Annotated in this window: 41 protein-coding genes and 1 tRNA gene; 17 read left to right on the forward strand and 25 right to left on the reverse strand. The window is 68.3% G+C overall.

Features of this window, described 5'->3' with window-relative positions:
- The 3 genes from VKP62_16465 to VKP62_16475 form a co-directional block, all read left to right on the forward strand.
- Positions 1–1,161 (forward strand): hypothetical protein (locus VKP62_16465; protein MEB3198788.1); only part of this gene is annotated, 1,161 nt, incomplete at its 5' end.
- Positions 1,162–1,169: 8 nt separating this feature from the next.
- Complete coding sequence (gene yihA, locus VKP62_16470) at positions 1,170–1,823, forward strand: ribosome biogenesis GTP-binding protein YihA/YsxC (GenBank protein ID MEB3198789.1); 654 nt, start codon at positions 1,170–1,172, stop codon at positions 1,821–1,823.
- Between the two features lie 262 nt (positions 1,824–2,085).
- The gene (locus VKP62_16475) at positions 2,086–2,472 is read left to right on the forward strand and encodes a hypothetical protein (GenBank protein MEB3198790.1); all 387 of its coding nucleotides are present in this window, start codon (positions 2,086–2,088) and stop codon (positions 2,470–2,472) included.
- Between the two features lie 13 nt (positions 2,473–2,485).
- On the opposite strand, the gene dusB is transcribed toward VKP62_16475, so the two are convergent.
- From dusB to VKP62_16505, 6 genes are all read right to left on the reverse strand, one after another.
- Positions 2,486–3,469 carry a tRNA dihydrouridine synthase DusB gene (gene dusB, locus VKP62_16480; GenBank protein MEB3198791.1) on the reverse strand — a complete coding sequence of 328 codons (984 nt, stop codon included), beginning with the start codon at positions 3,467–3,469 and terminating at the stop codon, positions 2,486–2,488.
- A gap of 26 nt (positions 3,470–3,495) precedes the next feature.
- Complete coding sequence (locus tag VKP62_16485) at positions 3,496–3,915, reverse strand: hypothetical protein (protein ID MEB3198792.1); 420 nt, start codon at positions 3,913–3,915, stop codon at positions 3,496–3,498.
- A gap of 61 nt (positions 3,916–3,976) precedes the next feature.
- The gene (locus tag VKP62_16490; GenBank protein MEB3198793.1) at positions 3,977–4,261 is read right to left on the reverse strand and encodes a hypothetical protein; all 285 of its coding nucleotides are present in this window, start codon (positions 4,259–4,261) and stop codon (positions 3,977–3,979) included.
- A gap of 566 nt (positions 4,262–4,827) precedes the next feature.
- A tRNA-Asp gene (locus VKP62_16495) sits at positions 4,828–4,901 on the reverse strand.
- Between the two features lie 59 nt (positions 4,902–4,960).
- Positions 4,961–5,800, reverse strand: coding sequence for a phosphatase (locus tag VKP62_16500; protein MEB3198794.1), 840 nt, complete (start codon positions 5,798–5,800; stop codon positions 4,961–4,963).
- Positions 5,801–5,811: 11 nt separating this feature from the next.
- Positions 5,812–7,425: a trehalose-6-phosphate synthase gene (locus VKP62_16505; protein ID MEB3198795.1), complete on the reverse strand. Its 1,614-nt coding sequence runs from the start codon at positions 7,423–7,425 to the stop codon at positions 5,812–5,814.
- A gap of 119 nt (positions 7,426–7,544) precedes the next feature.
- Here VKP62_16505 and VKP62_16510 point away from each other — a divergent pair, with 119 nt between their 5' ends.
- On the forward strand, positions 7,545–8,624 hold the full coding sequence (locus VKP62_16510; GenBank protein ID MEB3198796.1) for a glycosyltransferase family 4 protein: 1,080 nt from the start codon (positions 7,545–7,547) through the stop codon (positions 8,622–8,624).
- Here the strand turns inward: VKP62_16510 and mtnA are convergent.
- The 4 genes from mtnA to mnmA form a co-directional block, all read right to left on the reverse strand.
- Entirely contained in the window at positions 8,545–9,603 is a 1,059-nt protein-coding gene (mtnA, locus tag VKP62_16515) for an S-methyl-5-thioribose-1-phosphate isomerase (protein MEB3198797.1), read from the reverse strand. The genes VKP62_16510 and mtnA overlap by 80 nt on opposite strands.
- Before the next feature lie 4 nt (positions 9,604–9,607).
- On the reverse strand, positions 9,608–10,420 hold the full coding sequence (locus VKP62_16520) for a metallophosphoesterase (GenBank protein MEB3198798.1): 813 nt from the start codon (positions 10,418–10,420) through the stop codon (positions 9,608–9,610).
- Positions 10,420–12,846 carry an ATP-dependent DNA helicase RecG gene (recG, locus tag VKP62_16525; GenBank protein MEB3198799.1) on the reverse strand — a complete coding sequence of 809 codons (2,427 nt, stop codon included), beginning with the start codon at positions 12,844–12,846 and terminating at the stop codon, positions 10,420–10,422. Before recG ends, VKP62_16520 begins: the two co-directional genes overlap by 1 nt.
- A gap of 125 nt (positions 12,847–12,971) precedes the next feature.
- Positions 12,972–14,060 (reverse strand): tRNA 2-thiouridine(34) synthase MnmA, encoded by a 1,089-nt coding sequence (mnmA, locus tag VKP62_16530; GenBank protein MEB3198800.1) that lies wholly within the window; start codon positions 14,058–14,060, stop codon positions 12,972–12,974.
- Positions 14,061–14,248: 188 nt separating this feature from the next.
- Here mnmA and VKP62_16535 point away from each other — a divergent pair, with 188 nt between their 5' ends.
- Both VKP62_16535 and VKP62_16540 read left to right on the forward strand, forming a co-directional pair.
- Positions 14,249–14,602, forward strand: coding sequence for a hypothetical protein (locus tag VKP62_16535; protein ID MEB3198801.1), 354 nt, complete (start codon positions 14,249–14,251; stop codon positions 14,600–14,602).
- Between the two features lie 10 nt (positions 14,603–14,612).
- On the forward strand, positions 14,613–14,990 hold the full coding sequence (locus VKP62_16540) for a hypothetical protein (GenBank protein ID MEB3198802.1): 378 nt from the start codon (positions 14,613–14,615) through the stop codon (positions 14,988–14,990).
- 35 nt (positions 14,991–15,025) lie between these two features.
- Here VKP62_16540 and VKP62_16545 read toward each other — a convergent pair whose 3' ends face one another.
- Together VKP62_16545 and VKP62_16550 are read right to left on the reverse strand one after the other, a co-directional pair.
- Positions 15,026–17,380, reverse strand: a complete 2,355-nt coding sequence (locus VKP62_16545; GenBank protein MEB3198803.1) for a DNA internalization-related competence protein ComEC/Rec2 — start codon at positions 17,378–17,380, stop codon at positions 15,026–15,028.
- A gap of 12 nt (positions 17,381–17,392) precedes the next feature.
- Positions 17,393–17,992: a helix-hairpin-helix domain-containing protein gene (locus VKP62_16550; protein MEB3198804.1), complete on the reverse strand. Its 600-nt coding sequence runs from the start codon at positions 17,990–17,992 to the stop codon at positions 17,393–17,395.
- Positions 17,993–18,208: 216 nt separating this feature from the next.
- Here VKP62_16550 and mfd point away from each other — a divergent pair, with 216 nt between their 5' ends.
- From mfd to mazG, 3 genes are read left to right on the forward strand one after another with little or no spacing between them, the layout of a single operon-like run.
- Positions 18,209–21,706, forward strand: coding sequence for a transcription-repair coupling factor (mfd, locus tag VKP62_16555; protein MEB3198805.1), 3,498 nt, complete (start codon positions 18,209–18,211; stop codon positions 21,704–21,706).
- A gap of 8 nt (positions 21,707–21,714) precedes the next feature.
- Positions 21,715–22,968 carry a peptidylprolyl isomerase gene (locus VKP62_16560; GenBank protein MEB3198806.1) on the forward strand — a complete coding sequence of 418 codons (1,254 nt, stop codon included), beginning with the start codon at positions 21,715–21,717 and terminating at the stop codon, positions 22,966–22,968.
- The gene (gene mazG / locus VKP62_16565; GenBank protein MEB3198807.1) at positions 22,968–24,428 is read left to right on the forward strand and encodes a nucleoside triphosphate pyrophosphohydrolase; all 1,461 of its coding nucleotides are present in this window, start codon (positions 22,968–22,970) and stop codon (positions 24,426–24,428) included. Before VKP62_16560 ends, mazG begins: the two co-directional genes overlap by 1 nt.
- Positions 24,429–24,437: 9 nt before the next feature.
- Here the strand turns inward: mazG and VKP62_16570 are convergent, their stop codons facing one another.
- Entirely contained in the window at positions 24,438–25,511 is a 1,074-nt protein-coding gene (locus VKP62_16570) for a radical SAM protein (protein MEB3198808.1), read from the reverse strand.
- A 129-nt stretch (positions 25,512–25,640) separates the two neighbouring features.
- On the opposite strand from VKP62_16570, the gene VKP62_16575 reads away from it, so the two are divergent.
- A complete protein-coding gene (locus VKP62_16575) occupies positions 25,641–26,981 on the forward strand; it encodes a tetratricopeptide repeat protein (GenBank protein MEB3198809.1) in 1,341 nt (446 codons plus the stop codon).
- A 13-nt stretch (positions 26,982–26,994) separates the two neighbouring features.
- Complete coding sequence (locus tag VKP62_16580; GenBank protein MEB3198810.1) at positions 26,995–27,621, forward strand: DUF47 family protein; 627 nt, start codon at positions 26,995–26,997, stop codon at positions 27,619–27,621.
- A gap of 29 nt (positions 27,622–27,650) precedes the next feature.
- Here VKP62_16580 and VKP62_16585 read toward each other — a convergent pair whose 3' ends face one another.
- Positions 27,651–29,300, reverse strand: coding sequence for a hypothetical protein (locus VKP62_16585; GenBank protein MEB3198811.1), 1,650 nt, complete (start codon positions 29,298–29,300; stop codon positions 27,651–27,653).
- A gap of 224 nt (positions 29,301–29,524) precedes the next feature.
- On the opposite strand from VKP62_16585, the gene VKP62_16590 reads away from it, so the two are divergent.
- A complete protein-coding gene (locus VKP62_16590) occupies positions 29,525–30,022 on the forward strand; it encodes a hypothetical protein (protein MEB3198812.1) in 498 nt (165 codons plus the stop codon).
- 38 nt (positions 30,023–30,060) lie between these two features.
- Here the strand turns inward: VKP62_16590 and VKP62_16595 are convergent, their stop codons facing one another.
- From VKP62_16595 to VKP62_16625, 7 genes are all read right to left on the reverse strand, one after another.
- The gene (locus tag VKP62_16595) at positions 30,061–30,645 is read right to left on the reverse strand and encodes a hypothetical protein (GenBank protein ID MEB3198813.1); all 585 of its coding nucleotides are present in this window, start codon (positions 30,643–30,645) and stop codon (positions 30,061–30,063) included.
- A gap of 20 nt (positions 30,646–30,665) precedes the next feature.
- A complete protein-coding gene (locus VKP62_16600; protein MEB3198814.1) occupies positions 30,666–31,487 on the reverse strand; it encodes a MerR family transcriptional regulator in 822 nt (273 codons plus the stop codon).
- 38 nt (positions 31,488–31,525) lie between these two features.
- Positions 31,526–32,602 carry a mechanosensitive ion channel family protein gene (locus VKP62_16605; GenBank protein ID MEB3198815.1) on the reverse strand — a complete coding sequence of 359 codons (1,077 nt, stop codon included), beginning with the start codon at positions 32,600–32,602 and terminating at the stop codon, positions 31,526–31,528.
- 9 nt (positions 32,603–32,611) lie between these two features.
- Positions 32,612–34,750: a carboxypeptidase-like regulatory domain-containing protein gene (locus tag VKP62_16610; protein MEB3198816.1), complete on the reverse strand. Its 2,139-nt coding sequence runs from the start codon at positions 34,748–34,750 to the stop codon at positions 32,612–32,614.
- Between the two features lie 12 nt (positions 34,751–34,762).
- A complete protein-coding gene (locus VKP62_16615; protein MEB3198817.1) occupies positions 34,763–35,149 on the reverse strand; it encodes a hypothetical protein in 387 nt (128 codons plus the stop codon).
- Positions 35,146–35,757: a hypothetical protein gene (locus VKP62_16620; GenBank protein MEB3198818.1), complete on the reverse strand. Its 612-nt coding sequence runs from the start codon at positions 35,755–35,757 to the stop codon at positions 35,146–35,148. Before VKP62_16620 ends, VKP62_16615 begins: the two co-directional genes overlap by 4 nt.
- A gap of 105 nt (positions 35,758–35,862) precedes the next feature.
- Complete coding sequence (locus VKP62_16625; GenBank protein MEB3198819.1) at positions 35,863–36,435, reverse strand: hypothetical protein; 573 nt, start codon at positions 36,433–36,435, stop codon at positions 35,863–35,865.
- A 184-nt stretch (positions 36,436–36,619) separates the two neighbouring features.
- Here VKP62_16625 and lgt point away from each other — a divergent pair, with 184 nt between their 5' ends.
- A complete protein-coding gene (gene lgt, locus VKP62_16630) occupies positions 36,620–37,429 on the forward strand; it encodes a prolipoprotein diacylglyceryl transferase (protein ID MEB3198820.1) in 810 nt (269 codons plus the stop codon).
- A 12-nt stretch (positions 37,430–37,441) separates the two neighbouring features.
- Here lgt and VKP62_16635 read toward each other — a convergent pair whose 3' ends face one another.
- The 3 genes from VKP62_16635 to VKP62_16645 are packed head-to-tail and all read right to left on the reverse strand — an operon-like array spanning position 37,442 to position 40,033.
- Positions 37,442–38,383 carry a type II CAAX endopeptidase family protein gene (locus tag VKP62_16635; GenBank protein MEB3198821.1) on the reverse strand — a complete coding sequence of 314 codons (942 nt, stop codon included), beginning with the start codon at positions 38,381–38,383 and terminating at the stop codon, positions 37,442–37,444.
- A complete protein-coding gene (gene pgeF / locus VKP62_16640; GenBank protein ID MEB3198822.1) occupies positions 38,380–39,183 on the reverse strand; it encodes a peptidoglycan editing factor PgeF in 804 nt (267 codons plus the stop codon). Before pgeF ends, VKP62_16635 begins: the two co-directional genes overlap by 4 nt.
- 40 nt (positions 39,184–39,223) lie before the next feature.
- Positions 39,224–40,033, reverse strand: a complete 810-nt coding sequence (locus VKP62_16645) for a hypothetical protein (protein ID MEB3198823.1) — start codon at positions 40,031–40,033, stop codon at positions 39,224–39,226.
- Between the two features lie 145 nt (positions 40,034–40,178).
- On the opposite strand from VKP62_16645, the gene VKP62_16650 reads away from it, so the two are divergent.
- The 3 genes from VKP62_16650 (at position 40,179) to VKP62_16660 (ending at position 44,017) form a co-directional block, all read left to right on the forward strand.
- Positions 40,179–41,444, forward strand: a complete 1,266-nt coding sequence (locus VKP62_16650) for a S8 family peptidase (GenBank protein MEB3198824.1) — start codon at positions 40,179–40,181, stop codon at positions 41,442–41,444.
- Positions 41,445–41,825: 381 nt separating this feature from the next.
- On the forward strand, positions 41,826–42,692 hold the full coding sequence (xerA, locus tag VKP62_16655) for a site-specific tyrosine recombinase/integron integrase (protein ID MEB3198825.1): 867 nt from the start codon (positions 41,826–41,828) through the stop codon (positions 42,690–42,692).
- A 116-nt stretch (positions 42,693–42,808) separates the two neighbouring features.
- The gene (locus VKP62_16660; GenBank protein MEB3198826.1) at positions 42,809–44,017 is read left to right on the forward strand and encodes a thiolase family protein; all 1,209 of its coding nucleotides are present in this window, start codon (positions 42,809–42,811) and stop codon (positions 44,015–44,017) included.
- 28 nt (positions 44,018–44,045) lie between these two features.
- Here VKP62_16660 and VKP62_16665 read toward each other — a convergent pair whose 3' ends face one another.
- Positions 44,046–44,573, reverse strand: a complete 528-nt coding sequence (locus VKP62_16665) for a hypothetical protein (protein ID MEB3198827.1) — start codon at positions 44,571–44,573, stop codon at positions 44,046–44,048.
- Positions 44,574–44,814: 241 nt separating this feature from the next.
- On the opposite strand from VKP62_16665, the gene VKP62_16670 reads away from it, so the two are divergent.
- Positions 44,815–46,266 (forward strand): aldehyde dehydrogenase family protein (locus tag VKP62_16670; protein MEB3198828.1); only part of this gene is annotated, 1,452 nt, incomplete at its 3' end.

Below are 46,266 nucleotides of genomic sequence, written 5' to 3' on the forward strand. Positions count from 1 at the left end.
GCGCACAAAGTGAATGCCGCGGCCGTCGAGCAAGCGCTTCGCTCCTATGTGCAAGAGCGCCAGAAACTGCCCCCCACGCCCAACGCGATCGAATTGCATCTGTTTCGGTTGGACCTGGACCCCCGCAGCCCTTACGACCCGGCTGAACCGATTGTGATCGTGTTCGGCAACCGCCCCAAGGTGCGACCGGGGGCCGTGATGGTCGAATTCGGTCGTAGCGACTACGTGATCCGGGTGGCCGCGAGAACCGGGCGGGCGCTGATCGAAAAAGATAAGGAGTACACCTTGCGGGGGGACCTGGCGAGCCTCGCGCCCCAGCTGGCCACGGCCTACACCACCAAACCCGGCGACACCAGTGTGGGGGTTGTGCCCTGGCCCAAGGACGTGCCCTGGATGTCGCCACTGATGGCGCCCCCAAGTGGGGGCCCCACTTCGGGCCAATCCTCCCTGCCTCAGACCTCGGGCTCCACCTCCGTTTCAGCACCGGCCACGGGCAAGCAGAACGTGTCCTCGCCTGCCTCCGGCAAGTCCGGTCCGGTGCGCCTGACCACCGGCAAGGCGGGCGCCGCGCAGCCGGTGCCTGCCCGCCCGACCCCCAAGCAGTCACTGGCTGGAAAGGCGACGGCAGCGCCACCTCCGGTCGCTCAGCTGAATCAGCCTCAGCAGGTGGCCGCGGGGGCACTTCCCGCACAACGGGCGTCGGGCCCTGTTCGCCGCTCCCGGGACGGCGCACCCAGGCGCCAGACGGGCGCGGAGTCCAGGCGTCCCGATACCGCAGCGACGCCGGCCGCCGAGCCGCCCGCGGGCTTTGTACATCCGGATTACGATCTCAAGCGGGTTGCCAACAACGAGATCACGCAACGCAACCGAGAGTTCGACAAGCTCCGCCTGCGCGGCATCGCCCTCGTGTACGAGCACCGCAGCACGGAGGCACTCGCCTGTTTCCGGGAAGCCTTGCAAATCCGCCCCGGGGATCCCGCGGTGATGGCCTGGCTGGAGCGCCTCGAGGTGGCGGTGACGCAGACGATCGTGAACGAACGGGAACGGCGGGGCGAGAACGTGGATGCCGCCTTGCGCGCACGGGAGCTGATGATTCGACAGAAGATGCGCGATCTGGGAAATTGGGATGGTAAGCCCACTGCCCCGCGTGAACAAGGTTAGTTGCCCTCGTGTTCAAACCCCAAGCCAGATTCATCACCACCGCCATGGACCTGGCCTCCTGTCCCACTTTCAGCTGCCATGAGTTCGCGGTGGTCGGTCGTTCCAACGTCGGTAAGTCATCGCTTATCAACGCCCTGGCCCAGCAAAAAGCGTTGGCCCGCATCTCCAAGACGCCCGGGCGAACGCAGGGGATCAATTATTTCGACTTTGGCCCATTCTTGATCGCGGACCTGCCCGGATATGGCTATGCGGCCGTCTCAAAGGCCATGCAGGAACGCTGGCGGCGGGAACTGTCCCGCTATCTGGCCGGGCGCGAGAGCCTGGCGGGCGTGCTGCACCTCATGGACAGCCGTCATCCGTTGCAGCCGAATGATTTGCAGATGCGCGCCTTCTTGATGGAGCACGAGGTGCCCCTGGTGGTGGTGCTGACCAAGATCGACGAACTCAAGCAGGCCGACCTGGCCCGCACCGCCAAGCGGGTGGCGGAGGAGACCTCCCAGGACCCGATCCTGTTCTCCTCCCGCACCGGCCGGGGTCGGAAGGAACTGCTCAAACTGTTGGTGGCCGGCCCTGCGGCCGAGGAGACCTCCCTGGAGGGGGACGACGCCGACCCTGAGGAAGCCCCGTTGGATGGGGCGGACCTCGACGCGCCGGCCGATTGAGCCAGCCGCTGCGCCGGGGTGGTCGCCCCCAGGCACCCGAGACTGGCATCCTGCCGTTCGGGATGGTTAACGAGCCATCAGCTACTCTTTACCTCCCCTCAAATTTGAATGGCCCGAATGCAACGGGATTGCAACCCATCTGCACGATGTATAGCGTGGCAGTGGACCTCGCCAGGTGACTCCGGAACGCCTCGTTCCAGCCGCTCTGGTCAGCCCTGCAGGTCGTCGGCGTTGTCACGCGTACCCGAGGGAGGTTGCCCCCGTGCGAGCGAAGAAAACCCATCCACATCACGTCAAGACTCGCCTCTTCGGCGAGGTCGAAAAGGTGCTGCGTGCCGGTGGCAGCGAAATCATTCTGTCCTTGCCGGCACCGGGTTGCGAGCAGGCGGGTGGCTTGCGCCGTAACCAGCTGGTGGCGATGCACGTCTGGGGCGATCGCGTGCTGTTTTTCGACCCTGCGCGCAATCCGGAACGGTCTTACGCCGCGGAATGTGGCGAGGTGGGTCGGCCTGAGGCGGACTATCCGGGCATGCGCTATGAGGGCCGCGGACTCCATTCGTTATCTTGCGCCGTGTTGAAGGAGATGTTCTGCGAGGGCAAAGCGTTTGCCTTGGTGCCGCTCGCTCACCGCACGGCCTTGACGGGCTAACCCTGGCGAGCCGTCAGGCGGCCGTGGCGAGCACGTCGTGCCCCAGGCAAGCCAGCATTTCTTCTGCGGTGCGAGCCCGGTTGATGCGCTGACGCAGCTCGGCTGAGCCAGGCAGGCCACTGGTGTACCAGGACAGGTGCTTGCGACACTCGAACACCCCGATGCGCTCCCCCTTGAACGCCATCAAGGCCTTGGCGTGGCGCAGGGCCACGCGCAAGCGCTCGCTGGGCGTCGGTTCAGGGAGCAGCTCGCCGGTGGCCAGCAGATGCGCCGTGCGAGCGATGATCCAGGGATTCCCCATCGCGGCGCGGCCGATCATGACGCCGGCGACCCCGGTTTGGCGCATCCGCTCCCGCGCCCGCTCGGGCGAATCGATGTCCCCGTTGCCGATGATGGGAATGTCCACCGCCCGGACGATCTCGGCGATCGCCTGCCAGTCGGCTTCCCCGCTGTACCCTTGCTCGCGCGTGCGACCGTGGACCGCAATGGAGTGGGCCCCCGCCTCGGCGATGATGCGGGCGACCGTCAGGTAGTTGCGGGAATCCTCATCCCAACCCAGGCGCATCTTGCACACCATCGGCAGGCGGGTCGCCTTGACGCAGGCCTCGACCAGTTCCCCAATGCGCTCCGGGGTCTTCAGCAGGTAGGCACCGTCGCAGTTCTTGACGATTTTCTTGGCCGGACAGCCAAAGTTCATCGAGATCAGGTCAGCGCCGGCTTCTTCGATGATGCGACTGCCGGCTGCCAGCGCGCCCACGTCGTGACCAAAAATTTGAATCATGACCGGGCCATCAACCGTATGAAAATCCACCATTTCGGTGGTGTTGCGCCCCCCATGCACGAGCCCGTTGGCGGACACCATCTCGGTGGCCAGCACGCTCACGGGGTCGATTTCCCGGCAAATTTCCAGGTAGGGGCGATCGCAGACGCCACACATCGGGGCCAGGAAGACCCGGCTCTGCAGCGTCACATCACCCAGTTGAAGTGTTTGGTTCATGCCTCAGGCCTCGGGGTCGTGCTGGGTCAGGCCATTTCCTGCAGCCAGCGCAGCATCTTCTCCGCAGCCGGAAACACGCCACCTTTCCGCTTGATGGCATCGTTCAGGTTCTCGATCGCATCCTTGCGCCCCTCGTCCCCACCGAGGCGATAGGCTTCATCGAGCTTGTCGCGAACCCCCTTCTCGTTGAAGACGAGCAAAGCGAGGGCGTGGTTGTAACGGCCTTGCGGCACGGCCTTGGCTTCGCGGCAGAAATGCAACGCGCGCTCCTTCTGGCCGGTCAGGATGTAGAGCCAACCGAGCGCAACCGACACCCTGACATCCGCCCTTTCTTGACGCAGCTTCTGAAACTCCAGGACCAGTTCCTGCGGGGCGGCACCCGCCTCGTAGCGCTCCAGAAGGGTCTGGTAACGCTGGTCGAAGTCAACGGCGGTCGGTGCGGTCATGGGGGGGCTTCTCCTGCAAACGGGGGATGCCCCTCATTATATCGCGTCACATGGGCGAAAGTCAGGTGCTGGCGCCCCCGGGAGGGACGGCATTATCAGGATGCAAGGCCATGCAGGCTCTGATCCAGTGGCGCTCGAGCGCGCGTTGCTGGCTGCGCAAGCGCTGCAACATGAAATAGATGAAGTCGCGCAGCTGTTCGCTGTCGGATTCGATCACAATCTGGGTCGCGTGGGGGGTTTCGATGTGCTTGACCCGCAGCCGCTGCCGATGTTCCCTGGCCAGGTCCTCGAGCAGGATCAACTCGGCCTTGGTGCAGGTGGCGAAATAGCTCGTTGAAAGTTCCACGCCAGCCCCCTTTCGCCTTCCCGACGGAATCCGCTGGATGCGACGTGGCGGAGCGAGCGCCCCGAACCCGTGCCCCCGTGTCACGACTCTAAGCGTCAGGGCGGGTTTCACCAATGAGCGACCGAAGTTTTCAAAAAAAAACCCGCCCAAGTCAGGGCAGGTCCTTCTTTCCGGCGCTCAGGCGGGCCTGGGTTGTTCCGTCAGTGGCCTTCCAATCAGGAAGATGCGCGGTTCCAGGCGGTCCGAGTCTCCTCGATCGCCGCGATTGGCGACCTGAGGGTGTGTTTGCGGTGTTTCGTGCGTTCCGTTGGTCTCACGGACCATTCCGGGCCTGTCTCCATTGACAGCGTGAAACGTCATAGATCCCTTTCTCTCGAAGATAGGTGCCACAAGTCGAGATGTCGTCGGCGACACGTCAACACGCATCACGCCCCCTCGTGTGGCGTCTCTCTCATAAACTTACTTTAACCTATTTGCATCGAAATGTAAAGAGGTTTCAGGCGTTATGTAAATAGGAAGAGGCAAAAAAAAACAGCCTGGCTTTCACCAGGCTGAATCGCATTGAGCGGGGCTGACGGGGCTCGAACCCGCGACCTCCTACGTGACAGGCAGGCACTCTAACCAACTGAGCTACAGCCCCAGCGCCCAAAGGCTTGATCATCATACTATACCCTTCCCGGAGGCGCCAGTCCTGCCGGATCAAATCTCAGCTGATGACGGCGCCAGCGTGATCAGCACCTGTAAAATCTCCGCCAACTCCTGCATGGTGGCGTTGGGAAGGTTGTCATTCATGGGAATCAGGACGAAGTTCTCCCCCTCCGCCGCGGCCACGGCCAAAGCCGGATCATTGGTGTCCATGGGCACGAGGCAGGGGATATGACGGTTGAGGCAGGCCCCGGCGAAGCCGTGATCGACGAAAGCCAGGTCGGGCGGCGACGGCAGACGGTCCAGGTAGGCGTCCATGGCCAGCGGGGTGTGAGTATGTTGCACGCTGCAGGTGTCGCTCACGCAGGCAACCGGTCCGACGAAGTCCAGGAACCAGTCAGGGGCAACCTCCGCCCCTGGGGCCACCAGCGGAACGCGGCAACCGCCGGCTTGTAAAAACTGTGCCAGCAGGCTGTAGGCCCCCAGCATGGTGCCGGGGTGCCCGCTGCCGAAGACGACGCTTCCGCGGCGGTCACGAACGCGCCTGAGCCGCTGGGCCGCCTGCCACAGACCCCGCAGGCAAGCCCGGGGGTTGATGTAGTTGGGCCCGTGCGTGACCTCAGGGTCGCGGTTGCAGCCCGTGAAGCCAGCCACGGCCTCCAGGACCGCCAGCCGGTCCAGCCGCCCACTGCGCACCAGGTTTTCGACCCGATGGATGCCAAGGGTGTAGAACGGGTCGCCTTCCAGCAATCGGTCGATCGCCTTCAAGTTCGCTTCCCGCGTGTGGCTGAGGTCGCGCCCCGCGATTCGCAGGGACAGCAGGCGGTCGATCAAGGTTTCGATCAGCGGGGGGGGCAACTCGACCGCGATCTCCACGGCACTGCGTTTGGGCATGGACATCCTCCTCACTCCGGGAAGTGCGCCCAATGGCGCTGGGCGAATGGGGTCTGGTGTTCCGGCTCTTCATGGGGCGCGAGCAGCGCCCGCAGATGGTCCTTGGCCCAGCGGTGGATCGTGTTTTGCGCGATCACGGCCCGCTGCTCCCGGATCATGTGGCGTCGCACCTCGACCGGCTGACAGAGGCCATCGTGGATCGCCTCTGCCAGGCCGAGGATGTCGAACGGATTGACCACCCGCGCCACGGGCCCGAGTTCCTGCGCAGCCCCGGTGCATTCGGACAGCAGCAGCACCCCACTCCGGCGGTTCAGGCAGGGCCCCTCTTTGGCCACCAGGTTCATGCCATCCGCCACTGAATTGACGATCAGGACGTCATAACGCTTCAACAGGGCGATCGCCTTGGCCTGGTCGTGGGCGAAATGCAGGTCGATCGGCTTCCAGCGCGGAGATTCCCAGCTGGCGTTGATGCGGGCGGCCGTGTGCAGCAAGTCCTCCACGTGCGAGGCATAGGCACTCGTCGACTGACGGGACAGCGGGAGCAGCGCCAGCAACTGCACCGATCCTTGCCAGTCTGGATGCCGCGCCAGGAACGTTTCAAACGCCAACAGGCTGCGAATCAGGTTCTTGCTGGGATCGGTCCGGGCAATCATGGCCACCAGGCGCTCGGGGCGATCGCCCAGCCAGCTGTGCTCCAACGCGCGCACCTCCGGGCTCTCAGCCATCCGGCTCAGTTCGCTGGGGTCCACGGAAATTGGAAACGATCGCACCTTGACCTGGCGGCCGTTCCAGCTGATGGCGCAGCGCTGTCGATCCACCGGCACTTCCAGCAAGACCTGGCAGCAATCCAGGAAGTTCTGCACGTAGCGCGGACAATGGAATCCGACCAGATCGGCCCCGAGCAGGCGCGTCAGAATGGCCTCGCGGATCGGCGCGGGCAAGCTCCGCCAGAGGTCCGCTCCGGGCCAGGCGATGTGAGTGAAGTGGGCGATCGGAGCGCGGGGGAACGCCTCACGCAGCAGGCCCGGCAGCAGATAGAGGTGGTAATCCTGCACCAGGAAGACCGGGGCCTCAGTACTCCGTTGCACGGCCTGGGTGAGGTGCCGGGCGAACAGCCGGTTGACGGCGACATAGCCATGCAGCCAGGCTTCCCAGCGGGCCTCGTCAAAGGCGGGAAAGCTGGATGATACGCCCACATTGTGCTGGACGAACCAGAGGATGTGGTTGGCGATCGCATCGTAGTAACGCGCATATTGGGTGCGGGACGGGGTGACGAAGCTGAGCTGAAGCGGCAGTTCCGGCATCGCGGAGGAGCGCTTCAGGCCGCTCTGGCGAGCCACGCGGGCATCTGCTCGGGTCATCGCGGAGGCGACCCAGTGCAGCGGCGTGGGCGTCTGATGCACCAGTGCCAGCAGGGCCGAGACCAGGCCCCCCTGTCCGCGCTCGGCGCGCAAACGCCCTTCGCACTCGTGCCAGGCGTAGGGGCCCCGGTTGCTGGCGAGCCAGAGCTGGCGACCTTGCAGGTTCCGACTGCAGAAGTCTCTCAGGTCCGCTCGCTGCCTCTCGACAGAGGCCCCAAACCAGCTGTTGCCGCTGAATTCCGGCACGCTCATGCGCTGGGTCATCGCCACCTCCCCGCCCTGCCGACCCTAGCACTGGCCGGGATGTGACTCAAGGCTTCCTCCCGTGTTGGGAAACCTGCGCCTGCGCCGTATGCTCCCCCCACACGCGAGAGGAGCGAACGATGCGCATCGGCCTGCTGGCACCCCTGGCCTACCCCATCCCTCCTCGGGGATATGGGGGAACCGAACGCGTGGTGGCCAGTCTGGCCGATGGCCTGAGTCGACGCGGCCACACCGTGACCCTGTTTGCCAGTGGGGACTCGCGCTGTGCCGCCCGTCTGCGCACGTGTTTGCCGCATGCGCTCGGTAACGGGCCCGGTTCAGCCGCGCGCCAGGCGCTGTGGGAAGGCCTGCTGGCCCGCGAGGCCGTGGCCAGCGCCCGGGAACTGGATATCCTGCACGACCACACCAAAAGCGCCGGCATCCAGGCCGCAACGCTGGCGGATTGTCCGGTGCTGACGACCGTCCACAATGCGCTCACGCCGAAGCGGGAGGCGGTCTATTCACGCCACCTCGGGCATCCGCTGGTGGCCCTCAGCCAGGCGCACGCGCGCACGATGCAGGGCTTCTCGGTGGTGGAGGTCGTGCCCAACGGCGTGCCACTGCCGGTCTGCCCACGGCCACAGACCAAGGATTCCTATCTGCTGTTTCTGGGGCGTCTGGATGCGCCGAAGGGGGCCGATTGGGCGGCGCGTCTGGCCGCTCGCTACGACCTGCCGCTGGTCATGGCGGGCCGGGTCGCGAACGATGATGACTTCTTCGCGACGTGTGTGGCGCCTTGGCTGAATGGCGGGCGCAGGCGCTACGTGGGGGAGGTGGATGGCGAGGTCAAATGGCAATTGCTGGCCGGCGCTCGGGCCCTGCTGTTTCCGATTCGCTGGGCCGAGCCGTTCGGGCTGGTCATGGTCGAGGCGATGGCGGTGGGAACCCCGGTGGTGGCCTTTGGGCGCGGGGCCGTCCCGGAGGTCGTCGAGGACGGGGTGACCGGGCGGATCCTGCCGTCGGAGGCGGATGAACCGGCCTGGCGTCAGGCCTTGATGGAGGTGAGGCAGCTCGACCCCCAAGCGGCCCGCACCCGCGTGGCCCACCTGTTCTCGGAGGACGCCATGGTGGAGCGCTACCTCAAGCTTTACCAGCGCCTGATCGCAGCGCCGCAGGAATTGATGTCTCGAACGGCGGCAGGAGGACCCCCGCCTCCGTGATGATGCCGCTGATGAGCGCCGCCGGCGTGACGTCGAAACCTGGGTTGGCCACGCGGACGCCTTCAGCGGCCACGCGCCGGCCCTGCACGTGGGTGAGTTCTTCCGCGGGCCGCTCCTCGATCGGAATCAGGCCGCCGTGCGCCAATCCCGCATCCACGGTCGACAAGGGAGCCGCCACGTAAAAGGGCAGGCCGTGATGAGCCGCCAGCACGGCCACGCCATAGGTGCCAATCTTGTTCGCCGTGTCACCGTTGGCCGCGATGCGGTCGGCTCCCACCACCACGCGGTCGATTTGCCCACGGGCCATGAAATGGCCGGCCATGCTGTCGGTGATGAGGGTGGCGGAAATTCCCGCCTGGACCAGTTCCCAAGCCGTCAGCCGGGCACCCTGCCAGAAGGGACGGGTCTCGTCGACCCAGACGTGCAGGCTGCGGCCCGCCGCGTGAGCCGCCCGCAAGACCCCGAGGGCAGTGCCGTAACCGGCGGTGGCCAGGGCCCCGGCGTTGCAATGCGTCAGCACCTGGGCCCCATCCGGCATGACGGCCAGGCCGTGTTGCCCGATCGCGCGGTTGATGCGCACGTCTTCAGCCAACATGGCTTCAGCGCCCCTCACCAGCGCGGCCGCCAGGTCAGCGCCCTCCCCGGGGGTGGCCTCAGCGATCGCCTGCATCCGCGCCACGCCCCAGGCCAGGTTCACGGCCGTCGGTCGTGCATGACACAGACGCTGGCCGGCGGCGGCCAGCTGCGCCAGGGCTTCGGCACGCGGCTGCCCGGCCGCCGCTTGGGCCGCCAGTGCCATCCCGAAGGCCGCGCTCACGCCGATCGCCGGCGCGCCGCGGACGACCATGTCGCGAATGGCCGTCGCCACCTCGTCTGCGGTGCGGCAGCTGACGCCTTCCCAGACGTGGGGCAGGCGGGTCTGGTCCAGCAACCAGAGGCGATCGCCCTCCCAGCGCATCGTTTCCACGTCCTGATGCATGCCCTCAACCTCCCAGTTCGATCACGTGGGCCCGCGGGGGGCAATTGACGCGCAGCCGGATCAGGGTGCCCGCGCCAAGGCCCTCGCTGACATGCACGGCCGTGCGTTCGACCCAGTGCACCCCGCGCGCGTGGCGACGCGGCAGGTCACACTGCGTGACCACCGCGCCGACGCCGGGCAGGCGAATTTGCCCGCCGTGGGTATGCCCGCTCAGCACCAGGTGAAAGCTGCGCTGGGAAAACGAGGCCAGATCGGTCGGCACATGCACGAGCCCGATCAGCACGTCGGCCTGTTTCAGGCCCCGCATCGCCTGGGCCAGATTGCCCTGCCCGGTGAAGGGGTCATCCACACCCACCACCGCCACCTTGCAGCCGTCGACCTCGTGGAGCACCGTCTCGTTGACCAGCACCCGCCAGCGAGCCTGGTCCTCGTAGCGGGCCTTCAGCTGGGCGGTGGGGGGCCGCTGCCCCTTGCCCGTGAAACGCTGGGTCAGGAATTCCTCCAGCATCACGCGCCGCGGTTGCCGCAGCCGGTCGTGATTGCCCAGCACGATATAGGCGCCAAGCCGTGGCATGCGGCTCAGCAGGCCCGGTACCAGGTGCTCGGCGTCCTCATCCTCCGCCACGTCTCCGGTGAAGCAGACCAGGTCGTAATTGTCGTCCGTGACCTGGCGAATGAAGGCCTGTTTGGCGGTGTCGCGCGACAGCAGGTGCGCATCCGACAGGTGCAGGATTCTCAGCGGGCGAGGCAGCGCGGGACAGGGCACGCGATGGTGACCCAGGCGGAAGCCCCAGCGATCATCGAGCGTCAACCACATCAGCCCACCTCGAGGAAAGCCATGTTGGCCTTGAAATAGCGGAACATATCGGCCTTGACCAGCGGATGCTGGCTGAGGTCGGGGTCACGGGCGAGCAGCAAAAGGGCGGCTTCGCGGGCGCGTTCGAGCAAGAGGGTGTCATTGACGAGGTCGGCGGCCTTGAGGTCCGGCAGCCCGCTCTGGCGGGTGCCGAGAAATTCGCCGGGGCCGCGCAGCGCCAGGTCTTGCTCGGCCACCACGAAGCCGTCGTTGGTGGCCTCCATGATGCCGAGCCGCTGGGCCGTCGTCTCCGACCGACTCGACGAAAAAAGGTAGCAATACGACTGAGCCGCGCCGCGGCCGACCCGTCCGCGCAGCTGATGCAACTGGGCCAGGCCGAAGCGCTCCGCGTTTTCGATCACCATGACCGAGGCGTTGGGCACATCCACCCCGACCTCGATCACGGTCGTGCTCACCAGCACGTGGCTCTGCCCCGCGCGGAATTTGGCGATCTCGCGATCCTTCTCCTCGCCGCTCATCTGGCCGTGCAGCAACGCCACCTGAAATTCCGGAAACACCTCGGTGGCCAGGCGCTCACGTTCGGCCGTGGCGGCCTTGACCGTCTCGAGTTTCTCGTTTTCGTCGATCAGGGGGTAGACCACGTAGCACTGGCGGCCCGCCTGCAACTCGCGGCGCACCGCCTCCCAGGCCTCGTCCTGATCCCGGCGGGTGCGCGCCCAGCGGGTCGCGACAGGCTTGCGGCCCGGCGGCAATTCATCGATCACCGAGACATCCAGGTCGCCATGCAGGGTCAGCGCGAGCGTGCGTGGAATCGGCGTGGCGGTCATGACCAGCACCTCCGGGTTCTGGCCCTTCTCTCTCAGCGTGGCGCGCTGACGCACGCCGAAGCGGTGCTGCTCGTCGATCACCACCAGACCCAGCCGGGCAAAGGTCACCTGGTCCTGGATCAGGGCGTGGGTGCCCACCACGAGCTGGACCTCGTGCTGGGCGATCGCCCGCAAGGTCACCTGGCGCTCCTTGCGGCCCTGGCGCCCCGTCAGCAGCGCCACGCGCAGGCCCAGGGCCTCGACCCACTCCTTGAGCTTGGCGAAGTGTTGTTCCGCCAGAATTTCGGTGGGAGCCATGAGCGCCCCCTGGTAACCATTCTCGACCGCGACCAGCAGCGAGAGCAGCGCGACCACCGTCTTGCCGCTGCCCACGTCGCCCTGGACCAGCCGGTTCATGGGGCTGGGCTTGGCCAGGTCGGCCTGGATTTCCCGGAACACCCGTTCCTGGGCGTGGGTCAGAGCGAAGGGCAACAGCGCGCGCAGGCGGGTGACCAGCTCGCCGGCCGGCGGCAGCTGCAGCGCCTGGGTCTGCGCCTCCAGCTGGCGCCGCCGCCACGTCAGCCCCAGCTGCATCCAGAACAGCTCGTCGAAGGCCAGGCGTATGCGGGCCGTGGCCAGTTCCTCGGCCTGATCCGGGAAGTGGATCGTCTCCAGCGCCTTGCGCAGGGGAATCAGGGCCACGCGCTTGTCTTCGGGGCCTGTGAGCAGGTGATCGCGCAGGCCGGTCGGCAGGCTGTCCCGCACCAGTTGCAGGTGATTGTCGAGCGCCGTGCGAATGGCCTTGCGCAGCGTCTTGGCGTGGAGGCCTTCGGTCAGGTCGTAGACGGGCACGACCCGTCCCACATGCAAGCTACGCCCCTCCTCGTCATCGGCGGCGCCCAGGACCTCGACCTCGGGACGTTCGAAGGCCAGCTTGCCGGTGAAGCTGTCACGCTTCGGCTCGCCACTCAGCAGCAGGGTCGCGCCGAGCGGGAAGCGCGCCTTTTGGCGATCGAGCTGGGGCTTGTTCGATTTGCGCCCGAACCAGCGGGCGATCGCCGTGCCGCTGCCGTCCGAGATGGTCACCGTCACGATGCTGAGCGCCTTGGCGCTGGGCAGGTTGTAGGCCTCGACCCGCTGGATCGTGCCCCAGACGGTTGCCCGGGTGCCGGCCTGCAGTTGCCCGATGCGCACGCGCTGCTTGTAGTCGAGGTGCTGGCGTGGGTAGTGGCGCAGCAGGTCATCGACGGTGTGGATGTTCAGGCGTCCCAGCAAGGCGGCCAGGGCCGGCCCGATGCCCTTCACGAACTGGACCGGCTTGTCGCGCCAGTCGGCCGGCTCTTCGGGGCGGTGGCGCGGCTTGGGCTGCCAGCGCGGCAGCAGGGCCGCCAGGTCGCCCACGGCGCGCGCGCGCAGGTCGGGGTCGAGGTGTTCATAGCGCGCGAAGGCCGTGGTCAGCGGGGCGATCGCCTCGCGGTCGCGCGGCGGTACCTCGCGGGCCAGCGCGCTGAGCGTGTCGAGCACGAACTCGGCGAAGCACTGCGTGTTGCCGCGCAGGTTGGGGTACTGATGCTGCGCCTCGATGGCGAGGGCGCGTTGCAGGCGGGTGGTATCCGGCATGGGCTGCTTCATGATACCGGAGCCGCGGCCCGCGGGCCCCGCGGGCCCCAGGGAGGGCCGCGCCGCTGGCGGTTCCGGCTGCAGGAGATCCGCGCGGGGGGACGCGTCGGGCACCGAGGGCGACGTCAGGTGGCGATCGCCGCCGCGGGCGCCTGCAGCGGCGTTTCCTTCGCGATCACGCCCCCGGCCAGCATCAGCTCGCCGTCATAGAGGGCGGCCACCTGGCCGGGCGTGATGGCGCTTTGCGGCGTGAAGAAGCGCACCAGCCAGCGGTCGTCGGGGGCGGGTTCGACGATCGCCCGCGCCGGCTCGGAACGGTAGCGGATCTTGACCTCGCAGCTGATCGGTTCGCGGGGCGGGGCGATCGAGATCCAGTTCACGCGCTCGACCAGCAGGGTGCTGCCCAGCGTGGCCTCCTTGGGCCCGACCACGACGCGCGCCGCCTCCGCGTCGATGCGGATCACGTAGAGCGGTTCGGCAGCCGAGACTCCCAGGCCCCGCCGCTGGCCGATGGTGTAGTTCACCACCCCGGGATGGCGTCCCAGCACGCGGCCTTCGAGGTCGACAATCTCACCGGGCTGGATGCGATCGCCCACCTGCTCCCGCAGGAAGGCCTGTGGATCTTCACTGAAGCAGAGATCCTGGCTTTCCGGCTTGTCCGCCACCACGAAGCCGAGGTCCTTGGCGATCGCCCGCACCTCCCGCTTGTGCAGTTCGCCGACCGGGAAGATGCAGCGCGCGAGCTGGTCCTGCGTCAGTCCGTAGAGCATGTAGGTCTGGTCCTTGCTGGGGTCCAGTGCCTTGAGCAGCTGCCAGCGGCCCGAGGCCTCGTCGAAGCGGACGCGCGCGTAATGACCGGTGGCGACCCGTTCACAGCCGAACTTCTCGCGGGCCATTTCCAGCAGCGCCAGGAACTTGAAGTCACTGTTGCAGATCGCGCAGGGGTTCGGCGTGAAGCCCGACAGGTAGCTGCTGGTGAAGTGGTCGACCACCTTCTGCTTGAAGGTTTCCACGAAGTCGAAGCGGTGGAACGGCATGCCCACCTGGGCCGCCACCTCCGAGGCATCGCGCATGGCCTCGGTGTTGCAGCAGCGCGATTCCGGCCAGATGACCATGGAAATTCCGATGCCCTCTACCCCTTGCTTGGCCAGCAGATGGGCGCTGACGCTGCTGTCGACGCCCCCGCTCATGGCCACGGCGATGCGTTCTGCCACCTTGATAACCCCTCGAACCGTCTGACGGTGCTGCCTTTGACTGTTTTATTTTACGGGATCCAGGGCCTTCGCGGCGAGGGGCCCGCTGGCGTGCTGAGGTGGCGTCGTGCACTGCGAGCCCCGAACGGGTATACAAGCGTCGCGCCTGATGCGACGAGGCTCAGGCTCATATGAGAGGCCACTTCCCGATGCGCCACGTTTTTCGCGCCATCCGTCCCTTCCTCGCTGCCCTCCTGTCGGCCGGTCTGGTGCTTCTGGCCCCGGCCGCGGCCGAAGCCCACATCGTCTACTTCAAGGACGGCACGGTCGTGCGCGGCAATGCGGTGGTCACCGAGAGCACCGTCACCGTCACCGGCGGCGGTGCCGACATGAGTTTTCCGCTCTCGACCGTGCGGGCCATCTCCTTCAACGAGGAGCCGATCGTGCAGGAGCAGAAACGGGTCGAGGAGAGCCGCCTGCTCAACAGTGAACCGCTGCTCTGGTCGATGGTCGCGGCCAACGCGATCGGCGTGCTGGTCGGTGTGATCAGCCTGACGCGCTAGGAGGAACGACGTGCTGCGACGCGCACTGCTCACCACGACCCTGGTCTGGGCGCTGGCCTGGTCCCCTGCCGAGGCGGCGCTGGTCTACACCAAGGACGGCCGCGTGTTCGACGGGGCCCTCAAGGTGGAGCGCAACGGACTGGTGCTCGTCTTGCCCGAGAACCGTTCCTTGATCATCCCCTACGACCAGGTCATGGGCATCTCGCTGGATGGGCAACCCGTCTTCCCCGCCCCGCGCCGGGCCGAGGAGAGCAAGTTGCTCAACACCGAGGCGCTGGTCTGGGCCCTGGTGGCGGCCAACGCCGTGACCGTGTTGACGGCCCTGGTGGGCGTGATGCGTGGGGCTGCGGCGCCTGCCGGTGCGGCGGCTCCGGCTACCCCTCGCTGAGCCACGGCGGCGCCTTCGCCGCCGCAACCCCGCCCTCAAGGGTCCGGCTCACCCGCCATCCGCGCTGGCGGGACCCAGGAACGCCACTCGCGCCAGCGGCTCGCGGCCGTGGTCGTACGCCAGCGCTGACCGTCGCTTTCGAGCAGGATGGCACCGTCACGGTCGGTGCGTAGCACGGCCACGCCGGAGCGTTCGAGCCTTGCCAGCGTGGTGCCGTGCGGGTGTCCGTGGACGCTCTGGCGCCCCACCGAGATCAGCGCCAGTCGGGGGCGCACCCGCGCCAGCCAGGCCGCCGAGGTGGCGTTGCGCGCGCCGTGGTGGCCGAGCTTGAGCACCTCGGCGCGCAGTTCGTCCGGACTTCGTTGCGCCAACCAGCCCTCTCCCGTCGTTTCCAGATCGCCAGGCAACAGCAGCCGGGTCCGCCCGTAATGCAGGCGCAGGACCAGCGAGGCATCGTTCTCGCGCTCGGGCGCAGGGGGGCGCGGCAGGACCTGCAGCCTGACGCCGTCCGCCTGCCATTGGGTGTTGGCCTGCGGCACCGTGAGCGTTACGCCGGCGCCGAGACAGGCGCTGAGCAAGGCCTGCTGGGCCTCGCCGGCCTCCGGGCGGCCGTTCTCCCACACCGCCGAGACCGGCAAGCGCGCCAGCACGGCCGGCAGGCCACCGAGGTGATCTTCGTGGGCGTGAGTCGCCACGATCAGGTCGAGGCGTTTCACGCCCAGACGCTGCAGGTAGGGCAGCACCGTGCGCTGGCCCTGGTCGGCCCCTCGGGCGGCAGGCCCCCCATCGACCAGCAGGGTCCGTCCGGCGGGGGTCTGAATCACGATCGCATCGCCTTGCCCCACGCTCAGCACCGCCACGCGCAGGACGGCCGGCGATCGCCCGCCCCCCCACCACACCAGCGCCCCGAGACTCACCAGCAGCGCCGCGCGGGGGTGCCGCAGCCCCAGGAACAAGGCCGCGTAGGCGGCGGCGATCGCCCCCGCCGACACGGCCGGCAGCGCCCACCACTGCCCCGGCACGGCGACGGCCCATTCGGCGACCCGGATCAGCCCGCCCACCAGGGCGCCCGTCAGGCCCGCGAGCCCCCCCACCAGGCGCGGGGCCAAACAACCGAGCAGCGCCAGCCCCAGTCCCCACGGTGTCAGCAGGGTGACCAGCGGGGCGGCCAGCCAGTTGGCCGGTACGCCCGCCAGCGGCAGACAGCCGAAGCTCAGGGCCTGCCAGGGGGCCACCCAGAGCCAGGTCACGCAGGGCGCCCAGCCGAAGGCCCAGAGCTGGCGCCGCCAGCCCTCGCTCGGGCCGTACCCGGCGTGGGCCAGCCGCAACAGGGCATAGGTCGCCAGCGCACTGAGCTGCAGCCCGAGGTCCGTGACCGCCGTGGGGTCGGCCCCCAGGATCAGGGCCAGCGTGGCCCAGAAGGCCGCAAACGGCACGGCCGAACGTCCCAGCACGAGGCCGCCCAGCCCGATCAGCCCCATCCAGGTGGCGCGGACCATGCCCGGCGTCGCACCCGTGAGCAGCAGGTAGCCGACCAACCCCAACGCCGCCAGAGCGCCGGAAGCCCCTGATCCCAGGCCCAGCCGGCGGGCCAGCCACCAGAGCAGGCCGCCCAGCAGGCTGACCTGGGTGCCGCTGGCAGCCAGCACGTGGGCCAGGCCGGCCTCGCGAAAGACGGACGCCAGCGCGGCCGGCACCGGGGCCGCCCCGCTGCCCAGCACCAGGGAGCCCAGCAAGGCCGCCTTTTCTGGGGGCAAGCCGACCGAGAGGCCTGCCAGGAGCGCCAGACGCACATGGTCGAGGGCGCGACGGGCACGATCGTCCGCGCGGAGGCCGAACCCCGTGGCCGTGGCCTGTTCCGCCTGCATCAACGCGAAGACGCCCCGTGCTTGCCAGTAGGCCTGCGCATCGAAGCCGCCGGGGTTGCGCGGTCCCTCCGTCGCCAGCAAGCGCCCTTGCAGCTGCCACCCCTGCCCCGGACTCGGCCGCGCCGTGCCCGGGGGAAAGCGAACGGCCAGGCGGCCGCTGACGGGTGGGCCCGTGGCCGTCGGCAAGACCCGCACCACGGCGCGCCAGCGCCCGTCGCCCCCCTCCGGCGGCGCCTCGACCATCCCGGCGATCGCCACGAAGCGCCGCGGCGCCAGGAGCGACACGTCGTCCCGCGCGGGGCGGGGCTGCCGACGATGATGCCAGGCCGCCGCCGGCCCCAGCAGCGCCAGGACCAGCAGGCCGCGCACGATCAGCGACCATCCGGGTCGCGCCACGGCCGCCTCGTGGCCCCTCAGCAGCGCTGGAATCAGCAACCCCGTGAGCCAGAGCCAGGGGCTGTCAGGTAGGAACGGGGCCAGGGCCGCACCGGCGGCCAACCCCACGGCGATCGCCGCCAGCACGCGCGCCGCGCCTCAATCCAGCACGAGATGAGGCCGCAGGCGCTGCAGGCGTTTGGCCCCGATGCCCGGCACCTCGCGTAACTCCTCCAGGCTGCTGAAGCGCCCGAGGCGGGTGCGCACGGCCAGAATCCGTTCCGCCATGGCGGGTCCGACGCCCGGCAGGCTCTCGAATTGGGCCCGGGTGGCTCGGTTGAGGGCGATCGCCCCGCTGGGAAGCGCTCCCTTGCCTGGCGCGCGACGAGCGCGCCGGGGGCGTGAACCGCCCTGACCAGGCGCCCGGGCCGGCGACGCGCTCACGGGCGTGGTCGCCTGGGTCGGCGTCGGCACGTGGACGTGGTCTCCATCCTGCAGGCGCGCGGCCAGATTGAGGCGATGCAGGGCCGCCCCGGGGCGCGCGCCCCCTGCGGCGGCGATCGCCTCGGCCACGCGACTCGCCGAGGCCAGCCGGAACACCCCGGGCGAGCGAACCGCCCCATCCACGTGGACCTGAATGCCGGCCTGCAGCACCAGGATCGTGGCGGCGGCCGGTGCAGGGGGGAGCACGAGCAGGCTCAGGCTCACGAACAGCCCCGTCAGGGAGCGGGGCAGGAAACGGGACACGACATCGAACACGCAGGGCCTCCTTTGGCACGTTGGACATGCGTCGGGGCCAACTTGGCTGCGCCTGCGGGGTGGGGCCGTGCCGTCGCCATGACGGCTCGCGAACAGCGGGCCGCGTAGAGGGCCGGCGAATCCAGCCGTGATGGGCCATGGCGGCGGTTTGGGGTCTGTCGCGGTCGGTCTGATCGGCCCCGCTGACAGGCCCTCAGGGTGGTAGAATGGCCTCCCATGTCACTGAATCATCTCCCTCGCTGGCTTGCTTCGACCGGAACCACCCAGCACCTGTTGAAACTGCTTCAGGCAGCCGCCGAGCCCACCGCCGGCCAGCGGACCGTTGGCTTGCACGGGGTGGCGGCGGCCTCCCGGCCGTTCGTGACGGCGGCGATCGCCCCGCACCTGCCTGGTGGCCTGGTCGTCGCCCGCGACGGCGAGGCGGCCCGCCGCTGGGTGGCGGAGCTGGAAGGCTTTGGCCTCGACGTGTGGTCCTTCCCCGCCGTCGAGACTTCTCCCTACGAAGGCGTCTCGCCGGAGGACGAGTTGCTGGCCCAGCGCCAGGCCACGCTGGCGGCCCTGCACGCGGGCGAGGCGCGCTGGGTCGTGACCACCCCCAAGGCCCTGGCGCTGCGGCTTCCGCTGCCGCCAGCCTGGGGCGGGGCGGCGATCGAGCTGGCCGTGGGCAGCCGCATCGCGCCCACCACCTTGGTCGGCCAGCTGGTGCGCCTCGGCTACCGTCCCGCCGCTCAGGTGGTCGAGCGCGGCAGCTTCTCCCGGCGTGGCGAGTTGCTCGACCTGTTTCCTCCGCAGCTCGACCAGCCGGTTCGCATCGAGTTCTTCGACGAAGACATCGAGCGCATGCGCGCCTTCGACCCTGATTCCCAGCGCAGCGACGCACCCCTGGAGCGTCTGGCCGTCTTCCCGATGCGGGGCATCGTGCTGCCGGAGACAGGCTGGCCCGCGATCGAGGCGCGCATTCGCAAGGCCTTCGATGACCAGCAAAAGAAGCTGAAGTTCGTGGCCGGGCGTCTGAAGGCCCGCACCGATCAGGACCTGACCCGCTTCGCCGCCTTCGGCTATTTCGACGGCTGTGAAGGCTATGCGCCCTTCCTGTACGAGCGCATGGGCACCCTGGTCGATTACCTGCCGGGCGGCAGCGTGCTGGTCTGGGACGACCACGAGCACCTGTTCGGCGAGCTGGTTCGCTGGTGTCAGGCCCAGGATGCGGCCCTGGCCAAGAACCTGGAAGAGGGCAATATCCTGCCCCTGCCCTACCCGTTGCACCTCGACGCCGCGGGACTGGCCCAACTCGGCACCGGGCTGGCGCAGCTGGATGTGAGCAGTCGGGCCCAGGCGGCCGTGACCATCGACGCGCCGGCCTCGCCGCGCTTCCACAGCGACTTCGACCAGATCGCGATCCGCATCAACGGCTGGCAACACGAGGGCCAGCGGGTCGTGATCGTGACTCAGCAGCCGCAGCGCGCCTTCGCCATCCTGGACGAACGCGGCGTCAACGCCTCGCTCTCTTCGCCCCCGGAGGACGCCGGGGGACAGGTCGGGGGCGTCTGGGTGGTGCGCGAGGGCCTGATTGAAGGTTTTAGCGTCGCCTCCTTGCGCCTGGTGGTGCTGACGGACCTGGAACTGTTCGGCCAGCAGCGCCGCGCCAGTGCCCGCCACCACAAGAAGTTCAGCTTCCAGGGCACCGCCTTCACCAACGTCGCGGAGCTCAAGCCGGGCGACTACGTGGTGCATGCCAAGCACGGCATCGGCCGCTTCGTGGGCCTGGCGCGACTGCCGGTCGACAACCAGGAGCGCGACTACCTGGCCCTGGTCTACCACAACGATGACAAGCTTTACGTGCCGGTGGATCAGGTCAATCTGCTGCACCGCTACCGCGGGCAGGGCGATGGCCCCTCGCCCAAGCTGCACAAGATGGGCGGCGTCGAGTGGGAGAACACCAAGAAGCGCGTCAAGAAGGGCCTGAAAGACCTGGCGGACGACCTGGTCAAGCTGTATGCCGCGCGGGCCAGCCTGGAAGGCTACGCCTATCCGCCCGACACGCTCTGGCAGCAGGAGATGGAGGAGGCCTTCCCTTACGAGCCCACCATCGACCAGCTCAAGGCCATCGAAGAAACCAAGCGGGACATGGAACGGCCGCGTCCGATGGACCGCCTGGTCTGTGGCGACGTGGGTTTCGGCAAGACCGAAGTGGCGCTGCGGGCAGCCTTCAAGGCCATCATGGCCGGCAAGCAGGTGGCCCTGCTCGCGCCCACCACGGTGCTGGCGCAGCAGCACTACCTGGTCTTCCGTGAGCGCTTTGCGCCCTACCCGGTGCGGGTCGGCTTGCTCTCGCGCTTTCGCACGCCCAAAGAGCAACGCGAGGTGATCGCCAAGCTCAAGACCGGGGAGATCGACCTGGTCGTCGGGACCCATCGCGTGCTGGGCAAGGACCTCGGGTTCAAGGATCTGGGCCTGGTGATCATCGACGAGGAGCACCGCTTCGGGGTCGCCAACAAGGAACGCCTGAAGCAGGTCAAGCGCCTGGTCGATGTGCTGACGATGAGCGCCACGCCGATCCCGCGCACGCTCTACATGGCGCTGAGCGGCGCGCGCGACATGAGCTTGATTGCCACGCCTCCGCTCAACCGGCAGCCGATCAAGACCTTCGTGGGCCCCTACGACCCGGATGCCGTGCGGGCCGCGGTCCTGCACGAAATGGAGCGCGGCGGACAGATTTTCTTCCTGCACAACCGCGTCGAGTCGATCGGGCGCATCGCGGTCGAGCTCGAGGCGCTCGTGCCGGAGGCGCGCATTCGCTACGCCCACGGGCAGATGAGCGAGGACGACCTCGAAGACATCATGCTGGCCTTCAAGGACGGCGAGTTCGATATCCTGCTCAGCACCACCATCATCGAGAGCGGGCTCGACATTCCGCGCGCCAACACGATGATCATCGACGACGCCGATCGCCTCGGCCTGGCCCAGCTGTACCAGCTGCGGGGCCGCGTCGGGCGCAGCGAGACCAAGGCCTACTGCCATTGCTTCTACCGGGCCGGCAAGCAGCTGACGGACGAGGCGCGCGATCGCCTCGGCGCCCTGCAGCAATTCACGGCGCTGGGCAGCGGGTACCAGATTGCCCTGCGGGACCTGGAGATCCGAGGGGTCGGCAACCTGCTCGGCTCCGAGCAGCACGGCCACATGATCTCCGTCGGCTTCGACCTTTACTCGCGCTTGCTGGAAGAGGCGATCGAGGAATCGCGCGGGCATGTGGTCGAGGCGGCGGTCGAGCCCGCCACCGTCGACCTCCACGTGTCGGCCTTCATCCCCGACGAGTGGATCGGCGAGGGGGGCGACAAGATGGCGCAGTACCGTCGCCTGGCGGGGGTCTCCAGCGAGCGTGAGCTGGAGATTCTGGAAGCGGAGTGGAAGGATCGCTTCGGGGCGCTGCCGACCAGCGTGCGCAACCTCATGCGGGTGGTGCGGCTCAAGCTGCAGGCCAGCGAACTGGGCCTGGCCGCGATCCGGTCGGACACCAAGTTCATCCGGATCCAGGGCGCCATTCCGGCCTCGGCCTTCTACAAGGCGCAGGCCAGTGACAAGTCTCTGGTCAACTGGAAGTTCACGCCCCAAGAGGTCCAGATCGACCGCACCCGCATGCTGCCGGAAGACCAGCTCGTGGCCGTCGAAAAATTGCTCAAACCCCTGCTGGCCGCAGCTGCGGCCACTGTCTGAGGCTTGCCGTGTCCCCCCATCCCCCTGACCCCGCTGCCAACGAGTCGGCACAGGCGCCCGAACCCGTGCCCCCAACCGGGACCCCGCCAGCTACCGACGCGCTGTTTCCCGGTGCGCCTGCGACTGAATATGTCGGGCCTGCAGCGCCTGATGACACCAGCCCGGCCGCCACCCCCCTTGACCCGGAAGCGTCGGGGATGGCGGAGCAAGGTGTGGCCTCGGGTGAGGCTTCGCCAGAGGCTGAACAAGCCGCCTCACCGCGCCTGCGGGCGCTGAAGGGCCTGGCGCTGGCGGTCGTGTTGGGGGGACTGTCCGTGGCGATCGCCACCTGGGCCGAGCCTCGCACCGGCACGGTCGCCACGGTGGACGGTCAGAAAATCGCCAAAGCGGACTATCACCGCATGCTGGGCCAGGCGCGCAGCCAGTATCAGGCGCGCTATCAGGTCCCGCCCGACAGTCCCTCCGGCTCCCAGATCGAGGCCGACCTGCGGGTCGGCGTCGTGCGGGAACTGGTGCAACGGGAGCTGGTGCGTCAGGAGGCCGAGAAGCGGGGCATCCAGCTGGCCGACCGTGAGGTCGAGGCGGAGATGACGCGCATTCGCCAGGGATTCAAGGACGAGGCCGAGTTTCAGAAATTGCTCTCCGACCAGGGCGCCGATGAGGCGGCGTTGGTCGAGCAGGTGCGTTCCGGCATGCGCGCCGCGCGCCTGTCCGAGGCGCTGGCGACGGCCACCCCGATCACGCCCGCCGAGGTGCGGGCCTATTACGACCAGCACGAGGCCATGTACCGCCGGCCCGAGGAGGTGCGGGCCCGCCACATCCTGGTCAAGCAGGCCGACCTGGCTCGCACGCTGCAGGGCAAGCTGCGGGCGGGAGAACCCTTCGACGCGCTGGCCAAGGCCCACTCCGAAGACACGGGCAGTCGCGCCAATGGCGGCGACTTGGGCTTTTTTCCACGCGGCCAGATGGTGCCTCCTTTCGAGCAGGCGGCTTTCTCCTTGCCGCTGGGGCAGGTCTCGGAGCCGGTCAAGTCGGATTTCGGCTACCACCTGATCCGGGTCGAGGCGCGCCACCCAGCTCGCAAGTTACCGTTCGAGGAAGTGCGCGAGGAGATCACCACGCGGCTGACCCGCGAACGACGCGACACGGTTTTCCGGGCCTGGCTGGAGCAGCGGCGCGAATCGGCTCACATCACCTACGGCGCAGGCTTCGCGCCACCGTCGCCAGCCGGACACGTCGGGCATGAGGGAGAAGGACACTGATGACGCATCCCATCACGGTGGTGGGGCTCGGCCCCGGTGACCCTGACTTGCTGACGGTGGCGGCCGACCGCACCCTGCGCGCCGCCAGCCATCTGTATCTGCGCACGGCCCGGCATCCCACGGTGGCGGAACTGGACGCGCAGGGCCTGGCGTACACCGCCTTCGACACCCTCTACGAGCGTGAAACGGATTTCGACCAGCTGTATGAGCGCATCGTCGACACCCTCGCGGCCGCTGCCGAGCAGGCGCCTGTCTGCTACGCGGTGCCGGGGCATCCGCTGGTGGCCGAGTCGACCGTCCAGCGCCTGTTGAAGCGTGAGGGCCTGACCGTCACGGTGTTGCCCGGCCTGTCCGGTGTCGAGGCCACCTACGCCCTGCTGGGCATCGACCCGACCCACGGCATGCAGCTGCTGGATGCGCTGGCGCTGGAGGGCGTGCGCATCAACCCGACGCTGGGTGCGCTGGTGGTGCAGGTCTACAGCAAGCGCGTCGCGAGCCTGGCCAAGATTCAACTGATGCGCTTTTTCCCGGATGAACACCCGGTCAAGCTGGTGCGCGCCGCCTCGGTGCCGGGCCAGGAACTGGTGCGGGAATTGCCGCTCTACGAGCTGGACCGCCACCCCGAGCTGATCGACCACCTGACTAGCCTGTATCTGCCGCCGGCGCCGGCCGTCTCGCTCGACCGCCTGCGCGACATCATCGCGCGCCTGCGGGGCCCCGGCGGCTGTCCCTGGGATATCGAGCAGACCCATGCCTCGCTGCGCAAGTACATGCTGGAAGAAGCCTACGAGGCGGTCGAGGCGATCGACGCCGACGATGATCAGGCCATGGCCGAGGAGCTAGGTGACGTCTTGCTGCAGGTGGTGCTGCACGCCCAGATTGCCGAGGAACGCGAGGCCTTCGACCTGGATGAGGTGGCCGAGACGCTCTGTGACAAGCTGGTCTTTCGCCATCCGCACGTCTTCGGCGAGGCCTCCGTGCGCGACAGCGCCGAGGTGCTGGCCAACTGGGACGTGCTCAAGGCGGCCGAAAAACAGGCGGCCGGGGCGTCCTCCGAGAGTCGCCTGGGGCGAGTCCCCCCGATGGCGGCCCTCAGCCTGGCGGACAAGGTCATGGGCCGGGCGGCCAAGGCCGGCTTCGACTGGCCGAGCCTGGACGAGGCCTTCGCCAAGGTCGATGAGGAGTGGGCGGAATTGCGTGAGGCGGTTCGCGGCGGCGAAGCCGAGGCGGTCTTTCACGAGTGGGGTGACTTCCTGTACGCGCTGGTGAACGTCTCGCGCCGGCTGCGGGTCGATCCGGAAGACGCGCTGCGGCAGGCGGTGCGGCGCTTCACGGCTCGCTTTCAGGCGATGGAGGCGATCGCCGAGGAACGGGGCCTCGACTGGGAGGCGCTCGACCTGGCGACCCGCAAGTCGCTCTGGCAATCGGCCAAGCTGCAGGAACGGGCGCCGCAGCGCTGAAGGGGGCCCTCAGGCCTGGTTGCCCGCCTCGGCGATGCGCCGGATGATGGCCGCCTCGCCGCAGTTCCAGGGGTCCACCCCGGTGTAGGCGCCGGTGTTGACCAGCGAGACGCCGTTGCTGCGCCGGCAGAAACCGCGATCCGGGCACGGACCACACTGCGGGTAGTCGCTCAGCGTGAGCCCCCGGATCCGGTTCAGTTCCGGGGAGTCGCGCCAGACCTTCAGAAAACCGCCGTTGCGGATGTTGCCGCTTGGCAGCGGGGCGGCGATGCAGGGGTAGACCTCGCCGGTGGCGCTGATGGCCACCACTGCCTTGGCACAGGAGCACTGCATGTCGTGGTCGGGGCGGCAGGAGGGCTGGCCGAGCGCGGCCGCCAGGGGCCCTCGATACAGGGCTTCCAGCGTCTCCAGCGAGACGCGATGCCCGAGCGAACTGGTGCTGCCGTCGTAGCGCGCCGAGATCTGCGGGTCGAGCGTGTGCCCCACCCCCTCGCGGGCGGCGATCGCCAGCATGTCGCCCACTTCGTGGGCGTTCTCGGTCGTCACGCAGAGGCTCAACGAGGTGCGCAAGTCAGCTCCGCGGGCCGCGCGGACCCCGGCCAGCGTGCGCTCGAAACTGCCCGGCAGCCGGGTCAGGGCGTCGTGGACGGCGGGGGTTGCCCCGTACAGACTGAGGTCGATCGCATAGACCCCGGCCTGGTAAAGCGCCGCGGCCCGTTCGGGCGTGAGGGACACGCCGTTCGACTTGATGCGCACGGCCAGCAGGTGCCGTCGGGCGTGGCGGATGAAATCGTCCAGATGCGGGTGCAGCAGCGCCTCGCCCCCGGTCAGGCACAGTTCCAGACAGCCTGCGGCGACCAGCGCGTCGATCACGTCACGGACCTCTTGCGGGCTCAATTCTTGTCCGGAAGGAGGCGGGCGGTCCCGATCGAAGTTGTAGCAGTGGGTACAACGCAAGTTGCAGCGCAACGTGAGTTCCAGCGAGGCGAACAGTGGCACGTGCGCTTCATAGGCGGCCTCCACCAGCGGGAGATCGTCGCCGCGCACGGGCTGGGTGGAAGACCGGGGGAATTCAGGTGACATGCGATGGATGAGCCTCACGCAGGATTGTACCCCCGACACGGCGCACGCGGGCAGGGACCTTTTAGGATGGGGGGGCGTCCATTTGAGCCGGAATCGGGCATGGTGACGCGCGACCGAAGGAGTCAGGCGGTGAAAACCGGGAGCAAGTTGTTGGCGCTGATGCTGGGGCTCTGCCTGCTGGCCCCGCCGGCCGCGCTGGCCTGCAGCAAGAGCCCCATCTCGGATGAGGCCTTCGAGGAGCTGTTGCGCGACGGCTATGCCCGTGATCGTCAGGGCGACTATCGCGGGGCCGTGGAGGTGTTCCAGCGGGCGATCGCCCTGCGCCCCACCAACCGCAAGGTGCGCTACCTGATCGCCAACACCTTCTGGCGCGACAACCAGTGGGCCCGCGCGCGCTTCGCCTGGGAAACCGTGCTGCGCATGGGCGCCGATGACCGCATTGGCAAGGAAGCGGCCCAGTGGCTGAAGGAGAACGACCGCGAGGGCTGGGCGCCCGCGGTGCGCACGCTGGTGGGCAGTCGCCCCGGCTTCGCGGACGGCCTCGGTCGCGCCGCCCGTTTCGACCGGCCGCAGGGCATGGCCGTCTCCCCGGATGGGCAGCTCTACATCACGGACACCGGCAACCACCGGATTCGTCGGGTCAGCCCCGATGGCAAGGTCGTGACCGTGGCCGGGGCGGGCGTGCCCGGCTGGCTGGATGGGCCGGCGCTGCGGGCGCGCATGTACGCGCCGACCGGGGGCACGCTGGACCCCGTCGGCAACTATTTCTTCGCGGATGGCGCGCGCATTCGCTTCCTGTCGCCCGGTGGCCAGGTCGGCACGCTGGCCGGCGACGGGGTGCCCGGGTTCACCGATGGGGGCATCGGGGTCGGCCGCTTTGCCCGGCCGATCGCCCTGGCCGCCGATTGGCGCGGCTTCGTGTTCGTGGCCGACAACGGTACGGCCATCCGCGGCATCTCGCCGGAGGGTGAGGTGCGCACCGTGGCCGGCAGCCTGGACCCGGGTTGGGCCGACGGCAGCGGCTCCTCCGCCCGCTTTCGCTACGTCACCTCGATGCAGATGCTCGACAAGGAGACCCTGCTGATTCTCGACACCGGCAACAACCGCCTGCGCGAGCTTCACATCCCGACCGGCATGGTCAAGACGCATCCGGGCTGCCAGAACGCCGGCTTCATCGATGGCCCGCTGGAAGTGGCCCACTGGCGAGAGCTGAGCGGCTTTGCCGTGGATGAGTACGGCAACTTGCTGATGGCCGACTCGGGCAACCGGGCCATTCGTCGCATCACCATCGGTCAGGAGGTGCAAACCCTGTCCGGGGGCTGGGCGGGTGGTGAACCGGCTGACGGCAACGGCATATGGGCGCGCTTCGCTGATCCCTCCGATCTGGCTCTTTACGGCAAGACGCTCTATATTTTGGACCGGCGCCAGGGGGCCGTGCGGACCATGAACCTGGACGGCCTTTACCACTGAAGCGGGTCTTTCCATGTTCAAACCTTTTTCACGCTCCGCGGACGACCTGTTCGTGCATCTGTCCGCCCTGGGCACGAACCTGGAGCAGACGCTGTTTCGCTTCGATTACATGGTCCACCACTGGGAGGAGCGGGAAGGTCGCTTCCAGGCCATCCGCGAGTGCGAGCACGAGGGCGATCGCCTGCTGCGCGAACTGCAGGACTACCTGAAGGAAACCTTCTTCGTGCCGGGCGATCGCGAAGCCATTTACGCGCTCACGGCCGAACTCGACGACATCGTCGACTGGGCGCTGAAGATTTCCAACACCCTGCTGCTGTATCGGGTGGACACGCCCCCGAAGGCCTTCCTGGAAATGGTGGTGATCCTGCGTGATTGCGCCTCGGCCCTGCGTCAGGCGCTGGAGATGCTGCCGCAACGCAAGCTGCGGCAGGAGATCGATCAGCACTGCCTGCGGGTGGTGGCGCTGGAGGACCAGGCCGACGACGTCTACCGGCAAGGGTTGGAGGCGCTGTTCGACGCGCCGGAGGATCTGCTGGACCTGCTGAAGTGGAAAGACATCCTGGATGCCACCGATGATGCCGTCGACCACGCGAACCACGTGGCCTACCGGGTGATGCAGCTCAACGGTGCGCTGCACTGAACCAGACTCACCGTCCGGCCGGGGCGCGCTCAGTACATCGGGTCTTCTTCCCGCACGCGCGGTGAACTCTGCTTTTCCACCGAGCGGGTCAGGCTCGTGTCCTCGCTCAGCGAGACGTCGTCGATGCGGTGGATGCCGTTCTTGTCGAGAATCACGCGGATGCGCCTGTACACCGGCCCTCCCGTGCCGTGGCCTTCGTCGCGCGGGGTCAGGCGAAACACCACGTTCAGGTGATAGACCTTGGGCGCGCGCAGGCGGCAGAAGACGTGGCTGTCGTTGTCATAGAACTGCACCCGGGACGTGGGGTTGTCGAGCCGGGGCAGCAGTTCCTCGATGCCGAAGCGCAGGATGTGCTTCACGTGCGTGCGGCGCTGATGCTCCTGCAGGATCTCGCGCGCGCGCAGGGTGACGTCGTTGCGATACAGCATCACGCTCTCCTTGCGCGCGGAATCGAGGTCCACCACGTGCGCGGCGTTGCGAATCGCCAGCACATCCGCCGGCACCTTGCCCTTGGGGAGGTGGCGCACCTTCTCGTTGCAGTGGCCAATGCGCAGCCCGTTGGCGGGGTCGACGACGGTCAGCCGGTTGTCCGGGAAATATTGGGACACCTTGTCCCAGACATATTCGCGCAGGACCTCCTTCAGGCGATCCTTGGCGACGTAGAAGGCCGCGAAGACCGTCACGGCCAGCCACAGGCCGTGCTGATACAGCGGCAAGGTCACGCTGCGGTCGGTGTAGCCGGCAAACAGGGCCGCGACCATGGCGCCCGCCCCGGCGGCGAGATTGCGCCAGCGATTGGTTTGCTGCTTGGTGCGCACGTCCAGATAGAGCACCTGGTCGATCAGTTTTTTCAACGCACCGCTGCGATAGGTGTAAAGGGCCAAGGCCTGCTCATCACCGGGGGAGAGTTGCAGGTAGCCCTGCCGTCGCCGATAGCCGGCTTCCTCATCGGCGGCCGCATGCAGCAAATCGCCCACGCGGTCCAGCTTGACGGGCGCTTCCCAGGCCGATGTCAGGATGAAATGCATGGCGGCCAGCGTGTGGTCGAAGCGGTAGGTCAGAAACTCGTCGACGTGTTGCAGGGCCTGCAGCAAGGCATCCGGCACGCGGCCCTGAAAGGTCTGGTAATCGGCGAGCAACTGGCGATACTTGGCCAGCAACTGGGGGATGCTGCGCACCAGCGTGGCGCAGCATCCCTCGAATTCGCGCCAGACCGCGACCTCGCCGTGCTGCTTGGCTCGGGTCATCAGGGCCTCGGCCTGGGCCTGGCGCGTGCGCATGAGCTGGCTGACCACCGTGCCGAACAGGCGGGCCTCAGCCGGCGCCACCACCTCGTCCAGCGCTTCTCCCATGGCCAGTCGCTTCAGCAGAAACGAGAGCATGTTGATGGGAGAATTGCGGTTGAGCGGATCGAGCAGTTCCTCCTCGGACATGACCGGGGTCTTGAAGCGAAAGTAGGCGTGAAGGTTGCGGTAAAAGGCTTCACGCGGATAGTTGAGCTCCGTGATGCCGAGGTTGGAGGGGAAGAAGCAGAACGCTTCCACCCGAAAATGCTCGTTGGCCTGGCCCCGCACCAGGTGTTCCGCTGCCACGCCATAGGTGAACTGCACCTCGAACTGCGAGCGGTCGTGCAGCGTGACGTGCGTGTCGATGGTGTCGTGACGAGGGTCGGGACGCATGGCGTGGCTCGCTTCAGGTTCGAAGGGCGGCCCCGGGCGGTCCGGCCCGTGGCTCCCTTGCCACGTGCAGCAGCGACCCGCCCAGGCCATCATGCCCCCACGGGGCGGGTGCCAATCCTGCGCGTGTCCACGCCGCTCCGGCCAGCCTATTTCGGGCGAATCGGACGGGTCGGGCGGGCAGCCCGCGGCTAAGCTGGCGAGGACCGGCAGGTGGGAGGTGGGGGATGGGGTGGCGACGCATCGCTGGGGTCGTGTGCCTGGTCTGGGCCTGTGCCCAGCAACCCGCCGTGTCCCAGGTAGGCATGACGGTGACGGAATTCGAAGCGATCAGCGGCAAGGCGATCGACCGCTACCGCACCGAGGAAGGCGGAGAGGGACGCATCTATCGGGACGTCTGGGTGAGCGAGCGCAGCAAGAAGCAGTTCAAGGGCCGCACCGCGATCGAACTGGGGGCGGACCGCCGCGTCATCAAGGAATTGTTCCTGTTCGACGACCCCCTGCCCAATTCGGATGAGGGCGCCATCGACGCGGTCGGCATCGCCTTCAATCTGATGCCGACGGGCACACCCCGGCGCTTCGTGGCGAGTGGCAAACGTCCCTACGAGAATGGTTGGGTGCTCTGGTTCGACTACGGCGAGGGACGCTACCTCAATTTCTTCCTCGACCAGCAGGAATCCAGCATCGAAGCGGTGGTGGGGGGCCTGGAGGCCACCCCGATCTGAGCGCGACGGTCCGGTGAGCCCGGCGCGTCGCGGCGCGTTCAGTGGGGGCGATCGGCGGGCGCCAGCGGTGCAGTGGCGGGCCCGTCCGGCACGAAGCCGTCCTGGAAGGCACTTTCGAGCAGATAGGCGAGTTTGACGCGGTACAGCCCGACGCAATAGAGCAGGGCGGTGGCGCTGTCCGGTGCCCGGCGCAACTGCTCGGCGGTCGGGCCGAGGCTGCGGAACCGCTGCTTGAGGCCCCGCATCCGGGGCGTCTGGACCCCTGTGTCGAGGGCCTGGTCGACCTCCTCGCTGGCGGCCGCCAGGTCTTTCAGCAGCGGCGCGAGCCCGCGGCGCACCACTTCCTCGCGTTCCGGCGTGAATTTGCGGCCGGCGGCCGTGTTCAACTTGAGGGCGTCATAAGCGAAACTCACCTGGTGGAGCGCGCCTTGGGCCACGATTGCCAGCTTGCGCATCAAGGCGGCCTCGGCCAGCTCCCGACTCTGGTCCGACCGGCTGGCGGCCGACAGGGCCGGCGCCTGACGCGCGAAGACGGGCGCCGGCGAGCGGCCGCAAGCCTGCAGCGTGGCACAACCGGAGGCGAGCCACAGGCACAGCGTCAAGAGGCGAGGGAGGCGCGACATACCTCCCTTGTGGCCTGCCCTTAGCCCAAACTTGCTTGAATCTTAGCCTCAAATTGAGATTCGGGCGCTTCCGACGTGGCCGCCGGCGCCGGCGCGGCCCCGCCGATTCGTTGCAGGACCGTTTCCAGCAGCTGGCGATCGGCCTCGGAGCGACACAGATCCTCGACGCTCTGCATGCGGCCGCCGGGGCCCATGTAGTCGAGCCAGAGACGACCCTGCGTTTCGCGACGTCCCAGATACTGCAGCCGGCCCTGTCGGGCCAGCAAGGCCGAGAGCAGTTGCTTGAGCACGCCCTGCACGATCGCGCTGGGGTCGGGCCCACCCAGCGGGGGCGCTGGCGTGATGGGAGGAGCGGAGGACGTGCTTGCCTGGCCAGCCTCTGGCACCACGGCCTCGGCCGACGAAGCGGCCTCGGGCCCGTCCGGCACCGGCGCCTCCTCCGGGAGGCTGGCCCGCAAGGCCTCCAGCTGGGCTTGCAGGGCTTCGCGGGAGGCCAGGTAATCCTGCAGCACGCTCCGATGCTTCTGGATCAGGGCGTCTTCCTGGCTCTGCATCTCGCGCAGCCGACGCAGGCCGTTGCGCAGCTCGCTGCGCGGATCGTAGTCGCCTTCCCCCTGGCGTTCCTTGCGAAAGGCCTTGAGCGAGTTGCCGGCGTCGAGCCAGGCGCGCAGGCGGCGCAGTTGCGCGATGTCATCCTCGTTGAAGATGCGATGGCCCTCGGCGCTGCGTCGCACCTCCCAGTTGAGGTAGGCGATCCAGGTGCGGACCAGCGAGGGCGAAACCCCCAGGTCCCGCGCCACTTCACTGGTGCTCCATTGAATCTCAGTGGATTGCTCGTTCACGGCAATAGCTTAACATAAGACCGCAGAACCTGGCGTGTTCAGGGCGCCTTGGGGAATTCGGACCCTTCCGGTCGGCCCTCGGCGGGGACGGGCGGGCAGGGCGCCGGATGGCCTTGCGGGCCCTCGGTGAACGCGGTCGCGTCGCCCTTCGCGCCCTCGGCCCCCAGGGGCCCTTCACCCCTGACGCTGTCGGCGGTCGCCGAGGCCTCGCTGCCCTTGGCCTTCAAGGCGCCGATCGCCCGCAAACGCGGCCAGAGCCGCTCCCGGTAGGCCCGGGCCACCTTCCATTGGGCCAGGGGCGCGGTCTTGAACTGAATGCGCAGGACCGCTTCGCTCTCTTTCAGTTGCTCCACGCCCAGCAGTTCGGCCGGCTCGAGAATCTCCCGGCCCAGGTCGCGCGCCAGCGCCTCGGCGGTGTCCCGCATCGCGCTCAGCACCAGGCTCGGCTCGGCGCAGGTCGGGACCGTCACGTCGACCACGGCCCGCGCCCATCCCTTGGAGTGGTTGACCACGGTGGTGACCTGGCCATTCGGAATCGTGATCAAGGAGCCCTGGCCGTTGCGAATTTGCACGATGCGCAGGTTCATTCGCTCCACCAGGCCGTTGTGGCCGTTCAGGTCGATCACGTCGCCGACGCCGAACTGGTCTTCCATGACGATGAAGAAGCCGCTGATGACGTCCTTGACCAGGCTCTGGGCACCGAAACCCACGGCCAGACCGACGATTCCGGCCGAGGCCAGGATCGGCGCGACGTCGACGCCCAGGCGCGACAGCACGAAGACCATCGCGACGAACAGGATGGTGCCCTTGCCGATGCTGCGCAGAATGGCCGAGGCCGTCAGCATGCGCTGCGTCAGCCGGGCCCCGGGTTCGGCGTTCATGCGAGAGGAGAGCAACTGGAAGAGCTGTCCCACCAGGCGATCGCAAAGATGGAAGCCCAGCAGGGTAACGATCGCCGCGAGGGAGATGCTGAACAGGCCCCGCAGGGCGTCATGCCCCAACTGGTGCGCCAGGGAGGCGCTCCACGGCAGGTCACCCGTCACCAGCTGCACCAGGTCGGAGGGCGGCCCCGCCGCAGGGGAGGCCGCGGTGGGGAAGGGGCCTAAGGGCGGCATCCCGTCACCTCAGCGCCCTGCCGTCAGTGGAATCGTGACCTGGCCGCCGGCCTGGGCGGTCACCTGGACCTGGGCCCCGTTGGTCTGATAGCCCGGGCGCGAGACCGACACGCGATAGCGCCCCGCCGGCAGATCCGTGACGCGGAAACTGCCGTCGGGCCCCGTGATCGTGAGGACCGTCAGCTCGCGGGTTTCCACCACGACCTTGGCCCCCGCGATGGGGCGCCGCGTTTGGCCGTCGACCACGTTTCCGCCCAGGGTGCCCCCCTTGGCCGGCGTTTCCACGACCGGCTTGACCGTCAGGTTTTCGGTGCTGGCCTCGTCCGCCGTCACCCGCACCACCGTGGTGGCCAGGCGCTTGGCTCCCTGAGTGAATTGCAACTGATGCTGTCCGGCCGGCACGTCGGCGAACTGGTAGTTGCCACTGCCGTCGGTCAGCGTCTCGAGCCGCATGGTCGGGAGCAGCACCGACACGCTCGCGATGCCTTTCCCCTGCGGATTGGTCACCTTGCCAGTCAGGCTGCCCGGCTTGGGCATCAGATCGACCCTGAGCGTCACGTCCTTTTTGGCCTGCACCGTCACGACGTTCTCATAGGGGCGATAGCGGTGGCGGGTCACGACGTAGCGCCATTCTCCCGGTGTGAGGTCCGCCAAGGCGAAGCTGCCGTTGTCGCGGCTCTGCTGGCTCACCTGGGTGGCCCCGCGCGTCAGGCGGACGGTCGCGTCACCGATCGGCTGCTTGGTCACGCCGTCGTGCACCGTGCCCTTGCAGGTTCCCACCGGCACCACCACCGAAAGGGGCAGTTCCAGCCCGCGCGGGGTGATGATGCGGACGGCCTTGGTCAGCACCACGTTGCTCTCCGGATCGCGCACGGCCACCTCGTGAGGGCCCATCGGCAGGTCCATGCGGTAGCGCCCCTCCGCATCGGTGCTGGCCCAGCGCCCGAGCGCGGGGATCCCCACGGCCCAGCCGGCCAGGGGGCGATTGCGGTCGTCCACGAGGGTGCCGCGCAGGGGCACCGGCGCATCCGGATTGACGTAGCCCTCGGGCGAACCCGTGCCGGCGCGGGGTTTCGGAGAGGCTTTGGGCGTGGCCTGCAGCTGGCGGGGGCTGGCCGCCGGGTCCTCCGGGGTCGGCGTGGGGGACGGAACGGGCGTCGGGGTCGGCGAGGCGGTGGGCGCCGGCGTGGGGCTCGGCGTCGGCGTCGGCGTCGGCGTCGGCGTGGGCGTCGGGCGGACGGTGGGGCTCGGCGTGGGCGAGGGCGTCGGTTCCGGTGTCGCCTCGGGCGTGGGCTCGGGCGTGGGTTCCGGGGTGGGCTGAGGCGTGGGGGTCGGGCGTGGGCTGGCCTTTTTGGGGGGCCGCTCACCGACCCCCGGAGCGTTTCCCAGGACATTCCCCGAATAGCTGACGCCCACCGCGTAGTCGCGATCGCTCCAGCCGGCGTCGGGATACCCCATGGTGTAGGCCCGCACCTGCCAGTCCTTCAGCGGCCGCACCGCCGCGCCCAGATTGAAATAGCCACTCCGACCGCCCAGCGGGCCCAGGTAGTCGCCAAACAGGCTGAGGGTTTCGCCGAACGGCAACTCGGCTCCGGCCATCATGCGGGCCCCGAAGGACAGGTTGCCGGCGAAGCCGAAGTGTCCCGTCAGCCAGGTGTAGGTCTTGCCGTTCATCTGCAGGTTGAAGTCCTGACTGAGCACCAGGTAAAGGTTGTTGCCTTCCACGTAGCGCTCCGGGCCGCCGACGCCGATCAGGCTGAGACCCACCGCCACGGCGGTCGGGCGCTCGCGCGTGGGGCGCACCAGCTGGTACTTCGCGTGGGCGGAGAGCCCGGTGAAGCCCTGCAGGGGAACCCCGTACAGGACGCCCGCTTCCAGCCCCTCGAAGATGCCGGCGGTGGCAAAGGGGGTCAGCCCATCCACGCGCAGCTTCTGAGACATGACGCTGCTGCCCAGGGAAAAATCGCGGAACCCCATGACCGCGGCGGTCGGCATGATGACCAGGCCCGAGTAGCCCCAGATCGAGGTGGTGCTGGGCAACGGGTCTGCCAGCACCGGAACCGGCCAGCTGGCCTGGCACAGACTGGCGGCCGTCAGGACCTGAAGGCAGCTGGCGAAAAGCGAGCGATGGCGATGTGGGGACGACACGACGACCTCGTCTCAGGGAGTGCGGGCGGGTGGGGAGGGGAGGGTCGCCCCTTGCAGGGCGTCCGAAACGGACCAGACCTTGATGCCGAGGTTGGTGCCCACGGCAAACAGGCGCAAGTAGCCGCTGCCCATCAGGGTATCCAGGGCGTAAGCGACCGGAAACGCGAGCCAGCTGGCCAGCATGACCGTGCCCTTCTCGCTGTCGCCGTTGTAGTACTGGCCCAGGCCGTTGCAGGCAAGCGACAGGGAGACCGCGATGGCGGGCTGCCGCCGGGGCAGCCCCAGCCAGCGATCGTCGCGCGGACTCGTGGCCTCGGCCGCTGCCCACGCCGTGCCGGCGACGAGGAGGTTCAACCCCACCGCCGCTGACAGCATCTGCAGAGACCTGATCACACTCACGGCTCGATTTTATCAGACGAGCGCGTGGAAGCGGGCACGGCCCGGAAGAACTTCAGCCCCACCAGCTCGCCCTGGCCATTCCAGCCCAGTGTCAGCTCGATCGCCTCCGCGAGCCGATAGCCCAGTTCCACCCCGGCCTGGGCGCCCTCGCTGAGCAGGGCCGTGCGCGGGGTATCCGGCGCGGGCGAACCCGCGTAGCCCAGGCTGAGTCGCAGCGCGAGGCGGTCCCAGAGCCGCTGTTCGAGCGAGAAACCCAGAAAAGGCCTAAGCAGGGGGCCGGGGCGATCGCCCCCCTGACGCCCCCAGAGCCCCACGGCCGCCGCGAAGCCGGGGGCCTGCGGGGTGGGCTCGACCAGGTGCCAGCGCGCTCGCAGGTTCCAGCTGCGCGTGAGGTCCGCGTCCAGCGCGCAGGCCAGGCCCAGCTGCCACGGGTCGCGCCCGCGCCACTCGAGCGCGAGCCCGGCGCCGCTGCTCTGGTGGACCCCCAGCCCCAGGCCCGCGCCGACCACCGCCTGGTCGGGGGGCAGCGAGGGGGGCAGACTCGAGGCCGCCCCGGGCAGGGGCCAGCTGAGCAATCCCAGGGCGAGCAGGGCGGCGCGGGCGTGCATGGGGGGACCTCCCCGGCCCATCTTGGGGCCGACCCGGCGACGCGCCAACGCCCGAGCGCCTCCGGCGCCCTTCGGCGGCCGGCGACGCGGGTGGGGGCCGCGCGGTCAGGAAGCTGAGCCGGAATCGGTCCCGTCTTGTCGGCGCCGCCAGTCGTCCCAGCCCTCGCGCACGGCGTTCTGCTGGTCGGCGGCGCAGCTGGGGTCGAGCTCCAGCACGGTGTGTTGCCACCACCCACGCGCATCGATGTGGCGGATCCGCAGGTAGGCCCCCGTCTCGTCGTCCGCGGCGAGCGCCCCCGCTTGCAGGCCGCGGATCGAGGCAGCGGCCGCCTGCATCTCGTGCGCGCTCAGGGCTTTGATCTCCTCGACGCTGGCCCAGGGAATGCTCCAGACCCGCTGGCGACGTGCCCCGCCCCAGAGCGTCAGACCGTCCTCGCGGACCTCCATCCAGGGCTGCGGCAACGGACCGGCGGCATCGGGATGGCCCCCGACGTAGCGCTGCGGGGTGAGCGTCACCCGCACGGGGCCCGCCGGTTCAGTGGGCGCCGCGTCCGCTCTCGGGGTGCCCCCGCCGCGCTCCTCCGGGGCCCGTGCAAACAGGTTCATGGCCGCCACGGCCATGCCGGCGAGCACGAATGGGGCAAACAGGATGCTCAGGGGGAGAAGGCCATCGAACATGGGCCCATGCTAGCACGAGCCGCCCGGGTCTTGGCTTTGACGCTTGCGCGGCCGCCCCGCTGACCGCGTGACAGGGCCGTCTGGTCACGGGGAAGTTCGGGCGCTCGGCTCCGCTGGTCGCTGGCCCGAGGGCGGGTGGTATGATGAATCCGCTTTGTCGCTTCAACCGAGCGAGGATTTCGCGGTGATTCCATACCCTCAGATTGGCCCGGATATCGTGGCCTTGGGCCCCATCCACATCCGCTGGTACGGCATGTCCTACCTGATGGGGTTTTTCCTGGGCTACCTGTTGCTGAAGAAACGCAACGTGGAGACGGGCTTGAAGCTCGACCAGGAGTTGCTTGCGGATTTCGCCTTCTATATCTTCCTCGGCGTGATTCTGGGGGGACGCCTCGGCTACGTGCTGTTCTACCACCCGATGCTTTACCTCACGCATCCGGAGGAGATCCTCTATATCTTCCGCGGCGGCATGTCCTTCCACGGGGGGATGATCGGCACCTGGATCGCGGGCTATCTGTTCTGCAAGAAGCACGGCATCCACTTCTATCGCCTGGCCGATGCGGTCATCCCGGCCATCCCGATCGGGTTGGGGCTCGGGCGGCTGGGCAACTTCATCAACGGGGAGCTGTGGGGCCGTCCCACCGACGTGCCCTGGGCCATGGTGTTTCCCATGGACCCCACCGGGTTGCCGCGTCATCCCTCGCAGCTTTACGAGTTCGGCCTGGAAGGCGTGCTGATTTTCACCATCTTGATGGCCATGCGCCGGCTCCCGCTGCCACCGGGCTTCCTGTTCTGGTCCTTCGTGACGCTCTACGCCATGGCCCGCATCACCAGCGAATTCTTCCGTGAGCCCGATGCGCACCTGGCCTTCCTGTTCTCCCAGATCACCGCGGGCATGCTGCTGAGCCTGCCGATGCTCGTGGTGGGGATTGTCATGCTGGTCGTGTTGGGCTGGCGGAAGGACCGCGGCACCAACCTACCGGCTGCTTCCTGAGACTCGGCCCGGTTACTCGGCGTCGTCCAGGTCGTCGGCTTCCAGGTAGCGGGGGCGCGTGGTCGGTCGGCCTTGCGAGGACGGCAGCGAGACCAGCCGGCGGGGCCCACTCGGCCCCGCGACGGCTGGCCCCTCCACTGGCGCCGAGAAGGTGTTCAGGCGATGCAGCAGCCAGGCCGCCCCGGCCAGACAAGCCAGGCTCACGCAGGTGATCAGCCACGGGGACAGGGTCAGGCTGCCCTGGGTGGACAGCCACAGCACGCCCCAGGTGTTGTTCCAGGCATGGGCCCAGGTGCTGGCCCACAGTGACCCGGTGCGCCAGGCCAGGTAGCCGAACCACAGGCCCATCAGCATGCGGGGCAGGATGCCGGCCGCCTCCATGTGCGAACACGCAAACAGCGCCGCCGTGAGGGTGATGCCCCAGCTGGGTCCCCAGCGATGCAGCAAGGACGATTGCAGCAGCCCGCGGTACAGCAGTTCCTCGCTGACGGCCGGCAACAGGGCATATGCCAGCCAGAGGCCCAGCAGCGACCACCAGGCGGTCTGGGCGCCACCGGCAAACGAGGCCGAGGCTTGGGTGACCTGAGAGCCGTCTCCCAGGGTGGTGAAGATCATGGCACTCAGGCTGTACAGGGGAAAGGACACCAGCACCGCAACCCCCACGATCGACAGGGCCGGCCGGCGGTAGGTGGGCAGTTCCACGCGCTGGGGCAACCAGGGCCAGAAACACATCGCCAGAGAAGGCAGCAAGACGGCCAGCAGGGCCACCGTGCCGACGAAGAGGGGCAGGTGGTGAGGCACGCCCGGAAAGGCCAGAAACGCGAGGGACACCAGCCACATGCCGAGCAGCGAGGTGCCCCAGAGCGCCAGCGCGTGCCCCAGCGGCAACGGGGCCGCCAGGCCGGGCGGGGACGAAGGGGGCAGGTGTCGAAAGCCGGCCAGGTTCCAGGTCATGCGGACCCCCTCGCGCCGCAGACGATGGTGGCGAGGTGGCGTCCCGAACGCCCGCCATCGCGACGCCAGGAATAGAAGGCGTCGGCATCGCAGGCGGTGCAAAGGCGGCTGAGATGGATCGCGTCCGCCGGGACGCCGGCCCAGCGCAGTTGCCCTTCCAACGCTGTGAACAGGTCCAGGTGCGGATTTCCCCGGGTGCCTGGCCGCACGATGGCCGGATCGTACCAGGGCGTGGCGGCAAAGGTTTCCACCACCTCAGTGCCCACCTCGAAACAGCACGGCCCGATTGTCGGGCCGACGGCCACCGTCAACTGGTCGGGAGAAATGCCCGCCGCCTCGAAGGCGGCGACCGTCGCGCCCGCCGCACCGGCCACCGTGCCCCGCCAGCCCGCGTGGACGGCCGCCACGGCCGTGCCATCCGACGAGGCCAGCAGCAGCGGCGCGCAGTCGGCGGTGAACACCCCGATGGCTCGCCCTGTCTGCCGGGTGAACAGCGCATCTCCCTGCCACTCGCCGGGCTGGGCCGCCGTGTCGGCGTCGACGTGGTGGAGAACGGCGCCGTGGACCTGATGCAAGCTGAACACCGGTTGAGTCAAGCCCAGGGCGGCTTGCCAGCGGTCGCGGTTGGCCGCCACGTCGGTCAGGTCATCCCCGGAACTTCGGCCCAGGTTCAGACTCGCAAACTCGCCACGGCTGACGCCGCCCGTCCGCAGGGAAAAACCGTGCCGCACCGGCAAGGCGGGACAGACCAGGAAGGTGACCCCGTTGGGCCCCGTTTGGCGCTGGAATTCGACAGCCATCGCGCCCATTATAGCCTGTGAGCGCCCGGCACACGGGGCCTCACATCGAGAACTTGTCGGCGCTCAGGGTGGGATTGATCTGGATGTCGCTGACCTTCTTGCGGTAGACCAGTTGTCCGCCCGCCACCATCTCGATCATGGTGGGCAGACCGCGCTGAGGGTCGAGCGTCAGGCGCATCGCCTCCACCGTGCCGGCATAGCGCGCGGGGCGCTGCAATTCCAGCATGAAACCCGTGCTGGGAGAACCGGCTGCCGACACGGCGGCGCCGGGCTGCAGGAACATTTCGATCTGCGTCGCGTAATCGGTCTGGTCGAGCGTCCAGCCCCGCAGCGAGCGCGAGCGGGTGTCGTCGAGCCCGCCCTTGATGGGCAGCAGACTGGCCACGCCGCCCAGGCGGGAGGTGATCTGTCGCGTCTTGGTGTCGAAAACCGAATTGCTGCCGTTCTTGATGCTGGTGCTGTGCTGCGCCACCTCGTAGCGGTAGCGGCCGGGCTTCTTGAAATGGAAGGTGACCTTGGCGGTCTCGACCTCGCTTCCTTTGGTTTCCCGCAGGTCATAGCGGGCACTGAGCGTCGAGACGGAATTCCATGCCTGGGCCAGCTGCGACAGGGCCTGTGAGGGCATTGGACCGGACATCCCCGGCATCCCGGTGGTCGGGGCAGGCAGGCCCGGCATCGCGCCCGGGGCGCCGGGCATCCCGGGCGCCGTGGGCACGATGGGCAGCTGGCTCTGGCGCGGCGGGCTGGTGGGGCTGGCATCGTGCTGTCCGCAGCCGGTCAGCAGCCAGGCAGCCGCGCATCCGAGGTGAACGGCGTGATGGCATCCCAACCAACGGCCCAGCAGCTTCATCACGCGTCTCCCAAGAAGTAGTGAACCCTGCTCTTATCGGGAGCCCGAACCTTCAGCAAGGTTAAGGTTTGATAAATTACTTGAAAAGGTTCGTTTAAGATGTTAGCGTGAATGGGCACCCTGTTGAACTGACCGGAGGATCCCCGTGGCCACCACTCGCCATCACGTCATCCTGCTCGCCGCCCTGCTCTCCACCGGCTGTGGACTCCAGCAACTCGACCGCGCCCCGATCAGCCAGCAGTCGGCCAGCACCCGCTTCCCGGCGGCGGCCTTCACGGCCCAGGGTGCGTCCAAGCAGCAAGTGGTCGTCAAGCTGAAAGGCACCCGCGTCCCGCAGACTCTCCTGCGTCAGGGCCGGGGCGCCCCGCGCGTGACTTCGCGGATCCAACCGCTGCGGGCCCTCGTGGTCGACGCCGCGCCTGGCGCGGACGTCTCTGCCTTGCTGGCGAGCCTGCGCGCCGATGACGCGGTGGCCTACGCGCACCCTGTTCAGCTGGCCATGATTGAAAAAGAAGTCGACGATCCCAAGCTGGCCTCGCAGTACTCCTTGAAGATCACCCAGACCGACCTGGCCTGGGACACCCAGATGGGCAACCCCGGCACCGTCGTGGCAATCGTGGACTCCGGCATCGACATGGGGCATCCGGACCTCAAGGCCAAGATCGTGCCCGAGAGCTACAACGTACTCGACAAGGACAACAACCCCAAGGATGACCACGGCCACGGCACGCACTGCGCCGGCATCGCCGCCGCCATTGCCAACAACGCCGAGGGCGTCGCCGGTGTGGCGCCCGGGGTGGGCCTGATGTCCGTGAAGGTGCTGGATGCCAAGGGCCGTGGCTCCGACGCGACGATCGCCGAAGGGGTCGTCTACGCGGCCGACAAGGGCGCCAAGGTCATCTCGATGAGCCTGGGCCTCTACAAGCGCTCGCAGGTGCTGGAAGAGGCCCTGGAATACGCCCTCAAGAAGGACGTGGTGCTGGTGGCCTCCGCGGGCAACAACAACGCGCTGAACGAGCCGGTCAGCGCGCCGCACCTGCCCTCGACCCATCCGGGCGTGATCGAGGTGGCGGCCTCCGACGACAAGGATCAGAAGGCGCGCTTCTCGAACTTCGGCAAGACCGTCTCGGTCGCCGCACCCGGGGTGAACATCCTCTCAACCCTGCCCACCTATTCTGCGGGCCGGGAGAAGACCTACGGCACCATGAGCGGCACCTCGATGGCGGCTCCCTTCGTGGCGGGTCTGGCCGGTCTGGTGCGCAGCCAGTTCCCCCAGATGACGCAGGCGGAGGTCAAGGCCCACATCGAGAAGACGGCCGACGACCTCGGCCAGCCCGGCTTCGACGAGATGTTCGGCCACGGCCGGGTGAACGCCCTGAAGGCCGTGACGCCCGCGCCGGCGCGTCGCTGAACCTCGAAAGCCCGCAAGGCCCCCTCCCAGGCGGAGGGGGCCTTCTTCTTTGTTATGTCTCAAAGGCAGATGGGACGTGCATCACAACCCGTTTTGGAAATTGGGGATCGGGGTCACACCGCCGGGGCACGGGGAGCGGCCTGAATGAGCCTTCATGCGCTTTCTGGGGAACGTAAAAAAGTCTCAGATCGTGTGCTAGCGCGCACTTCTGGCGATTGGCCCCGGTGTTACGATACGAGCATATCCGCCACGCATCGAACCGCGATGCAAACGACTGAGTGAGAATCGATGGCCCAGACACCTCGGGAAAGGATTTTCCCTACGCCCCGCCCAGCCCTGGCAGTCGTCCCAGGCGATCGTGAGCAGGTGAAATTGACAAGGATGCAGCACAAGATCCGCGAGTTTCTGGACCATCTTCTGGTCGACCGTGGCCTGGCGGAGAACACCATCTCGGCCTATCACAACGACCTCACGCAGTACCTCGGGCACTGCGAGGCGCTCGGCTTGAAGTCGTGGTCGGAGACGAACCAGGGCCACATCGCCGACTTTCTTCAGACGTTGAAGGAGAAAGGGCTGTCGGCTTCCAGCGCGGCGCGCAAGCTGGCGGCGCTGAAGACCTTTTACCATTACCTGCTGCAGACCAGCGTGATTGTCGACAACCCGGCCGTTTCGCTCGAACGCCCCAAGACGGGTCGCTACCTGCCCAAGGTGCTGTCGCGCGGTGAAGTCGAGCAACTGCTCAACCAGTCGACGCTGGCGCCCCGCGAGCGGGCCATTCTGGAACTTCTCTACAGCGGCGGGCTGCGCGTGTCGGAGCTGACGCGGGTCAATATCTCGGATGTGAACCTGCACGAAGGCCACCTGCGGATGGTTGGCAAGGAGAGCAAGGAGCGCATCATTCCGCTGTCCGAGACCGCGATCCAGGCGATCGAGGTGTACTTGAAGCAGGTGCGCCCCTCGCAGAAGAGCCGCCCGCAGGAGCGCGCCCTGTTTTTGAACTACGCCGGCCGGCGCCTGTCGCGCCAGTGCATCTGGAAGATCGTCAAGGAAGCCGCTCGCACGGGCCACGTGCCGCACGACATCACGCCGCACACCTTGCGCCACTCCTTCGCGATCCACCTGATCGAACGCGGTGTCGACATCCGCTCGGTGCAGGAGTTGCTCGGTCACGCCGACATCTCCACCACCCAGATCTACGCCCACGCCTCCAAGCGTCGGCTCAAGGGCGGCGTCGAGCGCAGCGCCTGAGCGCCAACCGCTTTCCAGGTCAGGCCCCCGCTTGCGGGGGCTTTTTTTTGTGCCGGCGCGGCTGTTCTTCCTGCCCGGGCGGGCTACAATGACGGCGTCCGAGAGAGGAAGACGCCATGCCCGAAGCCGTGATCGTTGCCGCCGTTCGCACCCCGATTGCCCGCTACGGCGGGGCCTTGAAGGACGTCCGTCCGGATGACCTGGCCGCCCTGGTGATCCGCGAGGCTGTGGCGCGCGCCGGCATCGCGCCCGACAGCGTGGAGGACGTGGTCTTCGGCTGCAGCAACCAGGCCGGTGAGGACAACCGCAACGTGGCGCGCATGGCTGCCTTGCTGGCGGGGTTGCCGATCGGCGTGCCCGGTCAGACGGTCAACCGGCTCTGTGGCAGCGGCCTGCAGGCCATCATCACGGCGGCGCATGCGATCCGCGCCGGCGAGGGCGAGGTCTTCTTGGCCGGCGGCGTCGAGTCGATGACGCGCGCGCCGTTGGTGGCCTTGAAGCCGGACAGTGCTTTTCCCCGCGGCAACATGAGCCTGGTCGACACCACCATCGGCTGGCGCTTCACCAACCCGGCGCTGGCCGCGCTGCACGAGCCGATCAGCATGGGCGAGACGGCCGAGCGGGTCGCCGCGCAGTGGCGGATCGCGCGGGAAGACCAGGACGCCTTCGCGCTCGAAAGCCAGCGCCGCGCCGCCGCTGCGATCGCCACCGGGCGCTTCCGCGACGAGATCGTGCCCGTGCCGGTTCCCCAGGGCAAGGGGCAGACCCTGCTGTTCGACACCGACGAGCACCCGCGCGAGACCACCCTGGAGAAGCTGGGCGCGCTCAAGCCGGCCTTCGTCAAGGCCAACGGCAGCGTGACGGCCGGCAATGCCTCGGGCGTCAACGACGGGGCCTCCGCCGTGGTGCTGATGAGCGATGCGCGCGCCCGCGCGCTGGGGCTGCGGCCACTGGCGCGCGTGGTGGCCTCGGCCGTGACCGGGGTCGACCCGGCCATCATGGGCATCGGGCCTGTCAGCGCCACCCGCAAGGCGCTCACGCGGGCGGGCCTCGCGGTGGAGGCGCTGGATCTGGTGGAGCTGAACGAGGCCTTCGCCGCGCAGGGGCTGGCCTGCCTGCGGGAACTGGGGCTGGACCCCGAGAAGACCAACGTCAGCGGCGGGGCGATCGCCCTGGGCCACCCGCTGGGTGCCTCCGGGGCGCGCCTGGTGACCACCCTGCTGCACGAGCTGAACCGCCGCGAGGGCCGCTACGGGCTCGCCACCATGTGCGTGGGCGTGGGGCAGGGGATTGCGGCGATCTTTGAACGCGTGACCCCCGACTGAGCCACCCCGCGCGGGGCGGCCCAGCGCGTCAGCGGCGGCGACGGCCGGTCTGATCCGCCGGGGACGGGTGGTTGCTCGCGGGCCCCACGAAAGCGGCCAGGTCTTCCAGGCGATTCGCGTTGGCGCTGAACAGGCTCAGGAAGGCCTGACCATCCAGCGTGTCGGAGGCCACGGCGTCGCCGGCCGCTCGGGCGCGGCGGGGGCGGCGGGTCGTTTCGGCGACCGCGGGCAGATCCATCGGCTCCACCGCGTGGACCAGGCTCTGCCAGCTGGGTGGCCAGTCGTTGGCCACGGCCGGCAGGGCCACCGCCGGCGGCGTGTCGGGGCCTTCCAGCGGTCGGGCGGGGCGAGCGACCTCGACCCCGCGCTTGGCCAGCCAGCGCGCCCGTTCGCGGCGCCCGCTGGCCGTGCCTGGCATCGGCAAGCGTCCCAACCACGCGGTCAGGGCCGCCAGCGGCGTGCCGGCGGAGACCGCTTTGCCTTGTTCCAGCAGGGTGGCGATCGGGGGGGGCAGGGTCAGGTCCATGGGGTGGAACTCCGGAACGGGTGGCTGCAAGGCCCCCGGGGTTTCATCACGTCGGGCCGCGGGGCGGCGCGGGTCATGTCATCGAGCGGGTGGATTCTAGCGTGGATGGCCGGTCGGGCGCTGTGCGTTACGTCACCCGTGGGGGCGCGCTTGGGGGACGCAAAGGACCTGACCACGCGGCTCATGGACAAGCCTGCCAAGGTGTCGCACAATGACCAGGTATTCCGCGGCAATGACGCCGTGAGGCAGAAAGGCAGGATCCTTCGTGACCATGACGCTCGAACAGACGCCCCACCCCATGTGGATCAACGGCGCGCAGGCGCCGGGACAGTCCGGTCAATCTCTGGCGATCACCAACCCCGCCACCAACGAGGCGATCGCGCAGGTGGCGGTGGCCGCCGAGGCCGACGTCGATGCTGCGGTGCAGGCCGCCCGCGCCGCCTTCGAGGGTGCCTGGGCCAAGGTGTCGGCCGCCAAGCGGGCCAAGCTGCTCGGCAAGCTGGCCGATGCGATCCGCAGCCAGCTCGACGCGCTGGCCGAGCTGGAGACGCGCAACACCGGCAAGCCGATCAGCGCCTCCAAGGGCGAGATGTCGCACGCCGCGGATGTTTTCGACTACTACGCCGGTCTCGCCGGCAAGGTGCAGGGCGAGACGGTGCCCTGCCCGCCCAACTTCATGGCCTACACGCAGTGGGAGGCGCTGGGCGTCTGCGCGTTGATCGTGCCCTGGAACTTCCCGCTGGTCATGGCGGCCTGGAAGCTGGCGCCCGCGCTGGCGGCCGGCAACACGGTGGTGTTGAAACCGTCCGAGCTGACGCCGCTGACGGTTCTGCGTCTGGCCGAACTGGCCGGTGAGGTGGGCCTTCCCGCCGGCGTGATCAACGTGGTCAACGGCCCCGGTGAAACGGTCGGTGCCTACCTGGCCGGCCATCCGGGCATCGACAAGATCGCCTTCACGGGCGGCACGGAGACGGGCCGCGCGATCATGTCGGCCGCTGCCAAGGGCATCAAGCGCGTCACGCTGGAGCTGGGCGGCAAGAGCCCCGGCATCGTCTTCGCCGATGCCAACCTCGACGAGGCCGTGGCCGGCTCGCTCTACGGCATCTACGACAACGCCGGTCAGTGCTGCAACGCGCGCAGCCGCGTGTTGATTCAGGAATCGATTTACGACGCCTTCGTGGCCCAGTTCGTCGAGAAGGCTCAGAAGCTCAAGCTGGGCGACCCGATGGACCCGACCACCCAGGTGGGCACGATGATCTCGCAGGAACATTGGGCCAAGGTCGACAGCTACGTGAAGCTGGGGCAGCAGGAAGGCGCCAAGCTGCTGGTCGGCGGCGGCAAACCGGAAGGCCTGGCGGGCCAGTTCTACGCCCCCACCGTGCTGGGTGAGGTCACCAACGCGATGCGGGTTGCCCAGGAGGAGATTTTCGGGCCGGTCGTCACCTTCATCAAGTTCAAGGACGAGGCCGAGGCCATCAAGATCGCCAACGAGAGCGACTTCGGCCTGTACGGCACGGTCTGGACCCGCGACGTCGCCCGCGCCCTGCGCGTGGCCGGCAAGCTGAAGACCGGCGGCCTGACGATCAATACCCCGTTCAGCTCGTTCCTGGGCGTGCCGTTCGGCGGTTACAAGCAGTCGGGCTTTGGCCGCGAGCTGTCGCAGGCGACGCTGAAGCAGTACATGGAGGAGAAGAGCGTGCTGGTGTACACCGGCGATCGCGTC

Source organism: Candidatus Sericytochromatia bacterium (assembly GCA_035285325.1).
Taxonomy (GTDB): domain Bacteria; phylum Cyanobacteriota; class Sericytochromatia; order S15B-MN24; family JAQBPE01; genus JAYKJB01.

Coding starts and splice junctions, on each gene's coding strand:
- VKP62_16625 (MEB3198819.1), bottom strand. CDS start 36,435: ATGTTCGATGGCCTTCTCCCCCTGAGCATCCTGTTTGCCCCATTCGTG.
- recG (MEB3198799.1), bottom strand. CDS start 12,846: ATGCCGGATACCACCCGCCTGCAACGCGCCCTCGCCATCGAGGCGCAG.
- VKP62_16605 (MEB3198815.1), bottom strand. CDS start 32,602: ATGCCGCCCTTAGGCCCCTTCCCCACCGCGGCCTCCCCTGCGGCGGGG.
- VKP62_16485 (MEB3198792.1), bottom strand. CDS start 3,915: ATGACCGCACCGACCGCCGTTGACTTCGACCAGCGTTACCAGACCCTT.
- VKP62_16585 (MEB3198811.1), bottom strand. CDS start 29,300: ATGCGTCCCGACCCTCGTCACGACACCATCGACACGCACGTCACGCTG.
- VKP62_16590 (MEB3198812.1), top strand. CDS start 29,525: ATGGGGTGGCGACGCATCGCTGGGGTCGTGTGCCTGGTCTGGGCCTGT.
- mtnA (MEB3198797.1), bottom strand. CDS start 9,603: ATGCATCAGGACGTGGAAACGATGCGCTGGGAGGGCGATCGCCTCTGG.
- VKP62_16595 (MEB3198813.1), bottom strand. CDS start 30,645: ATGTCGCGCCTCCCTCGCCTCTTGACGCTGTGCCTGTGGCTCGCCTCC.
- xerA (MEB3198825.1), top strand. CDS start 41,826: ATGCAGCACAAGATCCGCGAGTTTCTGGACCATCTTCTGGTCGACCGT.
- VKP62_16635 (MEB3198821.1), bottom strand. CDS start 38,383: ATGACCTGGAACCTGGCCGGCTTTCGACACCTGCCCCCTTCGTCCCCG.
- VKP62_16535 (MEB3198801.1), top strand. CDS start 14,249: ATGCGCCACGTTTTTCGCGCCATCCGTCCCTTCCTCGCTGCCCTCCTG.
- VKP62_16660 (MEB3198826.1), top strand. CDS start 42,809: ATGCCCGAAGCCGTGATCGTTGCCGCCGTTCGCACCCCGATTGCCCGC.
- VKP62_16500 (MEB3198794.1), bottom strand. CDS start 5,800: ATGCCCAAACGCAGTGCCGTGGAGATCGCGGTCGAGTTGCCCCCCCCG.
- pgeF (MEB3198822.1), bottom strand. CDS start 39,183: ATGGCTGTCGAATTCCAGCGCCAAACGGGGCCCAACGGGGTCACCTTC.
- VKP62_16570 (MEB3198808.1), bottom strand. CDS start 25,511: ATGTCACCTGAATTCCCCCGGTCTTCCACCCAGCCCGTGCGCGGCGAC.
- VKP62_16645 (MEB3198823.1), bottom strand. CDS start 40,033: ATGAAGCTGCTGGGCCGTTGGTTGGGATGCCATCACGCCGTTCACCTC.
- VKP62_16520 (MEB3198798.1), bottom strand. CDS start 10,420: ATGTGGTTGACGCTCGATGATCGCTGGGGCTTCCGCCTGGGTCACCAT.
- VKP62_16620 (MEB3198818.1), bottom strand. CDS start 35,757: ATGCACGCCCGCGCCGCCCTGCTCGCCCTGGGATTGCTCAGCTGGCCC.
- VKP62_16510 (MEB3198796.1), top strand. CDS start 7,545: ATGCGCATCGGCCTGCTGGCACCCCTGGCCTACCCCATCCCTCCTCGG.
- dusB (MEB3198791.1), bottom strand. CDS start 3,469: ATGAACCAAACACTTCAACTGGGTGATGTGACGCTGCAGAGCCGGGTC.
- mazG (MEB3198807.1), top strand. CDS start 22,968: ATGACGCATCCCATCACGGTGGTGGGGCTCGGCCCCGGTGACCCTGAC.
- mfd (MEB3198805.1), top strand. CDS start 18,209: ATGTCACTGAATCATCTCCCTCGCTGGCTTGCTTCGACCGGAACCACC.
- VKP62_16505 (MEB3198795.1), bottom strand. CDS start 7,425: ATGACCCAGCGCATGAGCGTGCCGGAATTCAGCGGCAACAGCTGGTTT.
- VKP62_16580 (MEB3198810.1), top strand. CDS start 26,995: ATGTTCAAACCTTTTTCACGCTCCGCGGACGACCTGTTCGTGCATCTG.